At 64.4% G+C, this 55,358-nt stretch carries 55 protein-coding genes and 2 pseudogenes (1 of these 57 running past the window's edge); 24 read left to right on the forward strand and 33 right to left on the reverse strand.

Annotated features, from left to right (window positions below; genetic code table 11):
* A pseudogene (locus EN846_RS09715) lies at positions 1 to 102 on the forward strand (IS110 family transposase); the annotation flags it as partial.
* A gap of 199 nt (positions 103 to 301) precedes the next feature.
* Here the strand turns inward: EN846_RS09715 and EN846_RS09720 are convergent.
* From EN846_RS09720 to EN846_RS09740, 5 genes are all read right to left on the reverse strand, one after another.
* A complete protein-coding gene (locus EN846_RS09720) occupies positions 302 to 940 on the reverse strand; it encodes an alpha/beta family hydrolase (protein WP_127394260.1) in 639 nt (212 codons plus the stop codon).
* A gap of 238 nt (positions 941 to 1,178) precedes the next feature.
* Positions 1,179 to 2,297: a tetratricopeptide repeat protein gene (locus EN846_RS09725; protein WP_128273452.1), complete on the reverse strand. Its 1,119-nt coding sequence runs from the start codon at positions 2,295 to 2,297 to the stop codon at positions 1,179 to 1,181.
* Complete coding sequence (locus EN846_RS09730) at positions 2,294 to 3,205, reverse strand: Ku protein (protein WP_127394150.1); 912 nt, start codon at positions 3,203 to 3,205, stop codon at positions 2,294 to 2,296. Before EN846_RS09730 ends, EN846_RS09725 begins: the two co-directional genes overlap by 4 nt.
* A gap of 361 nt (positions 3,206 to 3,566) precedes the next feature.
* On the reverse strand, positions 3,567 to 6,062 hold the full coding sequence (ligD, locus tag EN846_RS09735) for a DNA ligase D (RefSeq protein WP_135857977.1): 2,496 nt from the start codon (positions 6,060 to 6,062) through the stop codon (positions 3,567 to 3,569).
* Positions 6,063 to 6,299: 237 nt separating this feature from the next.
* A complete protein-coding gene (locus EN846_RS09740; RefSeq protein WP_127286561.1) occupies positions 6,300 to 6,524 on the reverse strand; it encodes a hypothetical protein in 225 nt (74 codons plus the stop codon).
* 303 nt (positions 6,525 to 6,827) lie between these two features.
* On the opposite strand from EN846_RS09740, the gene EN846_RS09745 reads away from it, so the two are divergent.
* On the forward strand, positions 6,828 to 7,325 hold the full coding sequence (locus tag EN846_RS09745) for a GNAT family N-acetyltransferase (RefSeq protein WP_127393605.1): 498 nt from the start codon (positions 6,828 to 6,830) through the stop codon (positions 7,323 to 7,325).
* Between the two features lie 73 nt (positions 7,326 to 7,398).
* A complete protein-coding gene (locus EN846_RS09750) occupies positions 7,399 to 8,406 on the forward strand; it encodes an aldo/keto reductase (RefSeq protein ID WP_127393606.1) in 1,008 nt (335 codons plus the stop codon).
* 7 nt (positions 8,407 to 8,413) lie between these two features.
* Here the strand turns inward: EN846_RS09750 and EN846_RS09755 are convergent, their stop codons facing one another.
* The 4 genes and pseudogenes from EN846_RS09755 to EN846_RS09770 all read right to left on the reverse strand — a co-directional run bounded on the left by EN846_RS09755 (position 8,414) and on the right by EN846_RS09770 (position 12,887).
* On the reverse strand, positions 8,414 to 9,421 hold the full coding sequence (locus tag EN846_RS09755) for a LacI family DNA-binding transcriptional regulator (RefSeq protein WP_187331247.1): 1,008 nt from the start codon (positions 9,419 to 9,421) through the stop codon (positions 8,414 to 8,416).
* A gap of 146 nt (positions 9,422 to 9,567) precedes the next feature.
* Positions 9,568 to 10,580 (reverse strand): annotated as a pseudogene (locus EN846_RS09760) (zinc-dependent alcohol dehydrogenase family protein).
* Between the two features lie 24 nt (positions 10,581 to 10,604).
* Complete coding sequence (locus tag EN846_RS09765) at positions 10,605 to 11,375, reverse strand: L-iditol 2-dehydrogenase (protein ID WP_127393609.1); 771 nt, start codon at positions 11,373 to 11,375, stop codon at positions 10,605 to 10,607.
* 192 nt (positions 11,376 to 11,567) lie between these two features.
* Positions 11,568 to 12,887, reverse strand: coding sequence for a sugar ABC transporter substrate-binding protein (locus EN846_RS09770; protein ID WP_187331170.1), 1,320 nt, complete (start codon positions 12,885 to 12,887; stop codon positions 11,568 to 11,570).
* Positions 12,888 to 13,200: 313 nt separating this feature from the next.
* Here EN846_RS09770 and EN846_RS09775 point away from each other — a divergent pair, with 313 nt between their 5' ends.
* On the forward strand, positions 13,201 to 14,181 hold the full coding sequence (locus EN846_RS09775) for a sugar kinase (RefSeq protein ID WP_128346699.1): 981 nt from the start codon (positions 13,201 to 13,203) through the stop codon (positions 14,179 to 14,181).
* Positions 14,181 to 15,455: a D-tagatose-bisphosphate aldolase, class II, non-catalytic subunit gene (locus EN846_RS09780; protein WP_127392373.1), complete on the forward strand. Its 1,275-nt coding sequence runs from the start codon at positions 14,181 to 14,183 to the stop codon at positions 15,453 to 15,455. Before EN846_RS09775 ends, EN846_RS09780 begins: the two co-directional genes overlap by 1 nt.
* Positions 15,456 to 15,485: 30 nt before the next feature.
* Here the strand turns inward: EN846_RS09780 and EN846_RS09785 are convergent, their stop codons facing one another.
* The 4 genes from EN846_RS09785 to EN846_RS09800 all read right to left on the reverse strand — a co-directional run bounded on the left by EN846_RS09785 (position 15,486) and on the right by EN846_RS09800 (position 19,332).
* The gene (locus EN846_RS09785; RefSeq protein WP_127310050.1) at positions 15,486 to 15,728 is read right to left on the reverse strand and encodes a hypothetical protein; all 243 of its coding nucleotides are present in this window, start codon (positions 15,726 to 15,728) and stop codon (positions 15,486 to 15,488) included.
* Between the two features lie 130 nt (positions 15,729 to 15,858).
* Entirely contained in the window at positions 15,859 to 16,488 is a 630-nt protein-coding gene (locus EN846_RS09790; RefSeq protein ID WP_127287141.1) for a glutathione S-transferase family protein, read from the reverse strand.
* 211 nt (positions 16,489 to 16,699) lie between these two features.
* A complete protein-coding gene (locus EN846_RS09795; protein WP_127287142.1) occupies positions 16,700 to 17,800 on the reverse strand; it encodes an NAD(P)/FAD-dependent oxidoreductase in 1,101 nt (366 codons plus the stop codon).
* 86 nt (positions 17,801 to 17,886) lie between these two features.
* Positions 17,887 to 19,332 (reverse strand): LuxR C-terminal-related transcriptional regulator, encoded by a 1,446-nt coding sequence (locus EN846_RS09800; RefSeq protein ID WP_127392370.1) that lies wholly within the window; start codon positions 19,330 to 19,332, stop codon positions 17,887 to 17,889.
* A gap of 241 nt (positions 19,333 to 19,573) precedes the next feature.
* Between EN846_RS09800 and EN846_RS09805 the strand changes: the two genes are divergently transcribed.
* From EN846_RS09805 to EN846_RS09840, 8 genes are all read left to right on the forward strand, one after another.
* Entirely contained in the window at positions 19,574 to 19,795 is a 222-nt protein-coding gene (locus EN846_RS09805) for a hypothetical protein (protein ID WP_127392369.1), read from the forward strand.
* A gap of 148 nt (positions 19,796 to 19,943) precedes the next feature.
* Complete coding sequence (locus EN846_RS09810; RefSeq protein ID WP_127285802.1) at positions 19,944 to 20,186, forward strand: hypothetical protein; 243 nt, start codon at positions 19,944 to 19,946, stop codon at positions 20,184 to 20,186.
* A 64-nt stretch (positions 20,187 to 20,250) separates the two neighbouring features.
* Positions 20,251 to 21,783 carry a winged helix-turn-helix domain-containing protein gene (locus EN846_RS09815; RefSeq protein ID WP_127392368.1) on the forward strand — a complete coding sequence of 511 codons (1,533 nt, stop codon included), beginning with the start codon at positions 20,251 to 20,253 and terminating at the stop codon, positions 21,781 to 21,783.
* A gap of 72 nt (positions 21,784 to 21,855) precedes the next feature.
* Positions 21,856 to 22,461 (forward strand): DUF922 domain-containing protein, encoded by a 606-nt coding sequence (locus EN846_RS09820; RefSeq protein ID WP_127392367.1) that lies wholly within the window; start codon positions 21,856 to 21,858, stop codon positions 22,459 to 22,461.
* A 428-nt stretch (positions 22,462 to 22,889) separates the two neighbouring features.
* The gene (gene ugpC, locus EN846_RS09825; RefSeq protein WP_127285799.1) at positions 22,890 to 23,972 is read left to right on the forward strand and encodes a sn-glycerol-3-phosphate ABC transporter ATP-binding protein UgpC; all 1,083 of its coding nucleotides are present in this window, start codon (positions 22,890 to 22,892) and stop codon (positions 23,970 to 23,972) included.
* Positions 23,973 to 24,010: 38 nt separating this feature from the next.
* Entirely contained in the window at positions 24,011 to 25,336 is a 1,326-nt protein-coding gene (locus EN846_RS09830; protein WP_127285798.1) for an ABC transporter substrate-binding protein, read from the forward strand.
* A 100-nt stretch (positions 25,337 to 25,436) separates the two neighbouring features.
* Positions 25,437 to 26,375, forward strand: a complete 939-nt coding sequence (locus tag EN846_RS09835; protein WP_128275417.1) for a sugar ABC transporter permease — start codon at positions 25,437 to 25,439, stop codon at positions 26,373 to 26,375.
* Between the two features lies 1 nt (position 26,376).
* Positions 26,377 to 27,270, forward strand: coding sequence for a carbohydrate ABC transporter permease (locus tag EN846_RS09840; protein WP_127285796.1), 894 nt, complete (start codon positions 26,377 to 26,379; stop codon positions 27,268 to 27,270).
* 70 nt (positions 27,271 to 27,340) lie between these two features.
* Here EN846_RS09840 and EN846_RS09845 read toward each other — a convergent pair whose 3' ends face one another.
* Positions 27,341 to 28,045, reverse strand: coding sequence for an SDR family oxidoreductase (locus EN846_RS09845; protein ID WP_127394110.1), 705 nt, complete (start codon positions 28,043 to 28,045; stop codon positions 27,341 to 27,343).
* A gap of 122 nt (positions 28,046 to 28,167) precedes the next feature.
* On the opposite strand from EN846_RS09845, the gene EN846_RS09850 reads away from it, so the two are divergent.
* The gene (locus EN846_RS09850) at positions 28,168 to 29,061 is read left to right on the forward strand and encodes a LysR substrate-binding domain-containing protein (RefSeq protein WP_128346505.1); all 894 of its coding nucleotides are present in this window, start codon (positions 28,168 to 28,170) and stop codon (positions 29,059 to 29,061) included.
* A gap of 11 nt (positions 29,062 to 29,072) precedes the next feature.
* Here EN846_RS09850 and EN846_RS09855 read toward each other — a convergent pair whose 3' ends face one another.
* Positions 29,073 to 29,492, reverse strand: coding sequence for a VOC family protein (locus EN846_RS09855; RefSeq protein WP_127311003.1), 420 nt, complete (start codon positions 29,490 to 29,492; stop codon positions 29,073 to 29,075).
* Between the two features lie 292 nt (positions 29,493 to 29,784).
* Here EN846_RS09855 and EN846_RS09860 point away from each other — a divergent pair, with 292 nt between their 5' ends.
* Entirely contained in the window at positions 29,785 to 30,993 is a 1,209-nt protein-coding gene (locus tag EN846_RS09860) for an MFS transporter (protein ID WP_127286122.1), read from the forward strand.
* 154 nt (positions 30,994 to 31,147) lie between these two features.
* Positions 31,148 to 31,783 carry an ankyrin repeat domain-containing protein gene (locus EN846_RS09865; protein ID WP_127311002.1) on the forward strand — a complete coding sequence of 212 codons (636 nt, stop codon included), beginning with the start codon at positions 31,148 to 31,150 and terminating at the stop codon, positions 31,781 to 31,783.
* A 71-nt stretch (positions 31,784 to 31,854) separates the two neighbouring features.
* Here the strand turns inward: EN846_RS09865 and EN846_RS09870 are convergent, their stop codons facing one another.
* From EN846_RS09870 to EN846_RS09885, 4 genes are all read right to left on the reverse strand, one after another.
* Positions 31,855 to 32,151: a DUF1330 domain-containing protein gene (locus EN846_RS09870; protein ID WP_127286120.1), complete on the reverse strand. Its 297-nt coding sequence runs from the start codon at positions 32,149 to 32,151 to the stop codon at positions 31,855 to 31,857.
* Between the two features lie 15 nt (positions 32,152 to 32,166).
* Positions 32,167 to 32,703, reverse strand: a complete 537-nt coding sequence (locus EN846_RS09875) for a GNAT family N-acetyltransferase (protein ID WP_127286119.1) — start codon at positions 32,701 to 32,703, stop codon at positions 32,167 to 32,169.
* A gap of 82 nt (positions 32,704 to 32,785) precedes the next feature.
* A complete protein-coding gene (locus EN846_RS09880) occupies positions 32,786 to 33,349 on the reverse strand; it encodes a GNAT family N-acetyltransferase (RefSeq protein ID WP_127393510.1) in 564 nt (187 codons plus the stop codon).
* 147 nt (positions 33,350 to 33,496) lie between these two features.
* On the reverse strand, positions 33,497 to 35,740 hold the full coding sequence (locus EN846_RS09885) for a cation:proton antiporter (protein WP_128346504.1): 2,244 nt from the start codon (positions 35,738 to 35,740) through the stop codon (positions 33,497 to 33,499).
* A 230-nt stretch (positions 35,741 to 35,970) separates the two neighbouring features.
* On the opposite strand from EN846_RS09885, the gene EN846_RS09890 reads away from it, so the two are divergent.
* The 4 genes from EN846_RS09890 (at position 35,971) to EN846_RS09905 (ending at position 39,789) form a co-directional block, all read left to right on the forward strand.
* Complete coding sequence (locus EN846_RS09890) at positions 35,971 to 36,174, forward strand: hypothetical protein (protein ID WP_127394105.1); 204 nt, start codon at positions 35,971 to 35,973, stop codon at positions 36,172 to 36,174.
* 111 nt (positions 36,175 to 36,285) lie between these two features.
* Positions 36,286 to 37,017 carry a DUF2270 domain-containing protein gene (locus EN846_RS09895; protein WP_127286116.1) on the forward strand — a complete coding sequence of 244 codons (732 nt, stop codon included), beginning with the start codon at positions 36,286 to 36,288 and terminating at the stop codon, positions 37,015 to 37,017.
* 198 nt (positions 37,018 to 37,215) lie between these two features.
* Positions 37,216 to 39,435, forward strand: coding sequence for a diguanylate cyclase (locus tag EN846_RS09900; protein WP_135857985.1), 2,220 nt, complete (start codon positions 37,216 to 37,218; stop codon positions 39,433 to 39,435).
* A 165-nt stretch (positions 39,436 to 39,600) separates the two neighbouring features.
* On the forward strand, positions 39,601 to 39,789 hold the full coding sequence (locus tag EN846_RS09905) for a DUF1059 domain-containing protein (protein ID WP_127284475.1): 189 nt from the start codon (positions 39,601 to 39,603) through the stop codon (positions 39,787 to 39,789).
* Here EN846_RS09905 and EN846_RS09910 read toward each other — a convergent pair.
* Positions 39,786 to 41,036: an MFS transporter gene (locus EN846_RS09910; RefSeq protein WP_127391381.1), complete on the reverse strand. Its 1,251-nt coding sequence runs from the start codon at positions 41,034 to 41,036 to the stop codon at positions 39,786 to 39,788. The two genes, EN846_RS09905 and EN846_RS09910, sit on opposite strands and share 4 nt — an antisense overlap.
* 3 nt (positions 41,037 to 41,039) lie before the next feature.
* The gene (locus EN846_RS09915) at positions 41,040 to 41,780 is read right to left on the reverse strand and encodes an MBL fold metallo-hydrolase (RefSeq protein WP_127391382.1); all 741 of its coding nucleotides are present in this window, start codon (positions 41,778 to 41,780) and stop codon (positions 41,040 to 41,042) included.
* A 72-nt stretch (positions 41,781 to 41,852) separates the two neighbouring features.
* Here EN846_RS09915 and EN846_RS09920 point away from each other — a divergent pair, with 72 nt between their 5' ends.
* Positions 41,853 to 42,521 (forward strand): metalloregulator ArsR/SmtB family transcription factor, encoded by a 669-nt coding sequence (locus EN846_RS09920; RefSeq protein ID WP_127391392.1) that lies wholly within the window; start codon positions 41,853 to 41,855, stop codon positions 42,519 to 42,521.
* A 35-nt stretch (positions 42,522 to 42,556) separates the two neighbouring features.
* On the opposite strand, the gene EN846_RS09925 is transcribed toward EN846_RS09920, so the two are convergent.
* From EN846_RS09925 to EN846_RS09960, 8 genes are all read right to left on the reverse strand, one after another.
* Positions 42,557 to 43,219 carry an RNA ligase family protein gene (locus EN846_RS09925; RefSeq protein WP_245493441.1) on the reverse strand — a complete coding sequence of 221 codons (663 nt, stop codon included), beginning with the start codon at positions 43,217 to 43,219 and terminating at the stop codon, positions 42,557 to 42,559.
* 206 nt (positions 43,220 to 43,425) lie between these two features.
* Complete coding sequence (locus EN846_RS09930; protein ID WP_127310430.1) at positions 43,426 to 43,764, reverse strand: hypothetical protein; 339 nt, start codon at positions 43,762 to 43,764, stop codon at positions 43,426 to 43,428.
* Positions 43,765 to 43,782: 18 nt separating this feature from the next.
* Positions 43,783 to 44,343 carry an ATP-binding protein gene (locus EN846_RS09935; protein WP_187331171.1) on the reverse strand — a complete coding sequence of 187 codons (561 nt, stop codon included), beginning with the start codon at positions 44,341 to 44,343 and terminating at the stop codon, positions 43,783 to 43,785.
* A gap of 3 nt (positions 44,344 to 44,346) precedes the next feature.
* Positions 44,347 to 46,713: a SpoIIE family protein phosphatase gene (locus EN846_RS09940; RefSeq protein WP_127310431.1), complete on the reverse strand. Its 2,367-nt coding sequence runs from the start codon at positions 46,711 to 46,713 to the stop codon at positions 44,347 to 44,349.
* Complete coding sequence (locus EN846_RS09945; RefSeq protein WP_127391383.1) at positions 46,710 to 47,888, reverse strand: class I SAM-dependent methyltransferase; 1,179 nt, start codon at positions 47,886 to 47,888, stop codon at positions 46,710 to 46,712. Before EN846_RS09945 ends, EN846_RS09940 begins: the two co-directional genes overlap by 4 nt.
* Positions 47,885 to 48,406 carry a ubiquinone biosynthesis methyltransferase UbiE gene (locus tag EN846_RS09950; protein ID WP_127310436.1) on the reverse strand — a complete coding sequence of 174 codons (522 nt, stop codon included), beginning with the start codon at positions 48,404 to 48,406 and terminating at the stop codon, positions 47,885 to 47,887. Before EN846_RS09950 ends, EN846_RS09945 begins: the two co-directional genes overlap by 4 nt.
* 162 nt (positions 48,407 to 48,568) lie before the next feature.
* On the reverse strand, positions 48,569 to 50,218 hold the full coding sequence (locus tag EN846_RS09955; RefSeq protein WP_127391384.1) for a bifunctional diguanylate cyclase/phosphodiesterase: 1,650 nt from the start codon (positions 50,216 to 50,218) through the stop codon (positions 48,569 to 48,571).
* A gap of 395 nt (positions 50,219 to 50,613) precedes the next feature.
* Positions 50,614 to 51,756: an AraC family transcriptional regulator gene (locus tag EN846_RS09960; RefSeq protein ID WP_127391385.1), complete on the reverse strand. Its 1,143-nt coding sequence runs from the start codon at positions 51,754 to 51,756 to the stop codon at positions 50,614 to 50,616.
* Between the two features lie 235 nt (positions 51,757 to 51,991).
* Between EN846_RS09960 and EN846_RS09965 the strand changes: the two genes are divergently transcribed.
* Positions 51,992 to 52,294 (forward strand): hypothetical protein, encoded by a 303-nt coding sequence (locus EN846_RS09965; RefSeq protein ID WP_127391386.1) that lies wholly within the window; start codon positions 51,992 to 51,994, stop codon positions 52,292 to 52,294.
* Positions 52,295 to 52,407: 113 nt separating this feature from the next.
* Positions 52,408 to 52,638 carry a hypothetical protein gene (locus EN846_RS09970; protein ID WP_127391387.1) on the forward strand — a complete coding sequence of 77 codons (231 nt, stop codon included), beginning with the start codon at positions 52,408 to 52,410 and terminating at the stop codon, positions 52,636 to 52,638.
* Between the two features lie 128 nt (positions 52,639 to 52,766).
* On the opposite strand, the gene EN846_RS09975 is transcribed toward EN846_RS09970, so the two are convergent.
* Positions 52,767 to 53,369: a sulfotransferase family protein gene (locus EN846_RS09975; RefSeq protein ID WP_127391388.1), complete on the reverse strand. Its 603-nt coding sequence runs from the start codon at positions 53,367 to 53,369 to the stop codon at positions 52,767 to 52,769.
* Between the two features lie 21 nt (positions 53,370 to 53,390).
* Positions 53,391 to 54,290 carry a VOC family protein gene (locus EN846_RS09980; protein ID WP_127391389.1) on the reverse strand — a complete coding sequence of 300 codons (900 nt, stop codon included), beginning with the start codon at positions 54,288 to 54,290 and terminating at the stop codon, positions 53,391 to 53,393.
* Between the two features lie 176 nt (positions 54,291 to 54,466).
* On the opposite strand from EN846_RS09980, the gene EN846_RS09985 reads away from it, so the two are divergent.
* A complete protein-coding gene (locus tag EN846_RS09985; RefSeq protein ID WP_127310928.1) occupies positions 54,467 to 54,766 on the forward strand; it encodes a hypothetical protein in 300 nt (99 codons plus the stop codon).
* 170 nt (positions 54,767 to 54,936) lie between these two features.
* Here EN846_RS09985 and EN846_RS09990 read toward each other — a convergent pair whose 3' ends face one another.
* Both EN846_RS09990 and EN846_RS09995 read right to left on the reverse strand, forming a co-directional pair.
* Positions 54,937 to 55,251, reverse strand: coding sequence for a MocE family 2Fe-2S type ferredoxin (locus EN846_RS09990; RefSeq protein WP_127286342.1), 315 nt, complete (start codon positions 55,249 to 55,251; stop codon positions 54,937 to 54,939).
* Between the two features lie 74 nt (positions 55,252 to 55,325).
* Positions 55,326 to 55,358: the final stretch of a substrate-binding domain-containing protein gene (locus EN846_RS09995; protein WP_127286341.1), read on the reverse strand. It continues 915 nt past the right edge of the window; only the last 33 of its 948 coding nucleotides appear in the window; its start codon lies beyond the right edge, outside the window; the stop codon is at positions 55,326 to 55,328.

Here is a 55,358-nt window from a genome sequence, read left to right on the forward strand (position 1 = left end):
GTCGGCAAGCCGAAGATCGTCGCCGTCGTGGCCGTCATGCGAAAGCTGCTGACCATTCTCAACGCCATCATCCGCGACCAAAAACCATGGCAAACAGCTTGACAGCCAAGACAGTCGCTCTCCCCGTTAACGGGGAGAAGAGGGCTGGCCGTGACGCCGGCGCGTTTCCTGCAGCGCTGGCGATGAGCGAAACCGGAGGCGACAGCGCCCTTCTCCCCGTTCACGGGGAGAAGATGGCGGCAGCCAGATGAGGGGCGGCGCAGACGCCAAAGAATGTCCAATCAGGGTCGAAGCGACCGCCCTAAAGCCCCTCTGCCCAAGCCTTTATCGTCTCCGCCATCGTCCTCAAATGATCCGCCGTCGAAAACCCCGAGATCGCCTTGCGCGGCTTCAGATCGTGGTCACCATCCTCCAGCCAGATCATCTCGATTGCGTCGGAGAGACCGTAGGTCGCCACCTCGTCCTTTGTGCCGAACTCGTCGCGCGTGCCCTGGAAGATCAGCGTCGGCGTCTTGAGGCCGAGGAGATGTTTTGTCCTCAGTTGCTCGGGCTTGGCCGGCGGATGGAACGGATAGCCAAGGCAGACCAGCCCGGCGATCTCGCCTTTTTCAAACATCTCGTCGGCGACCATAGACGCCACCCGTCCGCCCATCGACTTGCCGCCGATGATAAGCTTGCCCGTGACACCCTTGGCGCGCAGGTCGGCGATCGCCTTGATGTATTCAGGATTCACCGTCTCGGCGCGCGGCGGCGGCTTGCGATGGCCGTAGCGGCGGGCGGCCATGTAGTGGAACTCGAAGCGCGCGACCTGAAAACCGGCTGTGGCCAGAGCCTTGGCGGTGGCGGTCATCGAGGGCGAATCCATCGCGGCGCCGGCGCCGTGGGCGAGCAGGATGCTGACGGGAGCGGTGTCGAAGCCGTCGAAGAGGAAGTGGGTCATGGGGCTGTGCTCGGCGCGACGGCGAAGCTGCTGATCTCCCCCCTTGTGGGGGAGATGGCCGGCAGGACAGAGGGGGGCGCGAAGGAACGCCGACTTCGGCACTTACAAACCGAAAATCTTAGAGGTCGCCGCCGCGAGCCGTTGAGAGGCTGGCGGGACAGCGCCCCCCTCTGTCCTGCCGGACATCTCCCCCACAAGGGGGGAGATTGGCTGTCGCGACGGCCTTCGCCAATCATTGTCACCCCGCTGTCCGCGCCATGTGCAGATCCACGAACTGTATGCCCTTCCGCGCCAGCCTCGCCCATTCGGAGTCGGTATCCAATTCCAGATAGCGCGCCCAAAGCCGGCGGGCTTCGGGAAAATTCCCCGCGTCGAACTCCAACCGCGCCAAATTGAACACCGGGTCGGCATAAGCCTTGTCGAGCGTGATCGCCTTCTGAAGATGGCGGCGGGCCGAGGCCACCTTGCCCTCGTCGCTCATCAGGCCGGCGAGGTTGAACCAGGCCTCGACGAAGCCGGGATCGAGCTTGATCGCCCGCGCATAGTCGTGCGCGGCTTCCGCCACGCGGCTGGCGCCGCGCAGGCAGTTGGCGCGATTGAAGGCGGCGATGGCATCGCTGGGGTCGATCGCCAGGCAGCGCTGGTAGAGCGTGGCCGCGTCATCATGGCGCTCCTCCTCTTCCGCGGTCTCCGCCTCGGCGAAGAGTTCCTCCAGGGTATCGTCTTCAGGACTGCCCAGATCGAACAGCAGCTGGCCGTCGAGTTCGCTCAGACCCTCGTCGAGGTAGATCGCATCGGGACGACCATGCTGCGACCCGACATTGAGCGACTTGGCGGTGAGCGAGGCGACCGGGCCGGAGCGGTGGACGGAGCGCGCGATGGCGCCCCAGGTGGCGCCGCTGGCGATCAGCCCGGCATATTTGCGGGCCAGGATCAGATCGCGGAAGGAATAGGGCTCGCCGTCGTGCTCGAAGGCGTCGAACAGCGACAGCATGTCGAGATCGTCGCCGGCAAGCCGCGACTGGTCGATGAGCGACTGCCTGGACAGCGACGAGGCTTCCGGCGCCTTCATCAGGCCGAGCAGGCGCAGGAACCCGTTCTCGCTGATCAGCGCGCGGCCGGCTTCGCGCTCCGCATTCGTTCGGCGCACGATCTCGGCATCGCCTGTCCTGCCCGTCGCGGCTTTTGCCAGCAGCGTGCGGCCAAAGACGACATGCGTCGTGCGCCGCGTGACGCCGCGCCTCAGCTCGGCATGGCGGCGCTCGACCTCGCGCGCGGCGAGCCGGAGCGGAAAGGCGGCCAGCGCGCCGACGGCGCCGAAGACGGCGCCGGGAACGATGACTGGCCCTGCCGTCACTTCTTGCTCTTGCCGACGGCCTTCAACAGGTTCGCCTTCAGCGGGTTTTCAGGCGCGCCGCCGGCGGCGGCCTTCTTGGCGGCGGGTTTTGCCGGCGCCTCCTCGGCCTTGCTCTTCGACTTGGCCGGCGGCTTGGCGGACTGCGACAGGCTCGCCTTCAGCGCATCCATCAGGTTGATGACGTTGCCGCGCTCGGGCGCCGCCGCGATGATCGGCTTGTGGCCCTTCAGCTTCTCGCGGATCATTGCCATCAGCGCCACCTCGTAGCGATCCTCGTAGTTCTTCGGATCGAAGGTGGTCTCCTTCTGCTTGATCAGCGCCTCGGCCAGCTGCAACATTTCGGGGTCCGGCTTGCCGGCCGGGATGTTGCCGAAATATTCAGCCGTGCCGCGCACTTCGTTGGGATTCCTCAAGGTGCAGACGAACATGCCGTTCTCGCGCGCGCCGATCGTCACCACGCGCTCACGGCTGGACAGCACGAGGCGCGCGATCGCCAGCTTGCCGGATTGGCGCATCGCCTCGCGCAGCACGGCGAAGGTCTCTTCGGCCATGGCTCCGTCGGGAGCCAGGTAATAGGGCGAGTCCTGATAGATGACATCGACCTCGCCTTCGTCGACGAAGGCCTCGATGTTCATCGTGTGGTTGGATTCGATCCTGACCGCATCGAGGTCGGCATCATCGATGATGATGTATTGCTTGTCCTCGTATTCGTAACCCTTGACCAGATCCGAGCGCTCGACCAGCCCTAGCTCGGGATCGACCGGCTTCATGTTGATGCGGTTGTGGGTCTTCTTATGCAGCTGGTTGAACGCAATGCGTTCGCTCGCGCTGGTGGCCGGATAGAGCCGGACCGGACAGCTGACGAGGCTGAGCTTGAGGTAACCTTTCCAACTTGCCCTGGGCGCCATGATGAACTCCTACGCGGCCATGCACTGACTTTATCTTGGAGCATGGTCTTGTCCAAAAACCGGTTCCCACTTTTTGGAACCATGCTCGTTGCAGCGCTCCCGCTCAAGGACGGTTGGCGCCGTGGAAATCCTACACCGACCCCTGAGTGTACTGCCGAATTCCTGACGAAATGTTTTCTGGGACGGGTTGGCGCGGAGAATAGTTCAAATTGTAGGAAGCGTCGATGGAGATGAAACTTAGACGCTGACGAGTTGCCGAAAGCCTTTAATGCTTCGTCATCCTAGGGCGGAGCAAGGAGCGAAGCGACGCGCGCAGACCCTAGGATGACGAAAGACGCGAGGGCTTCGCCTCATGCATGGCCTACCTCCCCTCCATCACCGGCAAATCCCTTGCCGCCTCGTCGATCTCCGCCCAGGGATCGCCCGACGTCTCCAAGAGCCCCGGCAGCGAGGCGTAGTTGAGGTCCTCTGGCGCGTCGATCGTCTCGAGATCCGCCCAGCTTACCGGGGTCGAGGCCGGCAGGTTGGTGCGGGCGCGCAGCGAATAAGGCGCAGCGGAGGTGTGGCCGCGGGCGTTGCGGTGGAAGTCGATGAAGATGCGGCGCTTGCGGTTTTCCTTGCCCATGGTGGTGGTGAAGGTGTCGGGCGCGCTTGCCGCCAGATAGGTCGAGATGGCGCTCGAGGCCTGGTGCAGCTTCTTCCAGTTCTGCTTTCTGGTCACCGGCACGGTGATGTGGATGCCCTTGCCGCCGGAGGTTTTCGCGAAGGGCACCAGCCCCAGGCCCTCCAGCCCGCCCTTGATGTGGACGGCGGCCTCGACCACCTCGCGCCAGGTGATCCCCTCGCCCGGATCGAGGTCGAAAACGATCTGGTCGGGCTTGTCGAGGCTGGTGCGATGCGTGCCCCAGGTGTGGAACTCCACCACGCCGAACTGGGCCAGCGCCAGATAGCCCTTTGCCCCTTCGACCGAGAGATAGGACTTGGTCTCGCCTTCGGAGTTGGTGGCCCCGAAGGTGACGACCGAGGGCGGCATGCCGGTGAAGGCATGACGCTGGAAGAAGCAGTCCTGCGGCTTTCCGGTCGGGCAGCGCACCAGCGACACCGGGCGGCCGATGATGTGCGGCAGCATGAAATCGCCGACCAGCGCGTAGTAGACGGCAATGTCGAGCTTGGTTGGCCCGGTCTTGCCGAACAGCCGGCGCTCCGGATTGGTGACCCAGATGGTGGCGAGGTCGGATTCGGCGATCAGCCGCTTGCGCTTGACCGGCGCCGGCGTCGTCAGTCCGCCGACATCGCGCAATCCGCGAAAGACGCCGTGGCGGATCGCATTGTCGGCGGTGCGGTTGGAATAGCGGATGCGTGCCGACAGCAGCGGCTTCACCCAATGCATCTCGCGCATGATCTCGCGCGGCGCCCCCTCGGGCGGCGTGGCGCCGGCGGTCAGCCGCTCCAGCCGGGCAAGCAGGTCGGTCGCCATATCGCGGTCGAAGCCAGTGCCGACCTTGCCGCGATAGTGCAATTCGCCGTTTTCGAACTCGGCCATGCCCAGCGCCGCCAGACCTTCCGCCCGGTCGGACACGGTATAGCCGGCGATGACGAAATCATCCGTCTTTTGCGCCTTCACCTTGGTCCAGCTCTTGGTGCGGCCACTCTGGTAACTGGCGTCGGCGCGCTTGGAGACGACGCCTTCCAGCCCAAGGTCCGAGGCCTGTTCGTAGAGACCCTGCCCGTCGCCCTCGACATGGTCGCTGAACTGGATGGCGGCGTTGGCAGCCTGGCCGGCGAGCAGTTCGGCAAGCAGCGCCTTACGCTTCTGCAGCGGAGCCTTGCGCAGGTCCCAGCCGTCGAGGTGGAGGAGGTCGAAGGCGTAGAAATGCAATTTGCTGCCGGCGCCGGCCGAGAGCGCGTCCTGCAGCAGCGCGAAACGGGAAATGCCCTTCTCGTCGAGAACCATGATCTCGCCGTCGATGATTGCCTGGCTGACCGGCAGCCTGGCGAAGGCTTGCGGCAGGTCGCCATAGCGCTTCGTCCAGTCGATGCCACCGCGGGTGATCAGCCTGACCTCGCCATCCACGACATGGGCCATGGTGCGGTAACCGTCGAACTTGATTTCGTGCAGCCAGAGCTCGCTGGTGTTTTCCGCCGGCCCCTCGCCGCCCGGCGGCTTCGGCACCTGGGTGGCGAGCTGCGGCTCGATGCGGGAAGGCGGTGCGGCCTTGACGGCGCCGGGCAGCGCGCCGGGCTTCAGCGAGCCGGCTTTCGGCGGCAGACGCTCGGCCTTCCTCGGCGGCGCCGCCAGTTCCTCGATGCGGCGGCCGGACTTCACGCTTTCCGGCCGCGCTTCGAGGATGTCGAGCTTGGTATCGGAAGCGAGGTCGCGCTCCTTGAACAAGAGCCAGTTCTTCTTCGCTTCGTTCTCGCCGGGTTTTGGCTTCAGCCTGGTCAGCATCCAGCCGCCGTTCAGCTTCTCGCCGGCCAGGCGGAACTTGAAGGCGCCGGTGCGAAGCGACTTCTCGACATCCTCCATCGGCGCCCAGGTGCCGGTGTCCCAGACGATCATCGGCCCGCCGCCGTATTCGCCCTCGGGGATGACGCCCTCGAAGTCGATGTATTCGAGCGGATGGTCCTCGGTCTCGACGGCGAGGCGCTTGTCGGCCGGGTTGAGCGAGGGCCCGCGCGGCACCGCCCAGCTCTTCAGCACGCCGCCGACCTCGAGGCGCAGATCGTAGTGGTCGGCGGTGGCATGGTGCTTGTGGACGACGAAGCGGTTGCCCGCATCGAAGACAAGCCCGCCCACCGGCTCCGGTGTGCGGGAGAATTCGCGCTTGGCGCGGTAGGGTTTGAGGTTAGAGGGCATCAGCAACCGGCGCCCGCCAAAGGCAAAAGCCGAGCTCCTTCGCGCCCCCCTCTGGCCTGCCGGCCATCTCCCCCACTTGGGGGGAGATCAGACGTCGCGCCGGCTTTCGCCAATCGCCAACGTTGAACAATGAGGGCCGGCGCCGGAACAGCCAATCTCCCCCCTTGCGGGGGAGATGTCCGGCAGGACAGAGGGGGGCGCTGTCCCGCCAGCCTTGCCATGATCATCCGTGAAAACTCAATCGTCGGCGGCCGGCGTGAGCTCGAGCTCAGCCGGGGTCAGCCCTTGCCTGAGCTGGCTCAGCCGGAACTCATCGACCCAATAGGCCTCGCCGTCGACCAGCACGCGCGCGCTGTATGTGCCACCGGAGAAGCTTTGCGCGGTGACATACACCTTGTGGCGGTCGAGCGCCTTCTTCACCGCGGCGCGGCGGGAGTTTTCTCTGGCGACGGAACTGGCCATGGGCTCACACATCTATGCAGCCTAGGAGCGGCGGCTGGCTATAAGGATGGCGGAGAGCGGCGGGGGAGTCAATTTGGCGGGTGCGATGAGGCGCTGATCTCCCCCCTCGAGGGGGAGATGGCCGGCAGGCCAGAGGGGGTAGTCTAACATAGATCTCCCCCCTGTCTTCGTCGCACAGAGGCGTCGGCGCTTCACGCGCGGCGACCCCCTCTGTCGCCTTCGGCGACATCTCCCCCTCAAGGGGGGAGACTGGCTCTGGCCGGCCCGCCGCTATATCTTCTTGGGCTGAACGAGGAGAGGAACATGACCCACATCCGGGCGATGACGAAAAACGACCTCGCCGAGGTGTCGCGGCTGCTCGGCCAGTCCTGGCGGCGGACCTATTCGCCGATCATGGGCGCCGACACCGCGGCGCGGCTCTCCGACGACAAGCACGCGCCGGAGAAGTTGGCGGTGGAACTCGAGGATAACGACAAGATGTCCTTCGTCGCCGAGCGGCCCAACGGCTCGATCGCCGGTTATGCGATGGCCGCGATGGACGATGGCGGCGACGTCATGCTCGACCGGCTGCACATCGAACCGAACGAGTTCGGCACCGGTCTGGCGACCGATCTGCTGCACGCCGTGCTGGCCGCCCATGCGGGAATTCCCAGCATCGCGCTGGAAGTGATCGAGGGTAACGACCGGGCGATCGCCTTCTACCAAAAGCACGGCTTCGAGGCGGTCGAGCGCAGGCCGGCGGCCCACGGCGTCAGCGGTCACGCCTCGCTGATCATGCGCCGGCTGCTGCCACGGGCCTGAGGCCCTGCCGCTGGACGCCTCGCCTTCGGACCCTATAGTTTAGCCGGGTTGCAAATTCGACCGGAGCAAGACGATGAGCCTGGGCAAGCAGAAACTCGGCAACCAGGGGCTCGTCGTCTCGGCGGTCGGCCTCGGCTGCATGGGCATGAGCCAGTCCTACGGACCGGCCGACGAGGCGGAATCGATCGCGACGCTGCACAGGGCGATCGAGCTCGGCTGCACCTTCCTCGACACGGCCGAGGTCTACGGGCCGTTCATCAACGAGGAGCTGCTCGGCCGCGCGTTGAAGGGCCGGCGTCATAAGGTCACCATCGCCACCAAGTTCGGGTTTCGCATCGTGGACGGCAAGCAGGACGGCACCGGTCGCGACAGCCGGCCCGAGCACATTCGCGAGGTGGTGGAGGCGTCGCTGAAGCGGCTCGACACCGACCATATCGATCTCCTCTACCAGCACCGCGTCGATCCCGGCGTGCCGATGGAGGATGTCGCGGGCACGGTCGGCGAGCTGGTGGCCGAGGGCAAGGTGCGCTTCTTCGGCCTGTCGGAGGCTGGCATCGCCAACATCCGCCGCGCCCATGCGGCGCATCCGGTTTCGGCGCTGCAGAGCGAATATTCGCTGTGGGAGCGCAATCTCGAGCCCGAGATCATTCCGCAGCTGAAGGACCTCGGTATCGGCCTGGTGCCGTTCGCGCCGCTCGGACGCGGCTTCCTCGCCGGCGACGTCAAGCGCGCCGAAGACTATCCGGAGGGCGATTTCCGCCGCGGGGACCCGCGCTACCAGGGCGAGAATTTCGACGCCAATGTCGCGGCGGCCAGCGCGGTGCGCGACGTGGCCGCCGCCAGGGGCGTGAAGCCTGGCCAAATCGCGATTGCCTGGCTGCTCGCCAAGGGCCCGGAATTCGGCATCGACCTCGTGCCGATCCCCGGCACCAAGCGCCGGACATACCTGGAGGAGAATGTCGCCGCTGCCGACATCGGGCTCGACGCCACCGAGATGCTGCTGCTCGACATGGCGCTGACCCCCGACAGGATTTCCGGGCCGCGCTACAACGAGCGAACCATGTCGATGGTGGATCGGTAGCCCAACTTCACGCCGAACTGCGCAGCATCAGTTCGGCGTTGAGCAGGATGCGGGCGTCGCCGCGCTTGGCCGAGGATTTTTCGTCCAGCCGCTCGAGCAGCAGTTCGATGGCGAGACGGCCAATCTCGTTGTAGTTCTGCGCCACCGTCGTGATCGGCGGGCAGGCGTAGCGCGACAGCGGGTGGTCGTCGTGCCCGGCGACCCGCAGGTCGCAATCAGCGCCATGTCCCACCTTGAGGCCGAGCTGAAAGGCGGCGCCGAGTACGCCGAAGGCGACGCGGTCGTTGGCGCACAGCACCGTTTTGGTCGGGAAACCGCCGGCCTTCAGGATGCGCGTCGCCTCGTCATAGCCGAACTTCTCGAAATCCCACGAGCGGGCGTCCTCGACCGGCACGATGCGCGGCGCCATCTTGAACTGGTGCATGGCCTCGACATAGGCCTCCTGCCTGGCGGAGGCGTTGTTGTTGACCAGCGGCATGGCGAAGTAGCAGGGCGGCTCGCCGGACCGGCAGAGGTAGTCCACGATCAGCCTGAAACTCTGCCGGTTGTCGGTGCCGACGAAGGAGGAGGTCTGGTCGAGCGGCGAGTCGACATAGATCAGCGGGATCGAAGCGCCGAGCTCGGCCAGGATGCGGTGGTGCGACTGCACGCCGAGCGGCGCGATGATGGCGCCGGCGATGTTCATCGAGCGGAACGTCTGGATCGCCTGGTCTTCCATCTCGGCGCGCCCGTCTGAGGACAGCACGAAGGCGAGGAAGCCGGCCTCGTTGGCGATCAGCTCGATGCGGCGCGTCAGCGCCATGTAGAACGGGTCGGTTGAATTCGGGATGATGACGCCCAGGATGTTGCTGCGGCGGCGATTGAGGTTGACCGCGAACATGCTCGGTCGGAAATCGGATTTCTTCAGCGCCGCCTCGATGGCGCTGCGCGTGTTCTTCCTGACCGAGTTGGGATCGTTGAAATATTTGGAAACGGTCGTGCGAGACAAGCCGACGAAGTCCGAGAAATCCTCCATCGTCCTGATCGTCTTTGCCATTCACAGGCCCCCTGTTCGACCCTTCCCGTCACTCTCTACGTGAGTCACCATCTCGCGCAAAGCTGCAACGCTTCGACCGCGCCAGGCCAGTTTACGAGTCGATGGGAGTGGCCGCGCGTTTTCACTCACATGTCCGCCGAAAACTGCACTTTCATCGTCGCCGGATCGCCGCCGCTCTTGGCGAAGAAGGGCAAAAGCTCGGCAAGCGGCAATCGGTGGCTGACCAGCCGCGCCATGGTGCCGTCGTCGCGCTTGAGGATGTCGAGCGCCTGCGGAATGTTGCGGTTCAGCGAATGCGAGCCGGCCAGCCTGATCTGGCGGCGGAAGATCTCGAAAGGCGCGACCGAGATCCTGGCGTCGGGCGCGCAGACGCCGAAGACGAGCGCCGTGCCGCCATCGGCTGTGAAGCCGACCATGCCTTCGACCACGCCGGCGACGCCGGTGGCGTCGGCGACGAAGTCGAAGCCTTTCGCCCTTGCCGCCAGCGCCTGCGATCCGGACACCAGCGGCTCCAGCCCGAGCGCCTCGGCGAAGGCAAGCCGGGGCTCGCTGATGTCGGCGACCGCGACGCTCACCACCCCCCTCGCCTTCAGCGACAGCGCCAGCAGCAGGCCGATCGGGCCGGCGCCGAAGACCAGCGCGGTGCCGGGCACGCGCGCGCCTGGCTCGATGCCGGCGGCGCCGAGACCGTTCAGCACGCAGGCGAGCGGCTCGGCCAGCGCGGCGGTGGCGAAGCCGAGATCGCCGATGTCATGCAGGTGACCGACGGCGACGAGGCTGAATTCGGCGAAGCCGCCGTTGGCGGTCACGCCGTAGGCTTTCAGCGAGGTGCACAGATTGGTGAGTCCCTTCCGGCAGGCAGCGCAGTGGCCACAGGGAATGTTGGGATCGACGGCGACGCGGTCGCCAGGCTTCACGGAGGTGACGTCGGCGGCGACCGCCTCGACGGTTCCGGCATATTCATGGCCGGGAACCAGCGGGAACGCGCCTTCGCCGTAGCGGCCGTGCAGACCTCGATGTCGGTGTGGCAAAGCCCGGCGGCGCGGACCCTGACCAGAGCATGTCCCGGCGCGATCTCCGGCATGTCCAGCTCCGCCATGCCGGCGACGCCTGCGGCGGCAAATCGGATGGCTTTCATGTCATTCTCCCAGATGGCAACGCCTCAGCTCATCCAGTTGCCGCCGTCCACATTGTAGGTCTGGGCGAGGATGTAATCACTGTCGGACGAGGCGAGGAAGACGGCGAGCCCGGCAATGTCCTCCGGCCGCGCGAAGCGCCCGATCGGCACGGACTTCGCCACTGCCGCTTTCTTCTCGCCCGGCTTCAGGCCCTCCCAGCGGGCGAAGTGGGCGTCGACGACGTCCCAATGCTCGCCGTCGACGACACCGGGCGCGATCGCGTTGACGTTGATGCCGTGCTTGACCAGCGCCAGTGCCGCCGACTGCGTGGCCGAGATGATCGCCGCCTTGGAGGCGCAGTAGAGCGTCACCAGCGCCTCGCCGCGGCGACCGGCCTGGCTCGCCATGTTGATGATCTTGCCGCCACGGCCGCGCGCTATCATCAGATTGGCGACGGCCTTCATCATGAACAGCGGCCCCTTGAGGTTGATGCCGAAGACCTTCTCGTAGCTCGCCTCGGTAATGTCGGTGATCGGCGCCATGTCAAAGATGGCGGCGTTGTTGACGAGGATGTCGATGCCGCCGAACTCGCGGTCGACCTCGGCGGCAACGCTCTCGATCGCGGCGAGATCGGTTACGTCGAGCTTCTTCGCGCTGGCCGCCGGACCGATCGCGGCGGCGGCAGCGGTCGCACGTCCGATATCGATATCGGCGATCACCACCCTGGCACCCTCGCGGGCGTAGGCTTGCGCAAAGCCAAGGCCGATGCCGCGCGCGCCGCCGGTGATGAGGGCAGTCTTGTTGTTCAGCTTCATGTCCAACTTTCCAAAATTTCGAAAACGATATCCGGGCGGCCCAGAAAGTTGCCTGTCAGCCGGCGCGGAACGCACGGACCCGCTTTGCTCTTGCGGGATCCGTGCATCCTCCGGGCCCGCTTGCAACGGGAGGTCTGGGCGGGCCGGATCGCCAGGGGCGGCACGCTTTGCGCCCCTGGCTAGTTTAGGGCGCTATTTGATGTAGCCCGCTTCCGTCATCGTGCGCTCCACCTCGGCCTGTACGCCATTCAGCGCGTCATCGACCGACTGCTCGCCTGTGACCGCGGCGGCAACCGCCTGGCCGACCTGCGTGCCAATGCCCTGGAATTCAGGGATGGCGACGAACTGGATGCCGGTATAGGGCACCGGATCCTTGGTCTGCTTGGTCGGATCGGCGGATTCGATCGCCGAAAGCACCGTCGCGGCGAAGGGCGCCGCCTTCTGGTAATCGGCGCTGGCATAGGTGGACTTGCGCGTTCCCGGCGGCGCCGCCACCCAGCCTTCGGTCTCGCCGACGCGCTGGACATAGGCCTTCGAGGTCGCCCATTTGACAAAGGACTTCGCCGCGTCCGCCTTCTTGGTCGAGGCCGGGATGGCGAGGCTCCAGGCCCAGCCCCAGGCCGAACCGTTGGGGGTGACCGCGACCGGCGCCTTGGCGAAGGCGACCTTGTCGGCGACCTTGCTCTGCTTCGGGTCATAGACGCGGCCCGCCGCGGACGTGGCGTCGATCCACATGGCGCAATGACCGGAGGCGAACAGCGTCTGGTTCTCGTTGAAGCCGTTGGAGCTGATGCCGGGAGGTCCATCCTTCTTCATGGTGTCGACATACCAGCCGATCGCCTTCTTCCACGCGTCGGAATTGATCTGCGGCTTCCAGTCCATGTCGAACCACTGGCCGCCGAAGGTGTTCACCAGCGTGCCGACGAAGGCCATGTTCTCGCCCCAGCCCGGCTTGCCGCGTAGGCAGAGCCCGTACTGCTCCTTCGACTTGTCGGTGAGCTTGTCGGCAAATTCCGTGATCTGATCGTAGGTCGGCTGCTCCGGCATCTTCAGGCCGGCGGCGTCGAACAGGTCCTTGCGGTAGAGCGTGAACGAGCTTTCGGCATAGAACGGCACCGCATAGAGCTTGCCGTCGACGGTCAGGCCGTTGCGAACCGGCGCGATCAGGTCGTCATAGTCATAGTCGTCGCCGAGATCGTTGAGCGACGTCAGCCAGCCGGCCTTGCCCCAGATCGGCGTCTCGTAGCCGCCGATGGTGAGCACGTCGAACTGGCCGCCCTTGGTGGCGATGTCGGTGGTGACGCGCTCGCGCAGCACGTTCTCTTCGAGCGTGACCCAGTTGACCTTGTTGCCGGTCGCCTTCTCCCACTCCGGCGATAGCTTCTGCATGATGATCATGTCGCCATTGTTGACCGTGGCGACGGTGATTTCCGTGGCGGGCGCGGCGCCTGCCGCCAGCGCCGAGGCTGCGGCCGATACGGCGAGAATCCCGATAAGCTTACGCGTTGGCATTTCGTCTCCTCCTTTACGAATGCGCATGTGTAAGTGAACATGCGTATATATTCTATTGCGCCACAGGAATTTTTGAGTCAAGCCGCTTGCGCGTTGATTTTCGACGCCCCGCCCTCGCCTGACGGTAAAATTTTCATCGAAATGCGTTACACATAAGGCTTCGCGCGCATTAAAATAAATGAACATGCGTGTAGTTTCTGTTGACTTCGCCTTCGCCGCGATTTACCCCGGCTACAGCCTGGCGCTATCGTGCAGCCGGGGCGCGGCGTGGTCAGCGCCCGGCAAGGCTGAGGGAGAGAAGGAAATTGCAGGAATGAGCCGCCGAAGCGAGATCGCCGCCGAAGCCGCGGGGCCGACAATTGTCGCCGGCGAGATCCTGGTCGAGATCATGGCGACCGAGCAGGGCCTCGGCTTCCTCGAGCCGCTGGCGCTGATGGGTCCCTATCCGAGCGGCGCGCCGGCTATCTTCATCGACCAGGTGGCGAAGCTCGGCGGCGGCGCCGGCATCGTCGCCTGCGTCGGCCGCGACGATTTCGGCACCATCAATCTGGAACGGCTGAAGCGTGACGGCGTCGACATTTCGGCCGTGTCGGTCAGCGACCGCTTCCCGACCGGAAGCGCCTTCGTCCGCTACAGGCCGGACGGCGGCAGGGACTTCGTCTACAACATCGCCGAATCCGCCGCCGGGCAGATCCGCCTCACACCGGAGGCGCGACGACTGGCGGACGATGCCGGCCATCTGCACGTGATGGGCTCGACGCTGTCGGTAGCGGGGCTGAAGGAGATCGTCGCCTATGCCGCGAAGGCGGTGCGCGGCCGCGGCGGCTCGACCTCCTTCGACCCGAATGTGCGCAAGGAGCTGATCGACGGGGCCGACGGGGCGCTGCTTTCCGCCCTTGTCGACGACGCCGATCTTCTGCTGCCTTCCGGCGACGAGCTGCTTGCCGCGGCCGGCGTCAACGACGAGAAAGAGGCCGTGGCGGCGCTGATCGCCAGAGGCGTCGGCGAGATCGTGCTGAAGCGCGGCGCCGCCGGCTCAACCCGTTTCGGCGCCGACGGCAGCCGGATCGACTGCGCCGGCTTCCTGGTCGAGGAAGTCGACCCGACCGGGGCCGGCGACTGTTTCGGCGCCACCTACCTCACCTGCCGGCGCAAGGGGATGGAGCCGGCCAAGGCGCTGTTCTATGCCAATGCCGCGGGCGCCCGCAACGTGACGCGGCGCGGGCCGATGGAAGGCCTGGCCGGCTTCGACGTGCTTGACGACTTCATCGCCGGGACGGCGCGAGCGACATGATGACCAATCCGCTGACAGGCCTCGCCACCGCGCGCCGGGGAGGATCGCCCTACGGCATCACCTCGATCTGCTCGGCGCATCCGCTGGTGATCCAGTCGGCGATCCGGCGCGCCGTCGCCGACACGGATTCGATGCTGCTGATCGAGGCGACCTGCAACCAGGTCAACCAGTTCGGCGGCTATACCGGGATGACGCCCGACCTGTTCGTCGCCTTCGTCCAGGAGATCGCCAGCCGCGAGGGGCTCCAGCCCTCGCGCATCATCTTCGGCGGCGACCATCTCGGGCCGAACCCCTGGCGCTCCGAGCCGGCGGCGCAGGCGATGGCCAAGGCCGAAGCCATGGTCACGGCCTATGTCTGGGCCGGCTTCAGCAAGATCCATCTCGACGCCTCGATGGGCTGCGCCGGCGAGCCCGCCGCCCTCGACGACGAGACCATCGCGGCGCGGGCTGCCCGGCTCGCCAAGGCAGCAGAGAAGGCTGCTCGGGCCAAGGGCGGCGCGCTGCCGCTCTACATCATCGGCACCGAGGTTCCCGTCCCCGGCGGCGCCGATCACGCGCTCAGCGACCTGAAGCCAACCGAAGCGGCGGCAGCGCGGCGCACGATCGAAATCCATCGCGAGATTTTTGCGCGCGAAGGCCTCGGTGAAGCGTTCGGCCGCGTCATCGCTTTGGTCGTGCAGCCGGGCGTCGAGTTCGGCAGCGAGAACGTCATCGCCTACAAGCCGGAAGCATCGAAAGCGCTGACCGCACTGCTCGATGAACAGCCGTCGCTCGTCTACGAGGCGCACTCCACCGACTACCAGAGCCGCGCGGCACTGGCGGCGCTGGTCGCCAACGGCTTTCCGATCCTCAAGGTCGGCCCGGGCCTGACCTTCGCCTTGCGCGAGGCGCTCTACGGGCTCGACCTGATCGCCGCTGAAATGGTCCCCGGCTATGGCGACCGCTCGCTTGCCCGCACGATGGAGCGGGTGATGCTGGCGGCGCCCGGCCATTGGCGCAGCCATTATCATGGCGGCGAGACCAGCCTCTATCTGCAGCGTCACTACAGCTACAGCGATCGCATCCGCTACTATTGGAGCAATCCCGCGGCCAGCGTCGCCGTCGGCCGCCTGCGCGAGGTGCTTACCGGCGTCGACATCCCAGAAACGCTGATGCGGCAGTTCCTGCCGACGCTGCCGGCGGGCCTGGGGCCGGCGAGCGATCCCGAAGCCATCCTGCTCGCGGCGGTCGATGCGGTGCTGGCGGATTACGAGGCGGCGTGCCGGGGCGGGTGAGCTAAACCGGAGATGCCGGCGGGACAGCCCCTACTCAAACCCCGCCGCCGGCGCCCGCGGCCCGTCGTCCTCCTCCGGCGGCTCGAGGATCTCGATCAGCCGCGCCACCCGCGCGCCCGGCAAATGGCGACCCTCATTGACCAGCGCCTCGTCGGCGCCGATCCAGGCGAAGGCCTCGCGCAGTTCTCCAAGGCTGGCGCCGGTCAGCGCGATGTCGGCGAGGACGGCCTCGTCCACCGGACCCAGCACTGAAATGATGTCGTCGCGTGTCATTGTCACCTCCGCGCCGGCCCGGCGCCGAAGGGCCCGGCCCTGGCGACGGAATCTGGGGCGCGAAATCGGATAGGCAATGGCAGAGCCGGGTTTGGCGCGGATTCGAAACGCGATCCTCGGCGAGCGGGCGTCAGGCGCCGGAATGTGGATCGATGCTGTAAGGATGGACGGGATAGTCGGGACCGATCGCGTCCCGCACCCGGCCGATCCACGCCGTCACGAACGGATAGTCCGCGAGCTTAAAGCCGCAATCCTCGGCGCGGTGGCTGTAGGCATAGACGGCGATGTCGGCAATGGTGAGAGTGTCACCGACAAGGAACGCTCCGTCGACGAGGCTGCGCTCCAGCGCCGCCAGCGTACGGGCGCCGGCTTCGCGCTTGCCCGAAACCATCGCCTGGTTGCGCTCGAGCCGCCCGGTCAGGATCCAGTAGCGCAGCGAGCCAATCACCGGCTCGACATAGTACTGCTCGAAGAACAGCCATTGCATCACCTTGGCGCGGAGAAGCCGGTCTGCCGGCAGATAGGATGTGCCCTCCGCGACGCAGACGAGGATCGCGTTGGACTCGGCGATCGCCTGCCCGTTCTCAACGGCGAGCACCGGCACGGCGCCGGCCGGGTTGAGCTTGAGGAAAGCCTCCGTGTGGCTCTCGCCCTCGAAAATCGAGACGACGCGGGTTTCGTAGGCGATGCCGAGCAAGCCGAGCAGAACCCTCACCTTCCAGCCATTCTGCGACGGCAGATAATCGTAGAGCGTGAGCATGGTGGTCCTTTCGTGCAATCGGGACCGGCTTCGCATAGCGCAGGGGTATGGTCCACCCGATCTATGCTAGGCCCCGAAGCGGCTCTGAACGGCCGCCGGCGATGTCTACGTGCGGACCGAAGAACTCAAAGAGCTCCTGCATCTGAGGCAGCATGTCCCATCCTCTGGTCGGCATGAGTGTCGTTTGTCCCCTCGTCGTCGGAAGCCGCCCTCATCCCCGCTTCTCGATATCGGCGGCCACGGCCATAGCTTCCAGGCCGATTTCGCGCAGCAGGCCGGTGACGGGATTGTGGAAGCCGACGAGGTAGAGGCCGAGTTCCGAGGAGCGGGCATTGACGCCGCTCTTCTGCGGCCTGAGCTCCGCCGGCAGGAAGTTGTCGTAGGCCGGGCGGTAGCCGGTGGCGAGGATGACGGCGTCGAATTCCTCCTGCCCGCCGTCGACGAAGGTGGCGCCGCGCTCGCCGAAGTGCTTGACGTCGGGTGCCACCTTGATCCGGCCGGCCTTGATCGCCGCCACGGTGCCGACATCGATGACCGGAATGCGGCCGGCGTCGATCTGCTTCAGGATGCCTTCCTTCGGCCTGACGATGCCGTATTTCTCGAGCTTGCCCAGCGCCAGGTCGAGGATGATTGGGAACATGCGGTCGTTGAGGCCCTGCGGCATCGGCCGGGTGGCGATGCCCACCATCTGGATCGGCACGCCGAACAGCTGGCGCGGCACGATGTGCACGCCCTTGCGCACCGAGAGCGTCGGGTGGGCGCCACTCTCGGCAAGGTCGAGCGCGATCTCGGCGCCGGTGTTGCCCATGCCGATGACCAGCACCGTCCTGCCGAAAAAAGGGGCCGCCTCGGTATAGTCGGCGCTGTGCAGCACCTTGCCCTTGAAGGTCTCGATCCCGGGAAAGCTGGGGACGATGGGCTCGGCATTGTTGCCGCTGGCGACGACGACATGGCGCGCCGTCAGCGCGTCGGATCCCGTCTCGACGCGGAAACCGTCCTTGTCGCGGCGGATGCTGTCGACCGTCACGCCGAAGCGCGGCCTGAGCTCGAAACGTTCGGCATAGGCGTCGAGATAGGCCACCACCTTCTCGCGCGGCACATAGCGCGGATGGTCGCTGGGGAACGGCACGAAGGGCAGCGAGGAGAAGGACTTCACCGTATGCAGATGCAGCCGCCGGTAGTGCCGCCGCCAGGCCGGCGCCACCTCCGAGGCCTTTTCAAGCATAAGGAAATCCACCCCCGCCCGGCGCAGGCAAGCGCCGACGGCAAGCCCGGCCGGCCCGGCGCCGACGATCACGACATTGGTATCCAAGCGGTTTCCTCCCCTCCCAGGTCATGGCAGGCTATGCCGGGAGGTGCAGGCTGGACAAGTGGGGTGCGGCGCTTCCCTTCTCCCCCTCAGCCCAGCCCCGCCAGCTTCGCCGCGTCGCGAATGGCGTTGACGGCGCCCGGGTTGGTCACGGGATAGCCCGAGATGAAACCCTCGACGGAAAAGTCGGGGAACTCGGCCGCGAGCCGCGCCACGAATCCGGCCGCCTCGGTGCTGTCGCCCGAAGCCGCATGGGAGAGCGCCAGGAACATCAGCACATTGGGCGAGTCCGGCGTGGTTCGGCGCAAGGCCGCGATGGCTTCCCGGTGCCGGCCGGCGCAGAACAGGACGCGGCCGTGCATGCCGAAATACCAGGGCGGAGCGAGCGGATTGAGGCGCATGGCGCGCTCGATGAGCGGGATCGCCTCGGCCGGATCGCCTGCGACCAGCGCCTTGCTGCCGGCAAGCAGCGCCAGCGTGTCGGCATGGTTGGGGCCGCATTCGAAGGCCCTTTTGTAGGCACGCTCCGCGGCATCGAGGTCGCCGAGGCATCCCATGAGATCGCCGAAGCAGTTGCAGGCGCTGCTGTCGAAGGGATCGAGCCGGATCGCATTTTCGACCGCCGCGCGCCATTTCTCGATCGATGCCTGCGGATCGCGGCCAAAGCAGTTGCCGGCTTCGATCGAATAGGCGTAGGCGAGCTCGGTCCAGGCCCTGACCAGCGTCGGGTCGAGTTCCAGCGCACGTGAAAACAGCCGGATCGCTTCCGCATTGCCGGCGCGGCTGAAGGTGTTGTGCTGCTCGACGCCAAGCAGATAGAGATCATAGGCGCGCAGGCTGGCCGGCGGCTTGCGGCGAACCGCGTTGCGCCCGATCGTGGCGATCGCTCCGAAACAGCCGGCGAGCACATTGATGACGCTTTCGGTCAGGCTGTCCTGCAGCGCGAAGATGTCCTCGACCGGACGGTCGTAGCGCTCGCTCCAAAGGCTGACGCCGTTCCTCGCATCGGCGAGCTCGATGGTCAGCCGAATGCGGGTGTCGTCGGCGCGCAGTTGGCCCGACAAGATATAGGCGGCGCCCAGCGCCTTGCCGTCGGCCACGAAATCGGCCGGCTTGCTGCCCAGCGATTTCATGGTGTGGAAGGCAATGACCGGCAGGTCCGCATAGCGCGCAAGGTCGACGGTGATGTCCGACGACAGGCCGTTGGCGAAGCGGCGCCAGCGCTCTTCGTCGCTCAGGCACTCGATCGGGAATATCGCCAGCACCGGCGAAGCGCCGGGCAAGGCCGACGGCTTGTCCGGCGGCAAGCTGGCAATGCCATTGAGGTGCGCGGCAAGCGCCACCTTGTTGCGCACGCCGAGCTTCTCGTAGATCGCGGCAAGATGGGTGCGCACGGTCGACGGCGCGATGAACAGCGCCTCGCCGATCTGGCGATAGGTCAGCCCGGCCGCGAATTTTTCCGCCACGGCGCGCTCGCGCTCGGATAGAGCCGGCGAGGACGGTGAAGACGTGGCCGCTGTCGCGTTGTGGTTCATGCAGATCCCTTGCCCGCGGGCGCACGCGCCATCAACGCCTGCCGTGGCAAAATACTACAAATGCAGGACCTAAAACACCGCATCTGGCCGATCCCCTCGCGGGCACAGGAGGTGCAAGCTTCCTTGCAGCAACAGGCTGTAACCATGGGAGGTTTTCATGCGAGGTGTTTCGATCGGACTGGCATGCGCAATCGTGGGTTTTTCTTCCCCGTCGCAGTCATTCGCAAGCGGGTGCAGGCAAATGCTGGAATCGGACGTCAAGATTGCCAGCATGCGGCTTTATGCCGACATACTGGCCAATGCCGCCCGCAATGGCTGGGACTACGCGCCGGAGGCGATCGTCAGCGGCTCGAAGCGGCATTTCGATGAGATGAAGCTGCAATTGATCGCCGCCGGCTATGAGATCGTCTCCGTCGGCGCCCGCCCGCACTGTCCCCGCTTCGACACGCTGGCGAGCGAATAGCAACGAAAAGCCGGGATCGCAGGCCGCGGCGCTGAAAGCCGATTTCAGCAAAATATCAGCAGCCGTTCAGGACGGCGAGCGCGCGTTGGGGCAATGTTGAAGCAATACAGGCCTAGCGACTGCGAACCACTGACCCTGGAGATCGATCATGCGTGAGAAGGCTGAAAGAGCGCTTTGGTCCTCGATGCTGGCGCAGGAGGAAACGCAGCGCATCCTGTCGATGGGCGTCGCCGGGCTCATCTGTGGGGAAGCCAATGAGATGCTGGCCTATTTCGAACGGCAGGCGCCTTGCGAGACGCCAGCCCCGTCCGCCAAACGGCCGGGCCTATGGCCTCGAATTCGCCACGTCCTGCCGCACAGTGTTTTTCCGGGGAGCTTCTTTCGGGCTTGACCTTGCCGGCATTCTGCCTCTCCGATAGTCGCCGCGCGAATGGGCGCGGCGATGGGGCAAGGGCTTGTCGCAACAGTTCGGCAATGCGGTTATCGATCTTGAACTGGGCACGCTCAGGCGTGACGGCGAGATCGTGCCGGTGCGGCCGAAGACCTTCGACCTTCTTGCGTTCCTGATACGCAATTCCGGCCGGGTGCTGGGCAAGGACGAATTGTTGCAGGCTGTCTGGCCAGGCATCATCGCCACCGAGGATTCGCTCACCCAGTGCATTCGCGACGCGCGCAAATCGATCGGCGACGAAGCGCAGGCGCTGATCCGTACCGTTCCCCGGCGCGGCTATCTGTTCCAGGTCGCGGAAACCCGGGCCAACGATCAGCCTGGGCAGATGGCGCCCCAAGCCGGACGCGCGGCCGAACCGATGGTCGCCATCCTGCCGTTCAGCGTCGAGGCCGGCGACACCACCGGCAGGGTGTTGTTCGACGGCGCGGTCGAGGAAATCACCAACGCGCTGTCGTGCTTCAAGACCGTCGCGGTGCTGGCTCGCCATTCGGCCTTCGTGCTGGCTGAGCATTGGACGGAGGATATCAACGCGACCGCCTTGCGGCTTGGCGCCGACTACATCGCGGAAGGCAGCGTGGAATCCGCCGGGGATGGCTACAGCGCTCGCGTCGTGCTCACCGAGACGATATCCGGACGTCGCGTCTGGATACAGAATTTCACATTCGCCAAAGGCGAGATCTTCGCCTTCCAGAAAACGGTCGCACAACGGATCGCGATGGCGCTGGTCGCCAATATTGAAAGCGCCGTCATGCGCCGCAGCCAGCCCGCATCCGCGTCAAATGTCGAGGCCTATCTCCACCTGCTGCGCGGCATGGCCCTGCTGCGCAGCTATGGCGAAGGCGTGAACGAGGAGGCGCGCAGGCATCTCCTCATGGCGCTCGAACGGGACCCGAATTCGGGCCTTGCGCATGCCTACCTGGCGCTCGCCGATTTGATCATAGGAGGCTATTCCGGCGCGCCGCGCGCCGTGCTCGACCAGGCGCGCGACCGGGCGCTGCATGCTATCGCGCTCAGCCCCGACGAGGGGCGATGCCACAGGATCCTGGCGCTTACCCTGCTCTACCGGGGTTGCGACGAGTACGACGCCGCCGAAAAGCATCTTGCCCGTGCGCTGGACCTCAACCCCTACGATGCCGACACGCTCGCACAGACCGGCTACTTCAAGGCGCTGCGCGGCGATGGCGAAGCCGGGCTGGCTCTGCTCGACCAGGCCATTCAGCTCAACCCGATGCATCCGAGCTGGTATTATTTCGACCGCGGCGTAGCCTTGTTCGTTGCTGGACGCTACCGCGAGGCCGCAACCTCCTTTTCCTCCCTGCCGCGCAAAAGTGTCTGGCAATGGGCGCGGCTGGCGGCTTGCCACGCGCTCGACGGCGACACCGAGAAAGCCAGGGCTTGCGTCAGGGAAGGCCGCGCGCTGGATTCGGGCCTGACCATGGCGGAAATCCTTGCAGACCTGCGCTTGGAGTGCGCCGAGGATTGTGAACGGTTGCGGATCGGTCTCGAACGGGCCGGCTGGGACAACACGCCGGCATAGCCAGTCCGCCACGCAACGGGCATGATGGAAGGCGATCGCCCGCCGACTCGGGCTCCAAGTCCGCGGGGGCGCATGAAACCAGCCATCCTTTTGCTTTTGCTCGCGGCCATGCTGCCCTCCGCACCGGCGCGGGCCGGCGACTGGAAGCCGGTGGAAAAGGTCGAGACCTACGCCATCTCCGGCCAGACCGCGCCCGAGCTCTATGCTTCGGTCGGTGAAAACGGCCCGCTCATTGGCGAGAGCAAGAAGCGCGTCATCGCGCATACCAATTTCAAGCTGACCTGGCAGCGCGACTACGACGACAAGGCCGGGGGCGGCGCCTGCGTGCTAAAATCGGCGCGGCCAAAGCTCATCATCACCTACACGCTGCCGAAGCCGACCGGTCCGCTGCCGGCGGGCTTGCAGAAGCGCTGGGACGGCTTCGCCGCAGGCCTCGCCGCGCATGAGAAGGTGCATGGCGGTCAGATCATCGACATGGTGCAAAAGATCGAAGCGCTCAGCGTCGGACTGACCGTCGCCCACGACCCCGGCTGCAAGAAGATCAGGACCGAGCTCACCCAGCGCCTGGCCGAACTCTCGCAGACGCAGCGCCAGGCCAGCCGCGACTTCGACCGCGTCGAATTCGGGTCGGGCGGCAATCTGCAGAGGCTGGTGCTGGCGTTTGTGAATGGGGAATGAGCCCAGCTCGGGCAAGGACATCCGAACATTTGCGATGACGATCTCCACCCTGGCGAGAAAATTGGTAGATTCGTGATTCGAGGAATGCGGCGCCATTCAAGCATTGGCTTATATAACCCCGGCGAGCTTACCAGTAGATCGATACACGCTGGAATAGCACAGCTATGCGTGGACCTCCGTCTAAGGCCTATCTACGTTCATTTACCCTGAGCGCTTAGGCAGATCTGCTTCCCACCGCCGCTTTACACGCAGGGTTGGTAGCGCTACCGTTTGCCCAGTCGCGTGACCAAGGGGGGAGCCTTGGTAGCTGTCGCCGGCTGGTGTGGTGGATTGAGGTTCCCGCCGTTTTGACGGGATCCGCTTCAGCACCATGTCAGAAAGAACATGGAGTCTTGCGGACGTCGCAGGACCCAGCCGGGAGGATTTCGATGGCGTCTGTCGCGATTGCCGATGTCTACAAGTCATTCGGAAGCGTCGAGATCCTTCACGGCGTCAGCGTGGACATAGAGGACGGTGAATTCGTCACCCTGGTGGGGCCATCCGGCTGCGGAAAATCCACCCTTCTCAGGATGATCGCCGGCCTGGAAAAGATCTCGCGCGGCGAGATCGCGATCGGCGAGCGTGTCGTCAACAACGTCGCGCCAAAGGAGCGCGACGTCGCCATGGTGTTCCAGAACTACGCGCTCTACCCACATATGACGGTTGCCGAGAACATGGCGTTCTCGCTGATGCTAAAAGGTGTCTCCAAGGCAGAAAGCGAAGCCGGCGTCCGGCGCGCGGCCGAGATCCTTGGGCTGGTGCCCTTGCTGTCGCGCTATCCGCGCCAGCTTTCAGGCGGCCAGCGCCAGCGCGTCGCCATGGGCCGGGCGATCGTGCGCAATCCGGCCGTCTTCCTGTTCGACGAACCGCTCTCAAACCTCGACGCCAAGCTCCGGGTGCAGATGCGTGCCGAGATCAAGGAGCTGCACCAGCGGCTAAAGACCACGACGGTCTATGTCACACACGACCAGATCGAGGCGATGACCATGGCCGACAAGATCGTCGTCATGCATGACGGCCTCGTCGAGCAGATCGGGCCACCGCTGGAACTCTACGACCGGCCAAACAATCTCTTCGTCGCCTCCTTCATCGGCTCGCCCGCCATGAACCTGCTCAAGGGCGGGATTGCGACCGATGGCTCGCCATCCTTTCGCGGCGCAGGCGAGATTTCCGTGCCTTTGGCGGCGACGCCGTCGATCAGCAATGGCGAACCGGTGGTGCTGGGAATACGGCCCGAGCACCTGAGGCTGTCCGAGGCGGGGATTCCGGTCACTGTCGCGGTGGTCGAGCCGACCGGCTCGGAGGTGCAGCTCATCGGCCGGACAGAAGGCGGCGAGGAGATCGTCGCGAACTTCCGGGAGCGCCATTCCTTTACGCCAGGTGAAACCATCCGGCTCTCGGCCGAGCCCGGCCTCATCCATCTCTTTCACGGCGAAACCGGAAAGCGGTTCGAGATGGGCACCAGGCCGTAAGAACGACTGAGCGAGGAAACTGACAGGAGGAGACCACCATGAAATTCACCAGACGTGACGTGATCCGCACGACCGCCGGCGTGGCGGCGGGAGCCTTGGGAAGCCGGTTCGTCGGCTCTCCCGCCCTGGCCCAGGAAGGCCTGAAATACAAGCCGGAGGACGGCGCGAAGCTCAGGCTGCTGCGCTGGTCGCCCTTCGTGCAGGGCGATGAGGACCAGTGGCTGGCCAACACCAAGCGGTTCACCGAGGCGACGGGCGTCGAGGTTCGCGTCGACAAGGAAAGCTGGGAAGACATCCGTCCCAAGGCGGCGGTCGCCGCCAATGTCGGTTCCGGTCCCGACCTGATGTTCGTCTGGTTCGACGACCCGCATCAATACCCCGACAAGCTGCACGACGTGACCGAGCTGGGTGAGTATCTGGGCTCGAAATATGGCGGCTGGTATGACGGACCGAAGCAGTACGCGACCCGGGAAGGCAAATTCCTCGGTCTGCCGCTCGCCACCATCGGCAATGCCATCGTCTACCGCGAAAGCTGGGTGAAGGAGGCCGGATTCGCGGAATTTCCCAAGGACACGGCGGGCTTCCTCGAGCTTTGCAAGGCCCTACAGGCGAAGGGACATCCGGCCGGCTTCACGCACGGCCACGGCGTCGGCGACGGCAACAACTACGCGCACTGGCTGCTCTGGAGCCATGGTGGCCAGATGGTCGACGAGAGCGGCAAGGTCGCGATCAACAGCCCGGAGACGCTGAAGGCGATCGACTACGCGCAGCAGCTCTACAAGACCTTCATTCCGGGGACCGAGAGCTGGCTCGACGTCAACAACAATCGTGCCTTCCTGGCCGGCGAAGTGAGCGTCATCGCCAACGGCATTTCCGCCTACAACACTGCCAAGATCAACAAGGACAAGGATCCCAAACTGGACGAAATCGCCAAGGACATCCGCACGACCAACCTGCCGATCGGCCCGGTCGGAAAGTCGGTCGAGCTGTTCCAGGTGACCACGGCCGTCATCTTCGACTACACGCCCTACCCCAACGCAGCCAAAGCCTATCTGCAGTTCATGTTCGAGGATCCGCAGATGTCGGACTGGATCACCTCCTCCGCGGGCTACTGCTGCCAGACGCTGAAAGCCTTCGACAACAATCCCGTGTGGAAGGCCGATCCGAACAACGCCGCCTACGCGAAGGCCTCGGCGACGCTGCGTCCCAACGGCTATGCCGGGCCGCTCGGCTACGCCTCGGCCGCGACCATGGCAGACTACGTGCTGGTCGACATGTTCGCCAAGGCGGTGACCGGCCAGGCCACGCCGCAGGAGGCGATGGAAGAGGCGGAGAAGCGCGCCAACCGCTACTACCGGGTTTGATCATCGCCCGGCCGGGCAGCTGCGCTGCCCGGTGAGGGTGCGCAACCGCGCGGCGGCCGCCCTGGCCGCCACGCAATCATATCTGATGAGGAGCCACCGCATGGCCGTGCCGTCCGTTGCCGTTGAGCAGCGTTCTTCGATCCTGTCGCGCCTGAGCGAAAGCCGCAACGCGCTTGGCTTCGGCTTCATGTTGCCGGCGGCGGTGCTGCTGTTGGTGTTTCTGACCTATCCGCTCGGGCTGGGCGTCTGGCTCGGCTTCACCGATGCCCGTATCGGCCGCCCCGGCATCTTCATCGGCATCGAGAACTATCAATACCTTTGGAGCGACAGCGTCTTCTGGCTCTCCGTCTTCAACACCCTGCTCTACACGATCAGCGCTTCGATCCTGAAGTTCATGCTCGGCCTCTGGCTGGCGCTCATCCTAAACGAGAACCTTCCCTTCAAATCGTTCTTCCGCGCCGTGGTGCTGCTGCCCTGGGTGGTGCCGACGGTGCTGTCGGCGATCGCCTTCTGGTGGATCTACGATTCGCAGTTCTCGATCCTGTCCTGGGCGCTGCAGCAGATGGGCCTGATCGACCATCGCATCAACTTCCTCGGCGACCCGACAAACGCGCGCGCCTCGGTCATCGCCGCCAATGTCTGGCGCGGCATTCCTTTCGTCGCCATCACCCTGCTTGCCGGCCTGCAGACGATCCCCCAATCGCTTTACGAGGCCGCCACGCTCGACGGCGCCAGCCGCTGGCAATTGTTCCGCCATGTGACACTGCCGCTGCTGACGCCGATCATTGCCATCACCATGACCTTTTCAGTACTGTTCACCTTCACCGATTTCCAGCTGATCTATGTGTTGACCCGCGGCGGACCGGTCAACGCCACCCACCTGATGGCGACGCTGTCCTTCCAGCGCGGCATTTCAGGTGGCCAGCTTGGCGAGGGCGCCGCTATCGCGGTTGCCATGATCCCCTTCCTGCTGGCGGCGATCCTGTTCAGCTATTTCGGCCTGCAACGCCGCAAGTGGCAGCAAGGCGGCGGAGACTGAAATGGCCGCGATCAAGAGACCGAAACGTCCGGAAACCGATGAAGGCGGCATGGGCTACCTGCAAAGCCTGCCGCGCCGCGTGGTGACGGTCTATCTGCCATTGCTGGTGTTCATCATCGTGCTGCTGTTTCCGTTCTACTGGATGACGATCACGGCGGTTAAGCCCAATGTCGAGATGACCGATTACGCCAACTTCAATCCGTTCTGGGTCGTGCATCCAACGTTGCAGCACATCCGCTATCTTCTCTTCGAGACGTCCTATCCCGGTTGGCTGCTCAACACGGTCATCATCTCCACCGCCGCCACGTTCCTGTCGCTGCTGGCGGCGGTGCTGGCAGCCTATGCGATCGAACGGCTGAGGTTTTCGGGAGCGCGGCAGGTCGGTCTCGCCGTCTTCCTCGCCTATTTGGTGCCGCCCTCGATCCTGTTCATTCCGCTGTCGGTGATGGTGTTCAACCTCGGGCTCTACGACACGCCGTTCGCGCTGATCCTCACCTACCCGACGTTCCTGATCCCGTTCTGCACCTGGCTGCTGATGGGCTATTTCCGCTCCATCCCCTTCGAGTTGGAGGAATGCGCGCTCATAGACGGAGCGACCCGGCTGCAGATCCTCACCAAGATCGTGCTGCCGCTGTCGGTGCCGGGCCTGATTTCCGCCGGCATATTCGCATTCACCCTGTCATGGAACGAGTTCATCTACGCCCTGACGTTCATCCAATCGTCGGAGAACAAGACCGTGCCGGTCGGCGTGCTGACCGAGCTTGTGCGCTCTGACGTCTACGAATGGGGGGCGCTGATGGCGGGCGCGCTGATCGGCTCGCTGCCGGTCGTGGTGCTCTACTCGTTCTTTGTCGAGCACTACGTTTCCTCGATGACCGGGGCGGTGAAGGAATGACGCCGACCGCGAGCGGCTTGCCGCCAAATGCACGGCGGCAAGCCGGCCGCATGGCCGCGGCCGACAGGCGTCAGATCGCCCGTATGATGCCGCCGTCGACGCGGATGTTCTGGCCGGTGATGTAGCCGGCGCCATCGGAGGCGAGGAAGGCGATGGTGGCTGCGATCTCGTCGCTGGTGCCGTAGCGCTGCATCGGCACGCTGTCGCGCCGCTCCTCGGTGGCGGGCAGGCTGTCGATCCAGCCCGGCAGCACGTTGTTCATGCGCACATTGTCGGCGGCATAGGTGTTGGCAAAGATCTTGGTGTAGGCGGCAAGGCCGGCCCTGAACACCGCCGAGGTCGGGAACATAGGGCTCGGCTCGACCACCCATGCCGTCGAGATGTTGATGATGGCCCCGGCCTTCTGCCTGACCATGTGGGGCGTCACGATGCGCACCGGCCGGATGACGTTCATCAGGTAGACGTCGAGGCCGGTGTGCCACTGCTCGTCGGTGATCTCGAGGATCGGCGCGCGCGGCCCGTGGCCGCCGCTGTTGACCAAAACGTCGATGCGGCCGAAGCGCTCGAGCGTCAGGTCGGCGAGACGCTGCAGATCCTCATTCGACTGGTTGGATCCGGTGACGCCGAGACCGCCGAGCTCGCTGGCCAGCGCCTCACCCTTGCCGGACGACGACAGGATCGCAACCTTGAAGCCGTCGGCGGCCAGGCGCTTTGCCGCCGCCGCGCCCATGCCGCTGCCGCCGGCAACGACGACTGCCACTTTTTCTACACTCATCGCATCTTCCTTTCCGGATTGGTTTTCGGCCCGTACCACCATTGATCACAACGTGTTATATTCGACTTTCGCTGCTGGTTCGAACCAGAAAGCCTTAAATCGGACTGTAGAAAAACTACTCGATGCCCGAAGCCTTCCTGCGCTTGCCACCGCTCAATGCGCTGCGCGCCTTCGAGGCGTCGGCGCGGCATCTCAACTTCCGCCTCGCCGCGCATGAGCTCAACGTGACGCAGGGCGCGGTGGCGCAGCACATCCGAGGGCTGGAGGCCAGCCTCGGCGCGAAACTGTTCGAGCGGCTGCCGCGCGGCCTGGCGCTCACCGACGAGGGCCGCACCTATGTGCCCAACATCCGCCGCGCCTTCGAGCTGATCTCGGAGGCGACGGTGCTGCTACGGCCGGAACCGGCGCGCCTGACGATCAGCGTGACGCCGAGCTTCGCCACCAAATGGCTGATCCCGAAGCTGCCGGAGTTCGTCGCGCACAATCCGCTGGTAGACCTGCGCATCCTCGCCACCGAAAGCCTGTCGAGCTTCCAGGCCGACGGCGTCGACATCGCGGTGCGGCAGGGCCGTCCTCCCTTCGGCCCAGGCCTCGTCGTCGACCTCCTGTTCCCGCAGCAAATCATCGCCGTCTGCAGCCCTGCCCTTTTGCCGCCCGGCGCCGGCGAAATCGCCGCGGCGGACATCCAGCAGCATGTCCTGCTGCATGACGGGCACAATCTGTGGCCGGAATTCATGGAAAAGGCGCTCGGCCTGAAGATGGCGAAGGAGGTCAAGCGCATGCGCTTCAACCAGACGGCGCTGGCGATCGACGCGGCGATCGCCGGCCAGGGCATCGCGCTTGCCAGCCGCTTCCTGGTCGCCGCCGACCTTGCCGCCGGACGGCTGGCGCAGCCGGTCCAGGGAGACATGCGCGGCACCCAGGATTTCCACGTCGTCATGCCGCGCAGGCAGCGGCATCCCGAACCGACGCAAGCCGTCCGGCAATGGCTGCTGGATGCGAGCGACGCGGGCTGAAGCTCCGTGCCCTAAAAGCTGATCTCCACCGCCGCCGCACTCCGCTTCGCCTCGCCATGGAACACCGCCTCGATGTTGTTGCCGTCGGGGTCGAGCAGGAAGGCAGCGTAGTAGCCGGGGTGGTAAGGGCGCTCGCCGGGCGCGCCGTTGTCCTCGCCGCCGGCCGCAAGTCCCGCCTTGTACCAGGCGACGACCATGGCGCGGTCCTTGGCCTGGAAGGCGAGATGATGGCGGCCGGTGAGCACGCCCTGGGCGGCGCGGCTGTCAACGCTGGAGACGAATAGTTCATCGGCCCAGAAGTAATCCTCGGCCTCGCCGCCGACCGGGATGCCCAGCACGTCGAACGCCGCGCCGTAGAAGCGCCGGCTGGCCTTCAGGTCGCGCACCACAAGCTGGATGTGGTCGATGAGCCGGCCGCGATAGAGTTCCATGGAGAGCCTCCTGTTTTGACTGGTCAATCATCTAGAAGGGACCAACCTCCGGTCAATGTCGGGTATTGCATGCTACTGACACTAGAGAAGACGATGGGGCGGAGGAGGTGTGAAGCAACGCAGCTTTTCAGGCGGCAGCAAAAATCACCCGTGCCAAAAATCTGATTAAAAAATGCAACCGGATTGTCGGATTGCTGCCAGTGCCAACGTCCTTCGGACGCAAGCGGCGTGACGAAGCTCGAAAAAGGCGCGCCGTGTCGACAAACTCTAGCTTCCGGCATGGGAGAAGAACATGAAGCTTTCCTATCGTTGGGTCATCGTCGCGGCTGGCGCGCTGATGACTTGCGTCGCCATCGGCGCGATGTTTTCGCTGGCGATCTTTCTCGAGCCGATGTCGCTCGACACCGGCTGGTCGCGCGCCGGCATATCGAGCGCAATGACGCTGAATTTTCTGGTGATGGGTCTCGGCGGCTTCGCCTGGGGCGCCATCTACGATCGCGTCGGCGCCCGCCCCGTCGTCTTCGCCGGTGCGCTGCTTCTGGGGCTGGCGCTGGTGCTGGCCAGCCGCACCGGCTCGCTCACCGTCTTCCAGCTCACCTATGGCGTCCTCGTCGGGCTCGCGGCCAGTGCCTTCTTCGCGCCGATGATCGCGCTCACCACCGCCTGGTTCGACACCAACCGCAGCCTCGCCGTGTCGCTGGTATCGGCCGGCATGGGCGTGGCGCCGATGACCATCTCGCCCTTCGCGCGCTGGCTGATCACCGCCTATGACTGGCGTGCGGCCATGTTCGACATCGGTGTCATGGCTTGGGTGCTGCTGCTGCCCGTCGCCTTTCTGGTGCGACAGCCGCCGGCGGCGGTCGCGGCAACCGATGGCGCGCCGGCACCCGCCACCGACGATCCCGGCATGAGCGTCGGCCAGGCGCTGCGTTCGCCGCAATTCCTGGTGCTCGGCATGACCTTCTTCGCCTGCTGCGCGGCGCATTCCGGCCCCATCTTCCACATGGTGAGCTATGCCATGGCCTGCGGCGTGGCGCCGATGGCCGCCGTCTCGATCTACAGCGTCGAGGGCCTCGCCGGCCTCGGCGGGCGCCTGCTCTACGGCGTGCTCGGCGACCGGCTCGGCGTCAAGCCGGTGCTGATCACCGGGCTCCTCATCCAGGCCGCGGTGATCTCGGCCTATCTCGCGGTCAGCCGGCTCGAACAGTTCTATGTGCTGGCCGTCATCTTCGGCGCCACCTATGGCGGCGTCATGCCTCTCTACGCGGTGCTGGCGCGCGAATATTTCGGGCCGCGCATCATCGGCACCGTGTTCGGCGCCGCCACCATGCTGTCCAGCCTCGGCATGGCGTTCGGGCCTCTGGCCGGCGGCATGATCTATGACGCCTATGCCAGCTATTCCTGGCTGTTCATCGGCTCGGCGCTGGTCGGGCTGGGCGCCGCAGGCATCGCGATTGCCTTCCCGCCGCAACCGAGCCGGCAGCGGCTGCAAATGGCGTAAGCATCAAAAGACAGTCGGCGGTTCCATTCTTCACGGAACCGCCGACCGGTGGCGCGAAATCCATTTGCCGGACGCCTGCGAGTGTGAAAGGCTCCGCAAGAGACGCCGCATCCGATGAATGTCGGCACGATCCCATGGTCCGGGAGACATTGCAGTGACCGCAAGCTTGGAAGCCGAAGACGCCAGGAGTTGGTCCACCCTGCTGGTCGCGGCGGAAAAAGGCGACGCGGAGGCCGTGCGCGCGGAGCTTTCCGCCGGTGCGGACATCAACCAGAGCGACGAAGGCGGCTGGTCGGCGCTGCACCTTGCCGCCCACAATGCCCGCCTCGCAGTGCTCGAAGCCTTGATCGCGCAGCCGGAAATCGACGTCAATTCCCGGAACAAGTGGAAGAGCACGCCGCTCAGCCTGGCCGCAGCCAAGGGTCACTACGACTGCATCCTGGCGCTGGCGGGACATCCTCGGATCGATATCAATGCCCGCGCCGACTACTATGGCAGGACGGCGCTGATCGAGGCGGCAAGGAACGGGCATCTCGATGTCGTCAAGCTGCTCGTGGGGCATGGCGCGGACGTCAATCTGGCCGACAAGACGGGGCGAAACAGCGCGCTCATCGAGGCCATCAAGGGACGCCACTACGAGGTCGCCGAGTATCTGCTGGAATCCAGGAAAGTGAACTTCCTCAACAAGGACATGCGGCTCAACGCATTGATCTGGGCCGGCAGCACCCGCAACGCCCAACTCATCGAGACATTGGACGCCGCGATCCACACCTTCTTCGAGGGCAAGTGAGCGCAGGACCGACCGCGATCCACATGTCCTGACGCAGGACGAACCCGCCGTGCACTGTTCGGTGGCAGGCGTCAGGCCGGCGGCACGCCCTCGGTCGCGATGATGCGCGTGTTGGCGCAGCGGAAGCGGATCTGCTTCAGCCGCTCGTACTCAGGCGAGTCGTACCAGGCGGTCAGCGCCGCCATGTCGGGGAATTCGATGATGACCAGACGGTGCGGCTCCCAGTCGCCCTCCAGCACCCGGGTCAAGCCGCCGCGCGCCAGATACCGCCCGCCATGACGCGCTTCCGTCGCCGGAACCTCGCGCCGGTATTCATCGAACATGGCGGCGTCGGTGACGTCGACATCGGCAATGAGATAGGCAGCCATTCCAGTCCCTCCTTCTCAAATCGTCTTCCACATCATCAGGATCGGCACCGGCGCGCCGCCGCGATCGTCGTGGATCGTCTCGCCCGGCTGGTAGCCGCAGGCCCGGTAGAGCGGCTCCCCGGCCATCGTCGCGCCGAGCTCGACACGGCGAAAGCCCTCTGCCCTCGCCGCATTTTCGCAGAGCGAAAGGATGAGGCGGCCGACGCCGCGCCGCACGAAATCGGGATGCGTGTACATCGCCCTGACTCGCGCCGCGTCGGTGGCGGGATCGAGCAATGCCGCGCTGCGCCCCGGCGTCCTGTCGCCGCCATAAAGCGTGGCGCGCCGGCTCCAGCCGCCGCAGCCCGCCAGCGCTCCTCCGCATGTGACGACAAAATAGGTTCCGTCGTCGATAAGCTGCGTGTCCAGGCCCATGATGGCGCGGCTGGATTCGATCTGGGCATCATTCAGGAAGGGTTTTTGCAGCTCGCCGATCGCCAGCGCCATCAGCGCCGAAATCGCCGCGATGTCGTCGCGCGTGGCTGTCCGGTACTGTAACTCCTGGCCAGACATTTGCGGGAATGCCAAAGTGTCATTGAGGGGTCGTAATTTATATTAGTGCATACTCATATCAAAGGGCCGGCATCCAAGGCTTTCAAGCGCCTGGCGCCACCGTTGTCGCCACCACCCAGCGGTGCTTGCCGATCTGACGAGCGCGGCGAAAGCCCTTCTTCTCGAACATCGCCAGCGTGCCGTTGTGCAGGAAGGCGCCGGCGACCTTCCGGCCTTGCGCGTCCTCGGGATAGCTTTCCACCGTTCCGCCGCCGAGGCGGGCGATTTCGCCGAGCGCACCTGCCAGCGCGGCGGCGGCCACGCCTTCGCCGCGACGCGCCTTGTCGATGAAGAAGCAGGTGATGCGCCAGTCGGGAAGGACCTTCAGCCCTTCCTCATAGGCGCGCCGGTGCTTGATGCGCGGCAATTCGTCGGTCGGCCCGAACTGGCACCAGCCGACGCAGGCCGCGCCGTCGAAAACAAGCGCGGCATGCGTGCTTCCGTCCCGGACCCTTGCCTGCTTGGCGGCGCGGTTGCCGCCGGCGCCGTTGCCCTTGGCATGGAAGGCCATGCACCAGCAGCCGCCCCAAACGCCATTGTGGCGCTCGACCAGCGCGGCGAACTCCGGCCAGGTTGTTTCGTCGAGGGGTTTTACGCTGAAGCTCATCGTGGTTCCTCAAAGCCAGCGATAGCCGTTTTGAAGGTTCGCGCCTCAGTTCCGGAACAGGCGGCAAATCCCGACATCATCAGCGTCGTCCCTTCGAATGGGTAAGGCGAATGAAGGCGTCGACAATCGGGACGCGGGCTGGGCCTGTCAACCGCTGATGGAGCGCCCCGCCTCCCTCCCCTCGTCGTCGCGGCGCAGCCGCGCGTCGGAGATCAGCATCACCGGGCACGGGCAGCGCTGCAGCACGTCGCTCGTCGTCTCGCCGAAGATGAGTTCGTCGCCCGGCCGCCGCGCCACGCCCATGACGATCAACGCCACCCTCCTGCCAGCCTGGCGGGCAATGGCATCGGCGGCGGCGGCCCTGCTGCGGATGGCGGTCTCGATCTCGACGCCATAGCGGTCGGCAAGCTCGACAATGTCCTTAAGCACAGCCTCCCTACGGCGATGCGAGACGGTGTCACGCGGTTCGTCGCGGCCGACCCGCGCAACATAGAGCATCTTGACCGGCGCCCCGGTGACAGCGGCAATGGCAAGCGCGAGCTCGGCGCCACGGCGGGCGACCGAAGTGCCATTGACCGGCACCAGGATCTTGCCTGATCCCGGGCCGAGCCTCGGCATCTGCCGGCCGGCGCCGGCGGGCTTCAGCACCAGACAGAGCGGGCCGTCGAAGGCGCCGGCGATGTCGTTCAAGCGATGCGAGAAGCTGCCCTTTGAAGTCACCGCACGGCCGAGCCCGATGAGCAGCACGCCGTAGCCTTTGCGGGCTTCCTTCGCCACCGCCTCGGCCGACAGCGGCGCTTCGTGCCGGCGACGGGTGACGGGGGCCTCGCGGGCCGGCTCCTGGTCGGCCTGGAGTGCCGCCTCGCGGCCTTCCTCGGCGCCCCGCTCGATCTCGTCCAGATGCGCCGCCTCGTCGGGCTCGGCTTCGCTCTCGCCGCTGGCATGCAGCACCGTCATCGGCTTGCCGGCCCCGACCACGCCGGCAAGGTAGGCGGCGAAGCGGCCGACCACGCCCTCGTCGACGACCACAAGCAGCCGCTCCAGATTGGCGATGAAGCCGCGCTGGTCGACCTCCTCGCGCTCCAACCGCTTCTTCTCCGCCTCGCCGATCGACAGGCGCCCCAGCGCCCAGCGTAGCGTCGGCGGCATCGCCAAAGTGGTGATGACGGCCATGGTCACGATCATGGTGAAGAGGTTGTGCGAGAGCACGCCTATCGACAGGCCGATCGAGGCGACGATGACTTCGGTCGAGCCGCGCGCGTTCATGCCGCAGCCGACGGCGATGCCCTCGGCACGGCTCATGCCGGCGAGTTCCGCGCCGATGAAGGCGCCGGCAAACTTGCCGATGCTGGCAATAGCGACCAGCGCCACTGTAAGCAGTGCCAGCTGCGGATCGACGAGCACGGTAAGATCCGTCGACAGACCGGCGACGCCGAAGAACACCGGCATGAATAGCGCAGTGATGACGCCGCGCAACTGGCCCTCGATGTGGCGCGACAGGATCGGCGACTCGCCGACCAGTATGCCGGCGACAAAGGCGCCGAGCACGGTGTGGACGCCGATCAGGTCGGTGATCAGCGCCATGGCGCCCATGATGGCGAGGATGATGGTGACGACGGCATATTCGCTGTGGAAATTGTCATTGGTCCAGCGGATGGCGTCGAAGACGATGCGGCGGCCGAGCGTGAATGAAAACGCCATGAAGGCGGCGACGCCTAATATCGTGAAGGCAAGGCTGCTCACCTCGACGCGGCCATGGGTAGCGATGCCGATGGTAATCGCGATGATCACCCAACCGATCGTGTCCTCGATGATTGCCGACGAGACGATGGTCTGGCCGAGGTCGCGGCGCATGAAGTTCATCTCGCGCACCACCATGGCGACGATCTTAACCGAGGAGATCGACAGCGCGGTGCCGAGGAACAGGCCTGCGACGATGCGCTCGCCGCCTGGGGCGAGCAGCGTCGCAGGCATGAACTGCGCCGCAGCGAAGCCGATCACGAAGGGCACCGCCACGCCGGCTGCGGAGATGGAGAAGCAGGCGCGGCCGACCCTGCGCACCAGCTTGAGGTCGGTTTCCATGCCGGTGAGCAAAAGCAGCATCAGCACGCCGAGCTGGGCCACGGCATTGATCATGCTTTTCTGGCTGGCATCGCCGGAAAAGACCACCCGTTCCCCCTCCGGCCACAGCCAGCCGAGCAGCGAGGGGCCGAGCAGGATGCCGGCGATGAGCTGGCCCATCACGGCAGGCTGGCCGAAGCGTTCGAGCAGTTCGCCGAGACCGCGTCCGACGAGAAGCAAAAGGATGATCTCGAGAACGAAGACCCCCTCGCTCGACATGCCGGTCTTCTCGGCGCCCCAAGCCATGGCCGGCGTGACCAACAGCGTCATTGCCGCAATAGCGACCGACCGGTGCCTGTTTGGCAGGAAGGACAAGACTCGCACCCCTCGATTATTGCGAACGACAACGGTTTGGCGCGCCTATCGGTTGCACCGCCGCGTGGCGCGGAAACGACTGGCGGCAACGCGGACAATTCGATTCAAATGCGGCTGTGGATGTTTGCTTTCGGGTAAAGCGACTCAAGCATCTTCGCGGCACGGCGGGCAATAAGGAGAAGCTAATGAAAAGCGACTTTGCCGCCGCTCGTCTGCACCTCGAGCGGGCCGGCCACTATCTGCGCGGCGATGACGAAGCCAGCCACACGACGCTTGCGGCGCTCGATCTCATGATAGAAGCAATCACGGTGGCCCAGTACAGCCGCCATTCGGCCGATGTGGTGGAATTTCCGGGACCGGCCGCGAGGAAAATCTCCTACCAGGGCTGAAGCCGGCCTTCCGACATCCACGCGCGGGAACGTTTCAGTGTGCCGCGCGTTGTTGTCATCGGGGTGATGGCCGGCCATTTCCGCCGGCCATTGCATTTGGATGGCAAGGGGATGTCCAAGATCGAGACCGTCAAGCCCGTCGAGGCGGCGGCAGCGCCGCGGGCCTCTGATGCGTTCGCGCTGAAACTCACCTCCTCCGAACTGGCGACGACGATGTCGCATTTCCACCGCGCAGAGATCGCCCGCATGGCCGGATGGCGCGACAGGCTCGACCGCACCAGCAACTGGGCGATCACCGTCGCCGCCGCGATGCTCTCGGTGTCGCTGTCGACGCCGAGTTCGCATCACGGCGTGCTGCTGTTCGCCATGCTGCTGATCACGCTGCTGCTCTGGATCGAGGCGCGGCGCTACCGCTTCTTCGACGTCTACCGTGCCCGGGTGCGCCAGTTCGAGCGCTACTATTTCGCGCAGATCTTCTCGCCGCAGCCCGACTTCGCCTCCAACTGGCTGGCGATCGTCGGCGAAGGCCTGCGCTCGCCGCGCTTCCTGATCTCGCAGCGCGCGGCGCTGGTGCGCCGGCTGCGCCGCAACTACATCTTCATGTACACGATCCTGATGCTCGCCTGGGTGTTGAAGATCACGACCCCCAGCCTGCAGCGCGAAGGCTCGCCGATCGGCTTCGGCGCCTCGTTCCTCGACGCGATGCGCGTTGCCGCGCTCGGGCCGGTCCCCGGCATCGTCGTCGCGTCCATCGTGGGACTGTTCTATGTCGGCCTGCTCGCCGCCGCCTTCCTCGTCAGTAGCGACGAGGGCGAGCTGTCACACGGCACCGTGCATGTCTGAGCGGACGAAGGCTGCAACCTGATCCTAAATCCAGCTGCTGCTTTCGAAGAAAGCAGGCGCGGCCGATGCCTCGCCGGGACAACCTCCGGGCCCGGCCGCCGTTAGCACGTTGATAAGCAATTGGTAATAAAAGCTCATGGATGAGAGACTTGCCTCAATCCGCCAGCACAATGGCGCCATCGCCGGCAGGGCCCTGCCGTGCGCATTAGGAGCCTGATCATCCTCAGCATGGTCGGCGCCGCGGCGCTGATCGGAACGGTCGGCGGCGTCGCGGTCTTCACGCAGATGGCGGCGACCAAATATCTGGGGCTGACCGAGGCCACCAACGTCGCGCGCGAGCTCGCCGACACGATCGTCTTCAAGCCGTCCGACGGGACGCCTTCGCTGCTCGAGCGGCCCGAGGCGCTCAACCAGTTCCTGGAGCTGCAACACGGGCGCTCGCAGCGGGATTTCGTCGTCGTCGACCGCAACAAGGTCATCGTCGCCCACGCCGCCGACGAGGAGCACAAGGCCGGCGACAAATTCGAGCACGACCCCGGCAACGAGGTCGGCCAGACGCTGGAAGACGGCATCCCGCGCAAGTTCGTCGATCCGGAGGAAGTGAACGCCATACTGGCCGTTCCGATCGAACAAGGCGGGAAGACGATCGTCGGCGCGGTGCTGCTGGAATACGATGCGGTGCTGAACGCGGCCGAGCAGCGCACCAACAGCATGCTGTGGCTGATTGGCCTCAGCGCGGTTGCCGCCATGCTGGTGGCGGCTCTCTTCGCCTGGGTGCTGCTCAGCCGTTTCGGCTCCGGCCTCAGGGATATGATGCGCGGCATGCAGGCGCTGGCGCAGGGCAATCAAATGATGCGCATCAGCCATGGCCGCAAGGATGAGTTCGGGCAGCTGGCCGACGGCTTCAACACCATGGCGGACCAGCTCGCGTCGGCGCGGGCGCACATCGAGGACATCGTCGAGACGGTGGCCGAAGGCATCGCGGTGCTCGACGCCCATGGCCGCATCGCCAGCGCCAATCCCGCGGCGGCAACGATGGTCGGCCGGCGCGCCGACAAGATCGTCGGCCTGCAATGGGACGCGGCGCTGAAACTCCACGACGCAAGAGGCGGCGACTTCGCCGGCGGGACGTCTCCCGTCGAGATGGCTTTGGCCACCGGACGCCAGCACCAGGGCGAAGTGCGCCTGACCAGATCGGATGGATCGCAAGTGCCCGTCATCGCCAGCTGCAGCCCGCTGAGCCGGTCCGAGGGCGGGCTGGTGCTGACGCTGAACGACATCAGCGAGCTGCGCCGCGCCGAAGGCGTCGTCAACGAGCGCGCCGACCAGCTCGCCGTCCTCAATCGCGAGCTGCACGAGAAGTCGGAAACCACGACCCGGCTGGTCAAGCTCGGCGAGTTGCTGCAGGCCTGCGTGACCTTCCCCGAAGCCTTCTCGGTGGTCGGGACGGCGATGACCGAGTTCCTCGGCGGCCTGAGCGGCAGCGTGCATCTGACCAGCGCCTCGCGCAACCTGGTGGAAGAGATGGCGCACTGGGGCGACGTACGCTCGAGCGTCAACCAGTTCGCGCCGGAGGACTGCTGGGCGCTGCGGCGCGGCCAGGAGCACGTCGCCGGCCCGGGCATGCTGACGCCGCGCTGCGCGCATATCACCGAGAACGGCAAGAAGGGCTATGTCTGCATGCCGCTGGCGGCGCAGGGCGAGACGCTGGGCATCCTGCATTTGTGCGAGCCCAACGCGGCCGAGAAACCGCAATGGCTTGCCGAGCGGCAGCAGATCCTGCGCGGCGTCGTCGACACGCTGGCGCTGGCACTGGCCAATCTGCGCCTGCGCGAGACGCTCAGGCAGCAATCGATCCGCGATCCGAACACCGGCCTGTTCAACCGCCGCTATCTCGAGGAAACCAGCAGCCGCGAACTCAGGCGCATGGAGCGCTCGGCCCAGCCGCTGGCGATCATCATGCTCGACGTCGACCACTTCAAGCAGTTCAACGATACGTTCGGCCACGAAGCCGGCGACCTCGTGCTGAAGCAGGTCGCGGCAACCCTGATCGAGCATGCCCGCGACAGCGATGTCGTGTCGCGCTATGGCGGCGAGGAATTCGCGCTGGTCATGCCGGGGGCATCGCTCGAAGAGGGCGCCCAGCGCGCGGAAACGCTGCGCCAGGCGATCAAGCAGCTGCATCTGGCGCATCGCGGCCGCACGCTCGGCACCGTCACCGCCTCATTCGGCGTCGCCGCCTATCCCGAGCATGGCGCCGGCTGGGCCGAGCTGACCAACGCCGCCGACCACGCCCAATACGACGCCAAGGCGGAAGGCCGTGACCGCGTCGTCGTCGCCAGGAACAATGCGCCCGGCGAGCGCCCGGCGATCCAGCTTGTGCCGCCGGCGAAGGCGGGCGCCGAGGCCAAGGGCTGATATGTTTTCACCGTCGGCCATCCGCGATCCTCAATTTGCCGCACCAAGCACGAACCAGCGCTGATCCGATTGGATGAAATGCGCGTACTGCGCATTCGAAAACTGTGAATTGACAAGCGAGCCGCTTCCTCGCCTGCTAACTGGGCAAACTAGGGAGGCGTAGATATGGCCTATTCATATCGGTGCAAGGACTACCCTGGAATGGAAGCCTGTCCGGGATCGTTCACGGCTGAGACCGAAACTGAACTGTGGAAACACATCGAGCTTCACGCCGCCATCGCTCATCAGGAGAACCCCGAGCAGTGGTCGCCGGAAGACCGGCAACAGGTGAAAAAGATCATTCAGGCCAGCTAACCCTTGGCGGTATCGCGCATCGCGACGGCGACAATCGCGCCCGAGAAAAACGTCAGTGCGGCGATCGACGTGATCGCCCATGAGAGCCCGAAGCGATCGGCGATGAGGCCCGCGGAGAGCGCGCCGATCGCGTAGCCGAGGTCGCGCCAGAACCGATAGACGCTAAGCGAGCGGGCGCGCCAGCTTGGATGCGAGGCGTCTGAAACCGCAGCGATCAGGCTTGGATAGACCATCGCCGTTCCAAGGCCGAGAAGAAGGCTGCCGACGAGCCACCACTCGAACCGGCTGGTGGCCGCGGTGAGAAACAGGCCGCCGGCCTGAACCCACATTCCGGCCACGATCAGGCCTTTGCGACCCCAGCGATCGCTCAAGGGGCCGGTGACGACCTGCAGGATTCCCCAGGTCGCGGGATAGATCGCCTTCAGGATGCCGATGCGCTCGACGCCAAGCCCGAAGGAGGCGAAGAACAACGGGAAAATACCCCAGCTCATGCCGTCATTGAGGTTGTTGACGAGACCCGCTTGCGATGCCGCGAACAGATTGCGATCCCTGAACGAGGTCAGCGCAAACACCTCCCGGAAGCTGATCGGCGCCGTCTGCTGTTTGTGGGCGGACGCCTCCAGCCTGAGGTGGTCGCGCGTGTCACGAACGAGCAGGATCGACAGCACGGCGCCGATCACGGCGTAGCCCATGCCGAGATAGATCGGCGCGGGACGCAGACCATACCGCGAGGCGAGATAGCCGGTGAGGAACGCCGTCACGCCGACGGCGAGGTAGCCGGCAAATTCGTTGAGGCCGACGGCGAGGCCGCGCGATTTCGGGCCAACGAGATCGACCTTCATGATGACCGTCATCGACCAGGCGAGCCCCTGGTTGATGCCGAGCAGGGCATTGGCCGCAATCACCCATCCCCAGCTCGGCGCCCAGATGATCATGAACGGGACCGGCAGGCCGACAAGCCAGCCGAGGACGAGAACGCGCTTGCGGTCCCAGGCGTCCGCGAGTTGGCCCGAGACCAGATTGGCAAGCGCCTTGACCACGCCGAAGCTGACGATGAAGGAGACGACGAGTGTCGTCGAGGTGATGCCGAACTCTTCCGACCCGATGAGCGGCACGACCGTTCGCTCGACCCCGACCATGCCGCCGACAAAGGCATTCACCAGCATGAGCAGCGCAAACTGCCGCCAGTTTTCCTTGAGCCCAAGCCTGACAGTGGAGCCTGGCGAAACTGATGCCCCCTCGTTCATTGCTCAGGCCGAGGCGGCGGCGAGACCCGCGTTGGCGGCACGGTTGCGCGCCGCCTCCGGCGGCGGGGGCGGTATGTCCGCGATCATCGTGGCGACGAAAGCGTCCTCGTCATCAATGCGGAACGCCTTGTTGAAGCGCTTCTCGAAGCCAATCGTCGATGTCGGCTTGCCGCTGAGCGAGCGCCCGCAGACCGAGCCGGAGTAGGCGCCAGGCAGCACTTCGACGTGATCCGGCAGTTGCTTGAGGCGGCGCACGCTCGAAAACAGCGTCCGCGCGCCGTCCTCGGCACTGGTTGCAAGTTCGGTTCGTCCGAGATCGCCAACCATGAGAGTGTGGCCCGTCAGCACGAACCATGGCTCGGCCGCGCGTGTCCTGTCCGTGACCAGGAGCGAGATGTGCTCCGGCGTGTGCCCGGGCGTGTGCATGACGGTCATGGTCACGTTGCCGAGCTCGACTACCTCGCCGTCCTTGGCGCGTCGAAATGGGAAACCGGCTTCCGCGCCCTCGAACAGCATGTATTCCGCGCCGGAGGCTGCGGCGAGCGTCCGCCCGGCGGAAATGTGGTCGGCGTGGATGTGCGTATCGACCACATAGAGAATGCGCATGCCGGTCGCCTCGGCAACTCGAAGATAGGGCGCGATATCGCCTACCGGATCGACGACGGCGGCTGCCGACTTGCCTCCGCATCCGAACAGGTAGGATGCAGCGACGGGATCGGAATGGAGGAACTGACGGAGGATCATGACTCTTGCACTCCCTGCCTCGCCCGAGATAACATTCAATTATTCTGCTGAATGTTCCATCGAGAAGAAGGCATGTCAAGCATCGGACCAAAACAGGTGGTTTTCGCCAGCCTTGCCGAACTGGCTCAAGCTCTCGGGCATGCGCACCGGCTGGAGTTGCTGGAGCACCTCGCCCAGGGTGAAAGGAATGTCGAGGGGCTTGCGGCACGGGCGGGCCTCAGCTTTGCCAACGCCTCGCGCCACCTTCAGATCCTCCGGCGCGCGCACCTTGTCGAGGCGCGGCGGCACGGCAAGCATGTGCTTTACCGTCTTGCCGGAGATACCCAGGTGGTTGAGTTGATGAAGGCCTTGGGGCGCGTGGGCGAGCGGAACGTCGCCGATGTCAATCGCGTCATGGCCGACTACTTCCACGCACGCGACGCGCTGGAGGCTGTGTCGCGCGAAGACCTTGTCTCAAGACTGCATGACGGTCTTGTCACGGTTCTCGACGTCCGGTCGGAGGACGAATTTGCGCTTGGACATCTTCCGGGGGCGCTCAACATTCCGCTCGCTGACCTTGAACGCCGGCTGGCGGAGCTTCCCGCCAACCGGGAGGTCATCGCCTATTGCCGCGGTCCTTATTGCGTTCTGTCCTTCGAGGCTGTCGCGTCATTGCGGGCGCGAGGGTATGTCGTTCATCGGCTCGAGGACGGCTACCCCGAATGGAAGGCTGCGGGCCTTCCGGTTGAGGCGGCGGCCTAAAGTGGCCTCGCACCCTTGGGCCTTGCCCGGGACGGCTACGCCTGGGTGGGCGTGCAATACCTGGCCTTCAGCCATGTGTTCGACGGTCCGCTGCTGTAGCGGCTGTCGGCGCGCTTCGAGATGATGCCTTCGAGCCCCATCTTCTCGGTGGCGCGGATGATGCCCAGCGCACTGCCCTCGAAATGCTCGCTGTATTGGATCCTGCCGAGGCCGGGCTCGACCAGTTGCCACAGCGCCTGCTTGCGCTGCAGCAGGGGCAAGGAGGCCAGATCGCGACCGTCAAGATGGAGGATGTCGAACGCGACGAAGACCAGCCGGCTCGGCTCGTGCCAGATCGCGGTTTCCAGCGCGGGGCGGTCGGGAGAGCCCTGCTCGCCCGGCACAATGACCTCGCCGTCGAGAATGGCGGACCGGCACGGCAGCTCTACTTCCAGCGCGATGGGCCAGTATTTCGTGGTCCAGTCACGGCCGTTCTTGCTGTAGAGGCGCACCCCGCCCTTATCGATGATGATCTGCGTCCGGTAGCCGTCAAGATGGACTTCGTGAACCCATCCCTCATCTTCGGGCGGCTGCTCGACCCGAGTCGGGATCTGCGGCGGGATGAACTCCAGCCGGCCGCTGTTGACCTTGGCTCGCTTACTCAATGACGCCACCTTTGACCACGCGGCGGCGGCTTGTCGGCACAGGCGGCCCGACATCCCCCCAACCTGGATGCCTGCCGCCTGTGCCGAGCCCCCGCCGAGTCATTGCAATCATCTACGCACGGGGCCGATTTGTCGTTAGCCCCGCATCCAAATACTTATCCTGGGGTACATATCTCGCTCAGTGCGGCGCTCTCTGACGCCAAATGTTATCCGGGATTGTCGCGAGCCACTTGGGCCTTGGCCAGTTCACGGCGACCTGGTCAGTCCATCAAAAGCACCAGGGCCGGATGCAGCTTCTTCAGATTCGGCAATGATTTCGATTGCCAGGGTATGTCGGGCGTTCCACGCACGACCAACCGAACATCAGGATGCTTGCGCACCTCGATGGTAAATTTCGCCAGCAGGTTGATGCCGGAAGAGTTGAGAAAGTGAAGGTCCTTCAAATTGAGCGTAATGGAAGCGGGATTTGACGCAAGCACACTGGTCGCCAAGGCCGTGATGGGCGCACCGGCTTGTGAACTGGCCAGCCGCATTGAACCGTCGAAAAATATATCGCTTCCCTCAATCCACACACGGTAATCGTCTGTCTTGATTTCCATAGCCTGGTTTCGTTTCTTCTAGTTTTGAGTTTGCGAGATCGGAATGGAGGCGTATGTCTCCAGGCAAACCCGATCGCTTTCGTCCGCTGAGCTGAATATCCAGGCCAGGCGTGCGCCATAGTCGCTCATCAACGTCAGCAGTCCGAGCCCGGAGCCCGATATGTCGGGGTTCGCGGCATTCGCTTCTATTCGCTGTATCAGCAGGTCCTTGGGGTCGCCAACCGTGATGTCGGCCAGGAGAGTTTGGAACTCGGACGCGTCTTGACCATCGATGTCGTTCGACACCTTGAGCTTGAAGCACTCCGAATCCATCGACGCCTCGATCACGATCTCACCCGGCGCGCGAAACTTGACGGCATTTTCGATGAGCTCGTTGACCAGATATCCGATGCTATGCCGCACTTCCAAGTAGTCATTGCGAGACGACTGAAAGCGCAATGCGAAAAGATCGGCGATGAAGTCCGAGGTCGTAGCGCAATGACGCCAACTCAGGTCGAGAGGGCCGTCGAACAGCCGCACGCGACTGACGTTCTCCCTCATCCCGATTGCAATGTCAGGGGTGCCGAACAGCGCGGTCATTGCCTAGGTGTGCCTTATGATCACAAGGGTGATGTCGTCGTGGATCTTCTGGATTCCGATATGGGCCATCAGATCGTCGACGATCCCGGTTTTGATTTCCTCGGCGCTCCGGCCGTGACGTCTTTGCACGCTCTGGGAGAGACGCTCGAACCCGAACAGTCTCTTGTTCTGGTCTTCCGCCTCGGTCACACCGTCAGTGTGCAGGACGATGACGTCGCCGCTGCCGAACCGGATGTCACGCGTGTCAATGAACTGCGAGATGTCGCTCTCCAGACCGACCGGCAGACCCAGATCAAGCGTATCGATGCGTTCGACTTCCCCATCCGCGCGCACGACGAGAACGTCCTCATGCTGGCCGGATAGCGTGACCCGCTCATCCTCAAAGTCGAGGAAAGCCAGCGAGAGATGCTTGTCGGTGTTGGTCCGCTCGATGTTCTTGTAGATCGCGCTGTTCAGCCTATTCAGAAACTGGTGCGGATTCGCTTCGTTGGCCTCCTGCAGCGCGCGTGCAACGGATTGGACCATCAGCATCAGCACACCGCTCTCGAGGCCGTGACCGGTCACGTCGCCGATGCCGACCTTGACACGCGATCCGTTCTGCAGAACGTCGTAATAGTCGCCGCCGACCTCGTCGGCCGGCCGCATGTAGGCTGCGATCTCCAGCCCGGGAATCGCTTCGAGTTCGAATGGTTTCGGCAAGACCATCATCTGGATCTGCCGGGCAACCGCGAGTTCGGCGCCGAGGCGGACGTTCTCGTCCCGCAGCTTTTCGTTGAGCGCGGAAATCTCCAGGTTTGCGTCCCCGAGTTCCCTGGTTCGGTCGTCGACGAGCTGCTCGAGGTTTTCGGTGTGAAAGCTGATCTCCTCGGCCATGCGGTTGAAGGCGATGCCTGCCGCTCCTACCTCGTCGCGCGTTGGAATGCTCACGCGGACTGAATAGTCCTTGGACTGGAGCCGCTGGGCGGCACTGGCAAGCGACCTGAGGCCAGCGGTGATGCGCTTCGAAATTCCGAGCACCGCCGCAAAGACAATCAGGAGCGAAACGACGATCGCGCCGATCTGGAAGAGCAGGATACGATTGGTTGCGCGGGAGATGCTCTGCTGCGCGGCGAACAGCGATGCATAGATCTCCCGTTCGGGCACGACGATGCCGACCGACATCGTCTCGGGCTTGATCGGTCCCGAACTCCACAGATTGGTCGGCTTCAATCTCTTCAGGACGACAATGTAGGGTACGCGTTCGCCCTTGTTGTCGAGCATGATATGCTGAATGACACCGTCATTGTTCTGGTCGAGAGGCAGCGACGCGATGGCGGGCTGCGTGCTTCCGCGCAGGGACCTCTCCAGGCCGGTGACGCCCTGCGCGCCCGCATCGCTCGATGACGTCAGGCCGATGATCGCCTGGCCCGACGCATTGATCGCCACCACGTTGCCGCTCGACATCGTCAGGAAACCAAACCCGGTTTCGGCGATCTTCACACGTTCGACGACTTCCGCAAGCTGATCGAGCGTGATGTCTGCCCCCGCCGTGCCGGCGATACCGGTGCGATCGCGCGTCCACAGCGGGTGGAAAAAGCTGACGATCAGCTTTCCCGTGATTGCGTCGGTGTAGGGCGCTGTCTGGGTGATGTCGTCAGGGACCGGACGCGAGGCCGGATCCTTGGCCCATTGCTGCCACGACCCATAGATCCCAGGAAAGAAGAACTCCCAGAACTCCGCCTTGTTGTGGCCTGGATAGAGCCGGTCGAAGGTCTGTGCCTGGTCCGTATACGGCACCGTCCTGAAGATCGGCCGCTCTTTTGGACCGATATAGTACATCTGCAGTTTGGACGACCCGCTGGCCATGAGCGTCGGCGCGACGAGATCCAGCACGGTACTGTCTTCTATTTCCTGCTGGACGCTCGGCAACGGATTGTGGTCGGCCCCCAGCAGGTAGCCCCAGACGCTTATCACGGACGGCGCGCCCGGCAGGTTCTGCGCCCAATCGCCTTGCGCGTCGTAGACGACCTTCACGGAGCCCGGCGCTTCATGCGAAAGCGTCGCTCCGACCTGTTGCTGCCGCGTAGGATCATCGATTTGGCCCTGCAGCACGCCGGCCAGCGCCTTGACGTCGCCATGGACCCGATCGAGCAGCAGGTCGACACTCAACGCCGTCGACTCGGCATAGGAGCGAATGTACTCCTGGTTTGCGGTCGTCAGGCCCTCACCGACTTCCGATGTGGCATCGCTCGACAGCTTCTGAACGTTCCAAAGCGCCAGACCGCCGCTCAGCAGGAGGTCGAACAGCACGGCGCCGCCAACGACCAACACGAACTTCGCTCGAAAGGAGCGCAGGCCGAAACGCGGGGCAGGTTCGTTGTCGGCTTTCATTGCGGTCGCCGCCCCGATGCGACCCAGATCGGCCAACCCGCATAACCCTTGGGATGTAGCGCCGCGAAAATGTGGTCCTGAAACCCCTGCCGGAACCGTGCGACGAACTCGGGTCCGTCGCCGCGTCTCACCGCCATCTCGCCCGCATAGACATCCGCCCAGGCTACGATGACATCGGCGAAGTCCTGCGGATCGCCGTCCAGGTTGGTGACCATGAAGGTCTCGACACGGATGTCTTCGAATCCGGTTTCGATCAGGTATCGCCTACTCTTGGGTCCAAGCTCGACGTCCATCTCGAAATGCCCGAACAGCTTCGCCACCTCGTTGTAGGTCCAACGAATGCTTTCTGCGCGCGGCTCGCCGAGGCAATGCGAATTCTTCTCGTTGGTGATGTAGACCCGCCCGCCTGGCTTACATATGCGGTAGAGTTCCTTAAGGATGAGTTCCGGTCGATTGAAGATTTGAAGGGAATGCCGGCAGGTGACCAAGTCGAATTGCGCTTCATCGAGCAGCATTTCCGACGCATCGCCATAGGTGTATTCGATGCCCCGGATATCGAACTCCCGCATCACCTGTCGAGCATAGTTCAGGCTGGACATGGAGTGGTCGAGGGCGACGATCCGCGATGGCTGGAACTCCTTCTGCACGAGCACGGCGAAATCACCGATCCCGCAACAGATGTCGGCCATGACGATCCCTGGCCTCATGCCGTGTCGCGGTAAGATTGCGCGCTCGTGGCGCCAGGTCATCTTTGTCTGCGTGCGCAGGATTGGAACGAACCCGCCTTCCTCGAGGAAGCCCTGCCCCGGATAGAATTCGCTGTCATACTCCTCGACCGTGATGTTCGGTTCGATTCCGCTCAGGCGACTGAATTTTCGCGAGGTCCAGCCGACGACGCTCGACGTGATGACGACAAATTTGAGATCGGGTCGAGCGCGACAAGCGTCGATGATGATCCTCGAAAAGGCGTGAAACGCGGCGTTGTTCATCTGCGTCAGGCGTCTGACATTGACGTAGAGAACGCCGCGCACACGGGCGATCGCGTCACGCAGCAATGCCAGGCTGGGCGCAAGCTCGTCGATCGCCTGAGGCCGGACCACCCCGGATAAGGAGAATTCCTGGCTGTTCGCGTCGTATTGCGCCTTGAAGCGTGGGAGAAGGCTGTAAGGGCTCAATGTTCAAAGCCCTCGAGCGGAAGATCCACGACCAACTTGATCGCATCGCCGTCGGCTTCCTCGACCCTCAGTGTCGCGTTGTAGTCGACAGCCAGTTCCAGGAGTACGATCTCCCGGCTGGGCGCGATATCCCCAGACACGGAACTGACGTATCGCTCCCTGGCTTCCAATCCCGCGACCTGGCTTACGGCTTCCTTGTAGAATTGGCGCTCCTCCGCCACGCAAGGAAATGTCAGCTCGATCCTGTCCGTCGCTCCATGGCGCGACACCCTGCATGCCAGTTCGCCGTCGCCATGGCGCGTGCGAAAGGCAACCTCCAGCAATTCGTTGAAGGCGGAGGAAAAGAGATTTGAATGCCGGACCGAGTCTGACCTCGTCTGGCTGATCATCCGGGCCACGTATGTCGAGACATAATCGCAGTGCCTCCAGGCGGAGACAAAATTTCTGATTTCCATGTCGATCTGGATCATCGGCTCAAAAGTCGGCTCGCCAGCCAGGTCATGATGAACAGCTCCCATCGGCATCCTCCCTATTCCATCCGTATTGAGCCATGGCGGCGCGATGACCTCCGAGACGGAATTTCCGCCGCCTCGTGATGAGCCAGTCCCGCATGACAAGGGTTGCGCGGTATCTGTCTCTATCGCTTTTACAACTCTCCACTTTACAAAGGGTGCAAGGGGCTAGAGCGCCCGATTCGATTCCTCCATCGCCCGCACCGCCTTGGGCGAGGATCGCCCGATGAAATCGCTGGTCGCCTCGGCTCCGAGCGGCCGTCCCAGGAAATTACCCTGCAGGCAATCGCAATTCTCCTTGGTCAGCCACCGTGCCTGTGCCGACGTCTCAACCCCTTCGGCGGTGACGCTTATTCCCAAGCCGTGCGCCAGATTGATGATCGATCGCACGATCGTCTGGCTTTTGAGATCCGTTTCCAGGTCCGCGATGAAGTATTGGTCTATCTTCAAAGTGTCGAAGGGAAAGTTCTTAAGGTAGCTCAATGACGAATAGTACGTCCCAAAATCGTCAAGCGAAATGCGTATTCCCAATACGTTCAACGTGTTCAACGTGTCGATATTGTCGATCGTCTTCTCGAGAAGAACCGTTTCGGTTATTTCCAGCTCTAGTCTGTCGGCGCGGATTCCTACTTCGTCGATGATCTGGGCGACCGTGTCCGTCAGCGAACCGCTAAGGAACTGAGCCGGCGACAGGTTGACCGCGACTGTCAGCGCAGAGGGCCACGTCAGTGCCTGGCGACAGGCTTGCTCGAGCACCCACCGCCCGATCTCATCCATCAAACCATCGGCTTCGGCGATCGGGATGAACACGCCGGGCGGAATGATCCCGATCTCGGGGTGCCGCCACCGCAACAGCGCTTCGAAACCGACCACCGACGAACGGGCCCGAATGAGCGGCTGATACTCCAGATAAAGCTCGTTCCGCTCCAGCGCGGTTCGAAGGCTGCGCCTCAGGTTTTCGCGTTGCTCGAGCAGGAGCAGCATCGAACGGTTGAACGTTCGAGCGCAGCCGCGTCCATCCGTCTTGGCTGCGTAAAGAGCAATGTCGGCGGCTTTCATCAGTTGCTCGCCATCGGCCCCGTGCTCCGGCCCGAAAGCAATTCCGATACTCGAGCCGACGAAGACAGAAATGCCGTTGATGACGAACGGGTCCTTGAACGCATTGACCAGCAATCCGGCGAGGCGCTCGGCTTCGGCCGGCTGCTCCTTGCCCAATTGGATGACAGCGAACTCATCGCCGGCATAGCGGTAGGCGGATTCGCCGTCCTGCAGCGCGTCGCGGATGCGACCTGCCGCGAGTTGAAGAAGCGTGTCGCCGGCTCCATGGCCGAGCGTGTCGTTGACCGCTTTGAAATCGTCCAGGTCGATCTGCAGCAGGGCGGCTTTCGGCTTTGGTCCGCCAACGGTCGTCAGCGCCTGCTGCAGGCGCTCGCCGAATCGCCGCCGATTTTGCAGTCCGGTCAGCACGTCGTGCGTCGCCTGGTGGAGCAGAATCACATGCTCCTGCTCGTCCGCTGCGCTGCGCCCACCGCGCTCTCGTGATTCGACGATTCCCACACCATTTGCGGTGCCGAAGACGAAAACGGATCGGGGTGCTTCGCCCGACGATCGCGGCAGGTCGATGCTTGCCGCAGAGCCGCCCTGGAACACCCGAAGAAATTCGTCGCGACACCTGGAATCGAGGAAGCCCGGGTAGATCTCCCAAATGGCGGCGCCCAGCGCCACCGCGCCGCCATACAGGCCTTTGAGGCTGGTGGCGTAGTGCGTCAGGCGGAAGTCGCGATCATAGAACGACAGCAGCTCGGTCGTGTTCGCCAAAAGGTCAGCGAGAAGCGGTTCGCCGGCACGTGGAACATCGCTCGAGGAAGGGCCCTCGCTCTGCGTGCCGACGCCTGATGCCTCTGGGCGCAAGAGCCACCTCCATAGGCGGTGCGAGTTCGCGTCCCCCAGTTTAGAAATAGCATAACTATCAAACTTGGCAAACTTTCAGCGCGCCGTATCAACAAGCGTCGCGTGCGGCGCAATTGCGATGAATGCTCGGTTGTGAAGGGTAGCAAGTTATCGATAACGATGAACAGTCACAGTTCGTTAATAAATCGAAATTGGCGGGAATTCAGCTATATGACTGATGCCGTGGTGGAAGCGATTCGAAATATTGTATCCCATGAGGCGGAGCAGCTCCCTGCCCAGGCAAGCCGGTTTTGAGCCCGGAGTCAGCTTCCAAGCGCCTTCAGCCACCCTTCAAAGGACGAGACCCTGTCGTGCTCGGCAAGCGGGACAGAGTGGGCGGGGCGCGGCGGCACCGCGGAACTTCGGACTTCGCGGGGGCTGTAACCGAATTCCTTGCTGAATGCCCGGCTGAAATTGGCCGCTGAACTGAACCCGACGGCTTCCGCAATATCGACAATGCGCCGGCGGTCCGCCGGATCGCCAAGCGCGACATGGGCTGCCAGGAGCCGGCGACTTTGTATGTAGTGGAGGACACCACCGCTCGGTTCGAACAGCTGATAGAGACGGGAGCGCGAGACGCCGAGCGCACGGCACATTGAATCCGGTGTCAGATGGGCCGCATCCAGATTGTTTTGGACGTATCGGCGGGCGCGCTCCATCAACGCCACGCTGACCAATTGTTCGGCAGCCGCGGCATGTTCCGCCGGGGGCGAAAGGCAAGCAATGATCATGCTGCGCGTCGCATGCACGATGCGGGGCAGATCGTCAGCCGTGAGACTGTGCAACCTTGCTTCGATGCTGTTGAGATAATCGAGCAAGAGGTCGGCAAAGTTGCCAGACAGGACTGAATTGTTCTTCGCATCCAGGGTTGCCCTTGCGTCGGCGAACAAGTCACGCGGCAGATAGACGAAGAGACTTTCGGATTCCGTTGTCCTGCCGCGAAACGGGTAGCCAAGCGATCTGATCTCCAACTTGCCCGGCTGGTTTTCCGCAACACGGCGATCGACCTCGGTCCACGATCGGCCAGTACGTGGCAAGGCGATATACCAGTGATCGATCGAACTGGACCGGAGCTTCGCGGCGGAGCGCATGTAGCTATACGCCGGCGTGCGCTGTTGAACGATCAGCATGCGGCCGAAGTTCCAAGCCGTATGGTCGGCAGGAAAGCCATCGTCGGCCGATTTGTCGTCCGGCAGCTTGACCTCGACAAGCGGTGCCATATGCGCCTGCCAGGCGGCGAACTGCTGCTCCGGCGCCAGTTCGCGCGTTGAAAATGGCAAAGGGTCGAGCGCCGGCGCAAGTGACGGTGCAACCTCGTTGTGAGGTTGCGCTTCGCGCGGCCACCGACGTCGATCACGCTCCGGCGCTTGCCTCGCGCGCGCCTCGCCGTGCTTCTTAGCATCCATCGCAGGGTACCTATCCGAATCCGGTATACCCATGCGCCCACGTCAATCATGTGGTGTACCACAGGCACTTGGCAAGACTGGCGGAACTGAAGTCCACAGAAGCGGCCATCATCACGCTGGATGTCAGCAAGAAATGCATTCCGAGATAAGTTTATGGATGTGACGATAACGACACTCCTCACCCCGGTGCGTATAAAATCTGGCATCGTGAAAGCGTAGTTGAGGAGACCACGAGATGAACGCAAAGCTCAAAGCGGAGGCTCGCCGCAAAATCATTCTTGATGGGTACTTTAACAATGAACCCTTGAAAGATATTGCTGCCAGGATCGGATGCTCACTGGCGAGTTTGAAGGTCAGCGCCAGCAAACTCGGCTGCACCAGGACTCCAAAGGAGGCCGCCGCATTTCGGCGCGGCTTTCGTGTCCCCGAAGAAAAACGGCGAGATTACTATCAGCTGATGATCGCCGGGCAGTACAAGGCTCGCGAATGCGCGCAGATCTTGGGCCTGTTGACGATGCAGCTGCCGGGCCCTGAGTAGTCGAATGGCAATACTGTCGACGATATTGTTACTCGGGCGTTCCATCGCCTCGGCGGTTCCCCGGTAAAAAGCCCGCTGCAACCACGTGCGGCGGGCCCTGAAAGGTTCGCAAAATGCCGCGCCGGCGTTTCAATGGCACCTGCTTCAGCCCCCACGATCTGGCAATCTGCGAGCGCGTGTTCGATCAGATCTGCGCGGATGAGCATCTCGACCCCTTGGGGCCGGACGCCGAAATTCTGGCTGAGATGGTTGTGGCCATTTTTCGAAATGCTCACACCAGCGAGCGCGACCTGCTGGAGGCAGTCAGGTCTCGACGGAACAAAGTCGCGGGAACCGCGCATTAGGGAGGAAGAAGGCAGTAGGGAGTAGGCAGTAGGCAGTAGGGAGTACGGCGAGAGCGTTCAGGACTATCTTCTCACTGCCCTATTCCCTGTTCCCTGTTCCCTATTCCCTATTCCCCATTCCCTATTCCTTACTGCCTCACCAGCGCCGCGCGGAATTCCTTCGTACTGTTGCGATTGGGATAGGCCTCGTCAGGCACGGCAACGCCGAGATGGGCGCAGAGCGGCTCCCAGCCGTCGCCGAGGCGGTGGACCAGCAGGCGCTCGCGCGGCACCGTCGCCATGACGGCGGCGACATTGGCCTCATAGACGGCGATCGCATGCGCGCGGTCATGCGGCCTGCCGCCGAACACTCGGGCAGCGACCAAAGTGCGGCCGAGCGCATCCTGGTCCTGGGTCTGGCCGATGCCGACGAGGATGGTCTTCTCGAAACTCTCCCACCAGCTTTCCGGTGAACGCCAGGTGAGGATGACGCGGACGTCAGGATAGATGTTGATCAGCTCGGGCCAATAATGCGCCGATGGCCAGTCCACGCAGGAATTGTAGCCCGAGAACAGCGCGCTCCAGTCGGGCGCCGCTCCTTTTGCCAGCGCGCGCCACAGCCGCTTCTGCTCGCCGTCGGCCATCACTTCGGACATGTGATGGCAGGGGCCGAAGCCGAGGATTGTCAGCGCCTCGCGCATCGAATCCGTTCCCGTCCGGCCAAAGCCCGTGCCGATGACCTTGATCGACATGCCACCCTCCCCCATCGCCACTCAGGTGCCGGCGACCATCATGCGCAGCCGGTTGCCCTCGGGATCGGCGCAGTCCAGCGCGCCGCCCGCCTCGCCGAAGGGCACGCCCGCCTGGCCGAGCCGCTCCGCCACGGCGGCAAGCTCATCGGCTGCGTCGAGCACGACCGTGAAACGCTGCAGCCCCGCCGCGTCCGCTGGCGGTTCCCTCAATTCATCGCGGGCCCAGATGTTGAACGCAACCATGTGCGGGCGCCGGTCGGTGCCGCAGTCGAACAGGCCGAAGGCCCTCGACTGGATATGCGGCCGGAAGCCGAGCACGCCCACATAGAACGCCATCAGTGTTTCGGGAGAACGGGCGCGCATATGGATATGGCCGATGAAGGCATTCGCCGGCAACCTTGCCTCAACATGACCGGAATTGCCGAGATCGCGCAGCAGGGCGCCGACATTCAGCGGCTCGAGGCCGGAATGGGCGCTGCCGTCCGTGGCGATCAGGGTGACGCGGCCATCCGGCGCCTCCTGCCTGTCGGCGAGGCGCTCCGGTGTGTCGAAGCAGATCTCGATGCCGTTGCCGGAAGGATCGGAGACGTAAAGCGATTCCGAAATCAGATGATCCTGGGCGCTGTATCTGAGGCCGGAGGCCTTGAGCCTGGCGGCGGCATGCGCGAGGTCGCGGCGCGTCGTGACGTGGATGGCGACATGGAAGAGACCGCGCCCCTTTTGCGGCAGCGCGACCTCTGCGCCTTCATGCAGCACAATAAGCGCCTTGCCGTCGACCCCAAGCCCGGCCACCGCGTCATCCTCCCCAAGCAGCGACAGCCCGACCGCATCGCGCCAGACGGGCAAGGCCGCCGTAATGTCGATCACCCTGAGATGAACCGGCCCGAGATGGGTGGCGCCTGCCAGCAGTCCGTCGCTCATGCCGGAATATTAGCGGCGAATGATATGGCTGTCAGCAAAGCTGGCACGGGGACGCGGTGAGCTGCGGAAAGTTCGGTGGTCCATTCGATCCCCTGTGGCCTTCCGGCGGAAAACGAACAAGAATGGCATGCCGCCACGCCGCACGATGGCGGCCATAAATGCAGGAGGAGATGCGAATGGACGAGCCCGATCGCTGGCGCAACATGGCGAGCGCGCCGAGGGATGGCAGCCGGATCCTGGTCACGGTGCGGCCGACCGAACAGGGACCGGCCGAGGTCGACATGGCCTATTGGTCGCGCGCCGACCAGCATGGCGAAGAAGGCTGGCGCTCCTCCGACTCCCAGCCGGGCCGCGTGGTCGAATATGCCGAACCGGAATTGAAATGCTGGATGCCGCTGCCCACGGCAGGCCGGGGCTCGATGCCGAGCCCCTGGGAGGGGGAGGACGTGTCGCTGCTGGACGGCTCGGGGATTTAGCGCCAGTCTCCCCCCTTGAGGGGGAGATGTCGCCGAAGGCGACAGAGGGGGGTCGCCGCGCGTGGAGCGCCAGCCTGATCCGCCGCAGGAGGTAGAGCCCAGTCGAACCGACCCCCTCCGCCCTGCCGGGCATCTCCCCCGCAAGGGAGGAGATTGGCAGCTTCAACGCCCTACCCCACCTCCACCATTACCTCTCCCGCCTCGACCTTCGCCGGATAGGTCCTGAGATTTATGCAAGGCGGCAGGCGCTTGGCCGCGCCGGTGCGGTAGTCGAAGGCGCCGGCATGTTTCGGGCATTCCACCTCGTAGTCCATGACCAGGCCGTCGGCGATGTGCACCGCCTCGTGCGTGCACAGCCCGTCGGTGCAGAACACTTCGTTGTCGGGCGAGCGGAAGACGGCGTAGGTGCGGCCGCCATGGTCGAAGCGCCGCGCGCCTTCCTGTTCGATGTCGTCGAGGCCGCAGGCCCTGATCCAGCTGGTCATTCTTCTTTCCCTGTCGATTTCGGTCGAGCCTCCGGGACGGCCGTAACGACCGCCCGGAGGGCTTGGTCGTAGGATCAGTTCTTGTTGAGGTACTCGGCGGCGTTGGC

It is taken from the genome of Mesorhizobium sp. M4B.F.Ca.ET.203.01.1.1 (assembly GCF_004791025.1).
In the GTDB taxonomy this organism is placed as follows: Bacteria; Pseudomonadota; Alphaproteobacteria; order Rhizobiales; family Rhizobiaceae; genus Mesorhizobium; species Mesorhizobium abyssinicae.

What these genes read in the sequence shown, in the direction of transcription:
- EN846_RS09740 (WP_127286561.1), bottom strand. Translation starts at nt 6,524, where the DNA reads ATGGCCAGTTCCGTCGCCAGAGAAAACTCCCGCCGCGCCGCGGTGAAG.
- EN846_RS09925 (WP_245493441.1), bottom strand. Translation starts at nt 43,219, where the DNA reads ATGTCGGGCCGCCTGTGCCGACAAGCCGCCGCCGCGTGGTCAAAGGTG.
- EN846_RS09840 (WP_127285796.1), top strand. Translation starts at nt 26,377, where the DNA reads ATGGCCGCGATCAAGAGACCGAAACGTCCGGAAACCGATGAAGGCGGC.
- EN846_RS09895 (WP_127286116.1), top strand. Translation starts at nt 36,286, where the DNA reads ATGTCCAAGATCGAGACCGTCAAGCCCGTCGAGGCGGCGGCAGCGCCG.
- EN846_RS09855 (WP_127311003.1), bottom strand. Translation starts at nt 29,492, where the DNA reads ATGGAACTCTATCGCGGCCGGCTCATCGACCACATCCAGCTTGTGGTG.
- EN846_RS09850 (WP_128346505.1), top strand. Translation starts at nt 28,168, where the DNA reads ATGCCCGAAGCCTTCCTGCGCTTGCCACCGCTCAATGCGCTGCGCGCC.
- EN846_RS09880 (WP_127393510.1), bottom strand. Translation starts at nt 33,349, where the DNA reads ATGAGCTTCAGCGTAAAACCCCTCGACGAAACAACCTGGCCGGAGTTC.
- EN846_RS09805 (WP_127392369.1), top strand. Translation starts at nt 19,574, where the DNA reads ATGCTGGAATCGGACGTCAAGATTGCCAGCATGCGGCTTTATGCCGAC.
- EN846_RS09780 (WP_127392373.1), top strand. Translation starts at nt 14,181, where the DNA reads ATGACCAATCCGCTGACAGGCCTCGCCACCGCGCGCCGGGGAGGATCG.
- EN846_RS09790 (WP_127287141.1), bottom strand. Translation starts at nt 16,488, where the DNA reads ATGCTCACGCTCTACGATTATCTGCCGTCGCAGAATGGCTGGAAGGTG.
- EN846_RS09785 (WP_127310050.1), bottom strand. Translation starts at nt 15,728, where the DNA reads ATGACACGCGACGACATCATTTCAGTGCTGGGTCCGGTGGACGAGGCC.
- EN846_RS09910 (WP_127391381.1), bottom strand. Translation starts at nt 41,036, where the DNA reads ATGAACGAGGGGGCATCAGTTTCGCCAGGCTCCACTGTCAGGCTTGGG.
- EN846_RS09720 (WP_127394260.1), bottom strand. Translation starts at nt 940, where the DNA reads ATGACCCACTTCCTCTTCGACGGCTTCGACACCGCTCCCGTCAGCATC.
- EN846_RS09960 (WP_127391385.1), bottom strand. Translation starts at nt 51,756, where the DNA reads ATGGATGCTAAGAAGCACGGCGAGGCGCGCGCGAGGCAAGCGCCGGAG.
- EN846_RS09870 (WP_127286120.1), bottom strand. Translation starts at nt 32,151, where the DNA reads ATGGCTGCCTATCTCATTGCCGATGTCGACGTCACCGACGCCGCCATG.
- EN846_RS09905 (WP_127284475.1), top strand. Translation starts at nt 39,601, where the DNA reads ATGGCCTATTCATATCGGTGCAAGGACTACCCTGGAATGGAAGCCTGT.
- EN846_RS09775 (WP_128346699.1), top strand. Translation starts at nt 13,201, where the DNA reads ATGAGCCGCCGAAGCGAGATCGCCGCCGAAGCCGCGGGGCCGACAATT.
- EN846_RS09985 (WP_127310928.1), top strand. Translation starts at nt 54,467, where the DNA reads ATGGACGAGCCCGATCGCTGGCGCAACATGGCGAGCGCGCCGAGGGAT.
- EN846_RS09975 (WP_127391388.1), bottom strand. Translation starts at nt 53,369, where the DNA reads ATGTCGATCAAGGTCATCGGCACGGGCTTTGGCCGGACGGGAACGGAT.
- EN846_RS09845 (WP_127394110.1), bottom strand. Translation starts at nt 28,045, where the DNA reads ATGAGTGTAGAAAAAGTGGCAGTCGTCGTTGCCGGCGGCAGCGGCATG.
- EN846_RS09950 (WP_127310436.1), bottom strand. Translation starts at nt 48,406, where the DNA reads ATGGGAGCTGTTCATCATGACCTGGCTGGCGAGCCGACTTTTGAGCCG.
- EN846_RS09765 (WP_127393609.1), bottom strand. Translation starts at nt 11,375, where the DNA reads ATGAAGCTGAACAACAAGACTGCCCTCATCACCGGCGGCGCGCGCGGC.
- EN846_RS09875 (WP_127286119.1), bottom strand. Translation starts at nt 32,703, where the DNA reads ATGTCTGGCCAGGAGTTACAGTACCGGACAGCCACGCGCGACGACATC.
- EN846_RS09930 (WP_127310430.1), bottom strand. Translation starts at nt 43,764, where the DNA reads ATGGAAATCAAGACAGACGATTACCGTGTGTGGATTGAGGGAAGCGAT.
- EN846_RS09800 (WP_127392370.1), bottom strand. Translation starts at nt 19,332, where the DNA reads ATGAACCACAACGCGACAGCGGCCACGTCTTCACCGTCCTCGCCGGCT.
- EN846_RS09820 (WP_127392367.1), top strand. Translation starts at nt 21,856, where the DNA reads ATGAAACCAGCCATCCTTTTGCTTTTGCTCGCGGCCATGCTGCCCTCC.
- EN846_RS09750 (WP_127393606.1), top strand. Translation starts at nt 7,399, where the DNA reads ATGAGCCTGGGCAAGCAGAAACTCGGCAACCAGGGGCTCGTCGTCTCG.
- EN846_RS09770 (WP_187331170.1), bottom strand. Translation starts at nt 12,887, where the DNA reads ATGCCAACGCGTAAGCTTATCGGGATTCTCGCCGTATCGGCCGCAGCC.
- EN846_RS09860 (WP_127286122.1), top strand. Translation starts at nt 29,785, where the DNA reads ATGAAGCTTTCCTATCGTTGGGTCATCGTCGCGGCTGGCGCGCTGATG.
- EN846_RS09915 (WP_127391382.1), bottom strand. Translation starts at nt 41,780, where the DNA reads ATGATCCTCCGTCAGTTCCTCCATTCCGATCCCGTCGCTGCATCCTAC.
- EN846_RS09830 (WP_127285798.1), top strand. Translation starts at nt 24,011, where the DNA reads ATGAAATTCACCAGACGTGACGTGATCCGCACGACCGCCGGCGTGGCG.
- EN846_RS09810 (WP_127285802.1), top strand. Translation starts at nt 19,944, where the DNA reads ATGCGTGAGAAGGCTGAAAGAGCGCTTTGGTCCTCGATGCTGGCGCAG.
- EN846_RS09990 (WP_127286342.1), bottom strand. Translation starts at nt 55,251, where the DNA reads ATGACCAGCTGGATCAGGGCCTGCGGCCTCGACGACATCGAACAGGAA.
- ligD (WP_135857977.1), bottom strand. Translation starts at nt 6,062, where the DNA reads ATGCCCTCTAACCTCAAACCCTACCGCGCCAAGCGCGAATTCTCCCGC.
- ugpC (WP_127285799.1), top strand. Translation starts at nt 22,890, where the DNA reads ATGGCGTCTGTCGCGATTGCCGATGTCTACAAGTCATTCGGAAGCGTC.
- EN846_RS09970 (WP_127391387.1), top strand. Translation starts at nt 52,408, where the DNA reads ATGCCGCGCCGGCGTTTCAATGGCACCTGCTTCAGCCCCCACGATCTG.
- EN846_RS09940 (WP_127310431.1), bottom strand. Translation starts at nt 46,713, where the DNA reads ATGAAAGCCGACAACGAACCTGCCCCGCGTTTCGGCCTGCGCTCCTTT.
- EN846_RS09755 (WP_187331247.1), bottom strand. Translation starts at nt 9,421, where the DNA reads ATGGAGGATTTCTCGGACTTCGTCGGCTTGTCTCGCACGACCGTTTCC.
- EN846_RS09965 (WP_127391386.1), top strand. Translation starts at nt 51,992, where the DNA reads ATGAACGCAAAGCTCAAAGCGGAGGCTCGCCGCAAAATCATTCTTGAT.
- EN846_RS09730 (WP_127394150.1), bottom strand. Translation starts at nt 3,205, where the DNA reads ATGGCGCCCAGGGCAAGTTGGAAAGGTTACCTCAAGCTCAGCCTCGTC.
- EN846_RS09745 (WP_127393605.1), top strand. Translation starts at nt 6,828, where the DNA reads ATGACCCACATCCGGGCGATGACGAAAAACGACCTCGCCGAGGTGTCG.
- EN846_RS09980 (WP_127391389.1), bottom strand. Translation starts at nt 54,290, where the DNA reads ATGAGCGACGGACTGCTGGCAGGCGCCACCCATCTCGGGCCGGTTCAT.
- EN846_RS09935 (WP_187331171.1), bottom strand. Translation starts at nt 44,343, where the DNA reads ATGACCGCGCTGTTCGGCACCCCTGACATTGCAATCGGGATGAGGGAG.
- EN846_RS09890 (WP_127394105.1), top strand. Translation starts at nt 35,971, where the DNA reads ATGAAAAGCGACTTTGCCGCCGCTCGTCTGCACCTCGAGCGGGCCGGC.
- EN846_RS09835 (WP_128275417.1), top strand. Translation starts at nt 25,437, where the DNA reads ATGGCCGTGCCGTCCGTTGCCGTTGAGCAGCGTTCTTCGATCCTGTCG.
- EN846_RS09920 (WP_127391392.1), top strand. Translation starts at nt 41,853, where the DNA reads ATGTCAAGCATCGGACCAAAACAGGTGGTTTTCGCCAGCCTTGCCGAA.
- EN846_RS09885 (WP_128346504.1), bottom strand. Translation starts at nt 35,740, where the DNA reads ATGACGCTGTTGGTCACGCCGGCCATGGCTTGGGGCGCCGAGAAGACC.